At 52.3% G+C, this 57,671-nt stretch carries 44 protein-coding genes and 5 pseudogenes (2 of these 49 cut by a window edge); 40 read left to right on the plus strand and 9 right to left on the minus strand.

Annotated features, from left to right (window positions below; translation table 11 throughout):
* The 7 genes and pseudogenes from A7E78_RS14400 to otsB all read left to right on the plus strand — a co-directional run.
* Positions 1-815 carry the 3' portion of a carbohydrate kinase family protein gene (locus A7E78_RS14400; RefSeq protein ID WP_072284911.1) on the plus strand. The gene continues 118 nt to the left of window position 1, outside the view, so 815 of the gene's 933 nt are visible here — the last part of the coding sequence; its start codon lies beyond the left edge, outside the window; it ends in the stop codon at positions 813-815.
* A 337-nt stretch (positions 816-1,152) separates the two neighbouring features.
* Positions 1,153-1,317 (plus strand): hypothetical protein, encoded by a 165-nt coding sequence (locus A7E78_RS15120; RefSeq protein ID WP_158516122.1) that lies wholly within the window; start codon positions 1,153-1,155, stop codon positions 1,315-1,317.
* Between the two features lie 59 nt (positions 1,318-1,376).
* Positions 1,377-3,047 (plus strand): NAD-dependent malic enzyme, encoded by a 1,671-nt coding sequence (locus A7E78_RS14405; protein ID WP_072284912.1) that lies wholly within the window; start codon positions 1,377-1,379, stop codon positions 3,045-3,047.
* 73 nt (positions 3,048-3,120) lie between these two features.
* Positions 3,121-3,357, plus strand: a pseudogene (locus A7E78_RS15680) (TIGR01458 family HAD-type hydrolase); the annotation flags it as partial.
* A gap of 209 nt (positions 3,358-3,566) precedes the next feature.
* Entirely contained in the window at positions 3,567-3,881 is a 315-nt protein-coding gene (locus tag A7E78_RS14985; protein ID WP_335743817.1) for an HAD hydrolase-like protein, read from the plus strand.
* Between the two features lie 132 nt (positions 3,882-4,013).
* Positions 4,014-4,226 (plus strand): DUF1232 domain-containing protein, encoded by a 213-nt coding sequence (locus A7E78_RS14415; RefSeq protein WP_072284913.1) that lies wholly within the window; start codon positions 4,014-4,016, stop codon positions 4,224-4,226.
* 47 nt (positions 4,227-4,273) lie between these two features.
* Positions 4,274-5,089: a trehalose-phosphatase gene (otsB, locus tag A7E78_RS14420; RefSeq protein ID WP_072284914.1), complete on the plus strand. Its 816-nt coding sequence runs from the start codon at positions 4,274-4,276 to the stop codon at positions 5,087-5,089.
* Between the two features lie 121 nt (positions 5,090-5,210).
* On the opposite strand, the gene A7E78_RS14425 is transcribed toward otsB, so the two are convergent.
* Positions 5,211-6,113, minus strand: a complete 903-nt coding sequence (locus A7E78_RS14425; protein WP_072284915.1) for a M23 family metallopeptidase — start codon at positions 6,111-6,113, stop codon at positions 5,211-5,213.
* Positions 6,114-6,383: 270 nt separating this feature from the next.
* On the opposite strand from A7E78_RS14425, the gene A7E78_RS14430 reads away from it, so the two are divergent.
* Positions 6,384-7,127 carry a TraB/GumN family protein gene (locus A7E78_RS14430; protein ID WP_083553163.1) on the plus strand — a complete coding sequence of 248 codons (744 nt, stop codon included), beginning with the start codon at positions 6,384-6,386 and terminating at the stop codon, positions 7,125-7,127.
* A 141-nt stretch (positions 7,128-7,268) separates the two neighbouring features.
* Here A7E78_RS14430 and glnE read toward each other — a convergent pair whose 3' ends face one another.
* The 5 genes from glnE to gatC all read right to left on the minus strand — a co-directional run bounded on the left by glnE (position 7,269) and on the right by gatC (position 15,119).
* Positions 7,269-10,442, minus strand: coding sequence for a bifunctional [glutamate--ammonia ligase]-adenylyl-L-tyrosine phosphorylase/[glutamate--ammonia-ligase] adenylyltransferase (gene glnE, locus A7E78_RS14435; protein WP_072284916.1), 3,174 nt, complete (start codon positions 10,440-10,442; stop codon positions 7,269-7,271).
* Positions 10,443-10,447: 5 nt separating this feature from the next.
* Complete coding sequence (mtnA, locus tag A7E78_RS14440) at positions 10,448-11,494, minus strand: S-methyl-5-thioribose-1-phosphate isomerase (protein WP_072284917.1); 1,047 nt, start codon at positions 11,492-11,494, stop codon at positions 10,448-10,450.
* 136 nt (positions 11,495-11,630) lie between these two features.
* Positions 11,631-13,067, minus strand: coding sequence for an Asp-tRNA(Asn)/Glu-tRNA(Gln) amidotransferase subunit GatB (gene gatB / locus A7E78_RS14445; RefSeq protein ID WP_072284918.1), 1,437 nt, complete (start codon positions 13,065-13,067; stop codon positions 11,631-11,633).
* A 264-nt stretch (positions 13,068-13,331) separates the two neighbouring features.
* Positions 13,332-14,789 carry an Asp-tRNA(Asn)/Glu-tRNA(Gln) amidotransferase subunit GatA gene (gatA, locus tag A7E78_RS14450; protein ID WP_072284919.1) on the minus strand — a complete coding sequence of 486 codons (1,458 nt, stop codon included), beginning with the start codon at positions 14,787-14,789 and terminating at the stop codon, positions 13,332-13,334.
* A gap of 42 nt (positions 14,790-14,831) precedes the next feature.
* Positions 14,832-15,119 carry an Asp-tRNA(Asn)/Glu-tRNA(Gln) amidotransferase subunit GatC gene (gene gatC, locus A7E78_RS14455; protein WP_072284920.1) on the minus strand — a complete coding sequence of 96 codons (288 nt, stop codon included), beginning with the start codon at positions 15,117-15,119 and terminating at the stop codon, positions 14,832-14,834.
* Between the two features lie 288 nt (positions 15,120-15,407).
* Here gatC and A7E78_RS14460 point away from each other — a divergent pair, with 288 nt between their 5' ends.
* The 3 genes and pseudogenes from A7E78_RS14460 (at position 15,408) to acnB (ending at position 20,037) form a co-directional block, all read left to right on the plus strand.
* Entirely contained in the window at positions 15,408-16,307 is a 900-nt protein-coding gene (locus tag A7E78_RS14460; RefSeq protein ID WP_072284921.1) for a GspE/PulE/PilB domain-containing protein, read from the plus strand.
* A gap of 171 nt (positions 16,308-16,478) precedes the next feature.
* On the plus strand, positions 16,479-17,150 hold the full coding sequence (locus A7E78_RS14465; protein WP_072284922.1) for a YiaD family glycine zipper/OmpA-like lipoprotein: 672 nt from the start codon (positions 16,479-16,481) through the stop codon (positions 17,148-17,150).
* Positions 17,151-17,503: 353 nt separating this feature from the next.
* Positions 17,504-20,037 (plus strand): annotated as a pseudogene (gene acnB / locus A7E78_RS14470) (bifunctional aconitate hydratase 2/2-methylisocitrate dehydratase).
* A 51-nt stretch (positions 20,038-20,088) separates the two neighbouring features.
* On the opposite strand, the gene A7E78_RS14880 reads toward acnB, so the two are convergent.
* Positions 20,089-21,323, minus strand: a protein-coding gene (locus A7E78_RS14880) for an IS3 family transposase (protein WP_418361389.1) whose coding sequence is annotated in 2 segments (ribosomal slippage) — positions 20,089-20,952 and positions 20,955-21,323 — 1,233 coding nt in all. Because the reading frame shifts where the segments join, the coding sequence is not laid out codon by codon here.
* A gap of 507 nt (positions 21,324-21,830) precedes the next feature.
* Positions 21,831-22,376 (minus strand): HD domain-containing protein, encoded by a 546-nt coding sequence (locus A7E78_RS14485; protein ID WP_072284923.1) that lies wholly within the window; start codon positions 22,374-22,376, stop codon positions 21,831-21,833.
* 175 nt (positions 22,377-22,551) lie between these two features.
* Between A7E78_RS14485 and A7E78_RS14490 the strand changes: the two genes are divergently transcribed.
* Positions 22,552-23,778 (plus strand): ornithine cyclodeaminase, nickel-pincer nucleotide-dependent, encoded by a 1,227-nt coding sequence (locus A7E78_RS14490; protein ID WP_072284924.1) that lies wholly within the window; start codon positions 22,552-22,554, stop codon positions 23,776-23,778.
* Positions 23,779-23,810: 32 nt separating this feature from the next.
* Here A7E78_RS14490 and A7E78_RS14495 read toward each other — a convergent pair whose 3' ends face one another.
* Positions 23,811-25,025: an MFS transporter gene (locus A7E78_RS14495; RefSeq protein ID WP_083553164.1), complete on the minus strand. Its 1,215-nt coding sequence runs from the start codon at positions 25,023-25,025 to the stop codon at positions 23,811-23,813.
* A 221-nt stretch (positions 25,026-25,246) separates the two neighbouring features.
* Between A7E78_RS14495 and A7E78_RS14500 the strand changes: the two genes are divergently transcribed.
* From A7E78_RS14500 to pilQ, 28 genes and pseudogenes are all read left to right on the plus strand, one after another.
* Positions 25,247-26,767 carry a sensor histidine kinase gene (locus A7E78_RS14500; protein WP_072284925.1) on the plus strand — a complete coding sequence of 507 codons (1,521 nt, stop codon included), beginning with the start codon at positions 25,247-25,249 and terminating at the stop codon, positions 26,765-26,767.
* Positions 26,757-28,112: a sigma-54-dependent transcriptional regulator gene (locus A7E78_RS14505; RefSeq protein WP_072284926.1), complete on the plus strand. Its 1,356-nt coding sequence runs from the start codon at positions 26,757-26,759 to the stop codon at positions 28,110-28,112. Before A7E78_RS14500 ends, A7E78_RS14505 begins: the two co-directional genes overlap by 11 nt.
* A gap of 345 nt (positions 28,113-28,457) precedes the next feature.
* Positions 28,458-28,895, plus strand: a complete 438-nt coding sequence (locus A7E78_RS14510; protein WP_072284927.1) for a pilus assembly FimT family protein — start codon at positions 28,458-28,460, stop codon at positions 28,893-28,895.
* A gap of 16 nt (positions 28,896-28,911) precedes the next feature.
* Complete coding sequence (locus A7E78_RS14515; RefSeq protein WP_072284928.1) at positions 28,912-29,772, plus strand: prepilin-type N-terminal cleavage/methylation domain-containing protein; 861 nt, start codon at positions 28,912-28,914, stop codon at positions 29,770-29,772.
* Complete coding sequence (locus tag A7E78_RS14520) at positions 29,769-30,263, plus strand: type IV pilus modification PilV family protein (protein WP_072284929.1); 495 nt, start codon at positions 29,769-29,771, stop codon at positions 30,261-30,263. The genes A7E78_RS14515 and A7E78_RS14520 overlap by 4 nt, the downstream gene beginning before the upstream one ends.
* On the plus strand, positions 30,260-30,868 hold the full coding sequence (locus A7E78_RS14525; protein WP_072284930.1) for a pilus assembly PilX N-terminal domain-containing protein: 609 nt from the start codon (positions 30,260-30,262) through the stop codon (positions 30,866-30,868). Before A7E78_RS14520 ends, A7E78_RS14525 begins: the two co-directional genes overlap by 4 nt.
* Positions 30,869-30,879: 11 nt before the next feature.
* Entirely contained in the window at positions 30,880-35,229 is a 4,350-nt protein-coding gene (locus tag A7E78_RS14530; protein WP_072284931.1) for a hypothetical protein, read from the plus strand.
* An 11-nt stretch (positions 35,230-35,240) separates the two neighbouring features.
* Complete coding sequence (locus A7E78_RS14535; protein ID WP_072284932.1) at positions 35,241-35,585, plus strand: hypothetical protein; 345 nt, start codon at positions 35,241-35,243, stop codon at positions 35,583-35,585.
* A gap of 229 nt (positions 35,586-35,814) precedes the next feature.
* On the plus strand, positions 35,815-37,164 hold the full coding sequence (locus A7E78_RS14540) for a DUF1015 domain-containing protein (RefSeq protein ID WP_072284933.1): 1,350 nt from the start codon (positions 35,815-35,817) through the stop codon (positions 37,162-37,164).
* A 190-nt stretch (positions 37,165-37,354) separates the two neighbouring features.
* Positions 37,355-39,484, plus strand: a complete 2,130-nt coding sequence (gene rnr / locus A7E78_RS14545) for a ribonuclease R (RefSeq protein ID WP_072284934.1) — start codon at positions 37,355-37,357, stop codon at positions 39,482-39,484.
* Positions 39,485-39,599: 115 nt separating this feature from the next.
* A complete protein-coding gene (locus A7E78_RS14550) occupies positions 39,600-40,565 on the plus strand; it encodes a bifunctional riboflavin kinase/FAD synthetase (protein ID WP_072284935.1) in 966 nt (321 codons plus the stop codon).
* 41 nt (positions 40,566-40,606) lie between these two features.
* A complete protein-coding gene (aroE, locus tag A7E78_RS14555; protein ID WP_072284936.1) occupies positions 40,607-41,467 on the plus strand; it encodes a shikimate dehydrogenase in 861 nt (286 codons plus the stop codon).
* Positions 41,468-41,574: 107 nt separating this feature from the next.
* Positions 41,575-43,275, plus strand: a complete 1,701-nt coding sequence (gene pilB, locus A7E78_RS14560) for a type IV-A pilus assembly ATPase PilB (RefSeq protein ID WP_072284937.1) — start codon at positions 41,575-41,577, stop codon at positions 43,273-43,275.
* A gap of 307 nt (positions 43,276-43,582) precedes the next feature.
* A pseudogene (locus A7E78_RS14565) lies at positions 43,583-44,684 on the plus strand (type IV pilus twitching motility protein PilT).
* Positions 44,685-44,799: 115 nt separating this feature from the next.
* A complete protein-coding gene (locus tag A7E78_RS14570; RefSeq protein WP_072284938.1) occupies positions 44,800-46,017 on the plus strand; it encodes a type II secretion system F family protein in 1,218 nt (405 codons plus the stop codon).
* Positions 46,018-46,028: 11 nt separating this feature from the next.
* A complete protein-coding gene (locus tag A7E78_RS14575) occupies positions 46,029-47,684 on the plus strand; it encodes a two-component system sensor histidine kinase NtrB (protein WP_072285188.1) in 1,656 nt (551 codons plus the stop codon).
* Positions 47,685-47,751: 67 nt separating this feature from the next.
* A complete protein-coding gene (locus A7E78_RS14580) occupies positions 47,752-49,143 on the plus strand; it encodes a sigma-54-dependent transcriptional regulator (RefSeq protein ID WP_072284939.1) in 1,392 nt (463 codons plus the stop codon).
* Between the two features lie 346 nt (positions 49,144-49,489).
* A pseudogene (locus A7E78_RS14990) lies at positions 49,490-49,598 on the plus strand (prepilin-type N-terminal cleavage/methylation domain-containing protein); the annotation flags it as partial.
* A 584-nt stretch (positions 49,599-50,182) separates the two neighbouring features.
* The gene (locus tag A7E78_RS14590) at positions 50,183-50,929 is read left to right on the plus strand and encodes an ABC transporter ATP-binding protein (protein ID WP_072284941.1); all 747 of its coding nucleotides are present in this window, start codon (positions 50,183-50,185) and stop codon (positions 50,927-50,929) included.
* Positions 50,926-51,735 (plus strand): hypothetical protein, encoded by an 810-nt coding sequence (locus tag A7E78_RS14595; protein ID WP_072284942.1) that lies wholly within the window; start codon positions 50,926-50,928, stop codon positions 51,733-51,735. Before A7E78_RS14590 ends, A7E78_RS14595 begins: the two co-directional genes overlap by 4 nt.
* Positions 51,732-52,535 (plus strand): hypothetical protein, encoded by an 804-nt coding sequence (locus A7E78_RS14600; protein WP_072284943.1) that lies wholly within the window; start codon positions 51,732-51,734, stop codon positions 52,533-52,535. Before A7E78_RS14595 ends, A7E78_RS14600 begins: the two co-directional genes overlap by 4 nt.
* A gap of 78 nt (positions 52,536-52,613) precedes the next feature.
* Positions 52,614-52,841, plus strand: a pseudogene (locus A7E78_RS15500) (prepilin peptidase); the annotation flags it as partial.
* Between the two features lie 96 nt (positions 52,842-52,937).
* Complete coding sequence (locus A7E78_RS15505; protein WP_235606843.1) at positions 52,938-53,417, plus strand: prepilin peptidase; 480 nt, start codon at positions 52,938-52,940, stop codon at positions 53,415-53,417.
* 416 nt (positions 53,418-53,833) lie between these two features.
* Complete coding sequence (gene pilM, locus A7E78_RS14610) at positions 53,834-54,901, plus strand: type IV pilus assembly protein PilM (RefSeq protein WP_072284944.1); 1,068 nt, start codon at positions 53,834-53,836, stop codon at positions 54,899-54,901.
* The gene (locus tag A7E78_RS14615; protein ID WP_072284945.1) at positions 54,898-55,458 is read left to right on the plus strand and encodes a PilN domain-containing protein; all 561 of its coding nucleotides are present in this window, start codon (positions 54,898-54,900) and stop codon (positions 55,456-55,458) included. Before pilM ends, A7E78_RS14615 begins: the two co-directional genes overlap by 4 nt.
* Positions 55,459-55,479: 21 nt before the next feature.
* Entirely contained in the window at positions 55,480-56,088 is a 609-nt protein-coding gene (locus A7E78_RS14620) for a type IV pilus inner membrane component PilO (protein ID WP_072284946.1), read from the plus strand.
* On the plus strand, positions 56,085-56,615 hold the full coding sequence (locus A7E78_RS14625; protein WP_083553169.1) for a pilus assembly protein PilP: 531 nt from the start codon (positions 56,085-56,087) through the stop codon (positions 56,613-56,615). Before A7E78_RS14620 ends, A7E78_RS14625 begins: the two co-directional genes overlap by 4 nt.
* A 124-nt stretch (positions 56,616-56,739) precedes the next feature.
* Positions 56,740-57,671, plus strand: the 5' portion of a protein-coding gene (gene pilQ, locus A7E78_RS14630; protein WP_158516125.1) for a type IV pilus secretin PilQ. 1,144 nt of this gene lie beyond the right edge of the window; the window shows 932 of its 2,076 coding nt (coding positions 1-932); it begins with the start codon at positions 56,740-56,742; its stop codon lies beyond the right edge, outside the window.

A 57,671-nucleotide genomic window follows, 5' to 3' on the forward strand; every position in this document is an offset into this window, starting at 1 on the left:
CGGAGATGCGCCGCGAGTTCGGCGGCTGCGCCGGCAATATCGCCTACGGTCTCAAGTTGCTTGGTGGCCAGCCCCTGCCCATGGCCACCGTCGGTCAGGATTTCGCTCCCTATCGGCAGTGGATGGAGAGTTGCGGCATCGACGGCACGTATGTGACCGAGGTGGACAATACCCTTACCGCCCAGGCCTATATCACCACCGACCTGGACGATAACCAGATCACGGCCTTTCATCCCGGTGCCATGGGGTTCGCCCATCGCAACGCTATCGATGAAGTGGCGGACGTTGCCCTGGGGATCGTCTCTCCAGACGGTCGCGAAGGCATGATCGAACATGCCGCCCAGTTCGCTGCGGCCGATATTCCTTTTATTTTTGATCCCGGTCAGGGGTTGCCCATGTTCAGCGGCGAAGAGCTGAGCAATTTTATCGATCAGGCCACCTGGGTGACGGTCAACGACTACGAATGGCAGCTGCTGCAGGAAAAGACCGGGCTGTGTGTGGCGGAGATCACCGAGCGGGTCGAGGCGCTGATCGTTACCCGCGGCGCAAAGGGGTCGGTCATTTACAGTAATGGCGACGAATACCTGATTCCCACCGTGACTCCGGGCGAGGTCAACGATCCCACAGGTTGCGGAGATGCGTATCGGGCCGGTCTAATCTATGGCCTGAACCAGGGGTTCGATTGGGAAACTACCGGACGCATTGCCTCACTGATGGGATCGATCAAGATCGAGCACAACGGCACCCAGAATCATCAGTTTACCCTGGATGAGTTTCGCCAGCGGTACGAGACGGAGTTTGGCAGCAGCTTTTAGCTTCGCAGATCCCCGGCCGGTAGCGGCAACCCCTACCGCAACGGCTTTGCATCTGTGTTGTTAGGTTTTAAAACCCAGCAAAAAATAGACCTCAGGCTCGCAAGTGATATGAACCAATCGCTTTAGCGCCAAATTGTCAGAAGAGAGGGCGCCGAAAAGAAACTGCCGTTGTTGAGGCACGGCCCAACGGTCGTTGCTTTCGCTGTCCGGACAAGCTGCTGCTCCACGCAGTGGCAGCCATTTTTGCCTACTTTTGTTGGCTCGGACAAAAGTAGGGCGTCCGGCGGGACGCGACCCGCCGATTTTGAGACTTGCGCGGTTACTCTAAGGAAAAACCATGATCAAAATGTTCGTGGTAATTTTGGGCGTCAGCCTTGGGGCCGCCCTTGGTTGGTGGCTCGGTATCAAGGTCGGTCTGATGACCGGCTATTTTGCCGCGGTTTTTGGCGCCTCCATCGGCCTATATCTCAGCCGCCAGTATATCCGCAATTACTTAGATTAATCCGCATTTGGAAGCTGACTATAGCCTGCTCTCCATCCTTCCTGCCGAAAGAAGATTCAATGACCGAGGAAAACCCCACATCCCCTTATCTGGGCCGCCCCGGCGTTCCGCTGCCTACCGGCAATGACCTGTTGCAAAACCCGATGCTCAACAAGGGTACCGCCTTCAGTTGCGCTGAACGGGAGTCTTTAGGCCTTATCGGTTTGTTACCGGCTCATGTTTCGACCATGGACGATCAGGTCAGCCGGGTGATGGAAGGGGTGCGCCGCAACAATACCGCGCTCGGTAAATATATCGCCATGATGGCTTTGTTCGATCGGAACCGTGCGTTGTTTTATCGGGTAGTGACCGATCATCTGCAGGAGCTGATGCCGGTCATCTACACCCCTACCGTCGGTCAGGCCTGCAAGCAGTTTTCTCATATTTATCGCAAGGGACGGGGCCTCTATCTCTCGGCGGTCCATAAGGGGCGCATCGCCGAACTGCTGCGCAACTGGAGCTACGAGGATGTGCGCATGGTGGTGGTGACCGATGGTGAGAGGATTCTCGGCCTGGGAGATCTCGGTGTCGACGGTATGGGCATTCCTGTGGGCAAGCTCTCTCTCTATACGGCTTGTGCCGGTATTCATCCGACCTACTGCCTGCCGGTGACCATCGACGTCGGTACCAACAACGATGAGTTGCTGCGGGATCCTCTCTATCTGGGAATGCGTCAGCCCCGCATCCGGGGCGCCGAGTACGATGAACTGATCGAGGAATTCGTCCTGGCGGTACAGGAAGTTTTTCCCCGGGCGGTGATTCAGTTCGAGGATTTTGCCAACTGCAATGCTTTTCGTCTGCTGAAGACCTATCAAAATCGCGTCTGCTGTTTCAACGATGATATTCAAGGTACGGCCAGTGTCGCTCTGGCCGGTATTTACGCTGCCCTGCGTCTGACCGGAAGTACTCTGACGGAGCAGACCTTTCTGTTCCTCGGTGCCGGTGAAGCCGGAACGGGAACCGGGAGCCTGCTGGTGGCCGCTTTGATGGCCGAAGGTCTGAGTGAGGAGCAGGCCCGTCAGCGTTGCTGGTTTGTCGATTCCAAGGGGCTGGTGGTGAAAAATCGGAAGGAATTGGCGATTCATAAGCGCCCCTTTGCCCACGACTACCCGCAGCAGACCGATTTGCTTAGAGCCGTGCGCAGCCTTAAGCCGACGGCTCTGATCGGCGTTTCCGGTCAGGGACAGGCATTTAACCATGCGGTGATGGCCGAGATGGCGTCCCTCAATAAACGGCCGATCATCTTTGCCCTGTCCAATCCCACCAGTAATTCGGAATGTACCGCCGAGCAGGCCTATGCCGCCACCGGCGGCCGGGCGATCTTTGCCAGCGGCAGCCCCTTTGCTCCGGTGGCTCTGGATAAACGCATTCTGGTGCCGGGCCAGGGCAACAATGTCTATATCTTTCCCGCCATCGGCCTGGCCGCCATGGCCACCGGGGCGGAACGTATAACCGATGAGATGTTCCTGGCGGCGGCGCGGGCTCTGGCCGCGCAGGTAACCGATGCCGACCTGGCTCAATCTTCGGTATATCCCCCCCTGACAAAAATTCGCGAAGTCTCCGCCAGCATTGCCGTGGCTGTGGCAGAACTGGTATACGAGCGAGGTCTGGCTCGTACGAAGCGACCGGCCGATCTGCTAAACTATATTTACACGTGGATGTACCAGCCGGCCTATCCCGACTACGTTTAAGTAAGGTATAAAAGCAGCTTCTGCTCTTATGAAGGCCGGTGATGCCAATTTTCAGGAAAGGAAACCGAGCCTTATGGCCCGATGTGTTTTTATCGATTTAAGCGGTACCCTGCATGTAGGTCGCACGCCTCTGCCCGGAGCTATCGAGGCGGTGAATCGCTTGCGGCACGAGGGCTACCGGGTGCGTTTTGTCAGCAATACTTCCAGCAAAAGTCTCCGTTATCTGCAGAAGGTTTTGAGCGAAATCGGTTTCGATATAGCCCTTGAAGAACTCTTTACCGCGCCCCTGGTGGTGCGGCGGCACCTGCTCAAGCACAACCTGAGACCCTACCTGCTGGTCCATCCCGATCTGGAAGAAGATTTTTCCGACCTGCATCAGCAAGACCCTAATGCGGTGGTGGTTGGCTGTGCCCTGCAGCACTTTACTTACGCTAATCTCAACCACGCCTTTCGCCTTCTTAAGGGGGGGCGCAACTCATTGCTACCGGCCGCACCGCCTGTTTCGAAGGCCGCGACGGTTTGCAACTCGATGCCGGCCCCTTTGTCGCTGCCCTCGAATACGCTGCCGGCACAAAGGCACTGGTGCTCGGTAAACCTTCTCCCGATTTCTTTGCCGCCGCTCGGGAAGAGTTCAGCTGTCCGCTGGAACGGGTCACCATGATCGGTGACGATGCCCGCTCCGACGTAGGGGCGGCCCTGAAAGCCGGCATGCGTGGTATTCTGGTACAAACCGGCAAGTACCGGCCGGGTGACGAGGCCCTGATCGGACACGCCAATGCTCTTGTCGTTGCCGATATGAACGAGGCCGTGGAAAAAATACTGAACGGCGATTGAGGCAAAGGCTTAATAGAAGCAGGAGCAGCCGCAGCCTTCTCTTTGACATCCAATCCTGGAGCCACACCGGTCAAGACAGGCTTTGCCGGGTACGATTTTCAAAGGCGGGCCGGAGCAGGAAGAGGAGGACTTATGAAAAATATCATCGTACTGTTGCTTGGGCTTATAGGTGTTATCTATCTATTCAATCCGGGCGCCGGTTTCTTTGAGTTGATTCCGGACAACTTGCCATTTATCGGAAATTTGGATGATGCCGCTGCCTTGGCTCTACTGGTTATGTGTCTGCAGCATTTCGGTATCAATCTGCCGGACCTGTTCGGCCGCAAAAAATATAAAAAAGACTGAGCAAGGAGATGCCGTCAGGTGCGAATTGAATTCGAGGAGGTAGGTTTTTGAGTAAAACGGCAAAAAGACGCTTTTCCAACGAATTGCCTTCAGCATTGGAGAACACGGCACAGTTGAATGGGGAGCTGCAAGACCGTCAACCGGTAGTTTTTCTCGATTTTGATGGTACTTTGACCCCCATTGTAGACCGGCCTGAATTAGCGGAGATTTCGCCGGAAATGCGGGACTCGGTACATCGACTTGGGAAATGCTGCATTCTGGCCATTGTCAGTGGCCGGGACTTGGATGATGTGCGGGTCAAGGTCGGCATCGACGAGGTTTACTATGCCGGAAGTCACGGATTTCATATTGCAGGGCCGGCTGGATTCGGTCACGAATTGCAACAGGGCAGCCAGTTTCTGCCCTCTTTGGATAAGGCGGAACAGGCCCTGCTGAGGCAGCTCAGCCAGATTCCCGGAGCCCAGGTAGAACGGAAAAAATTCGCTGTGGCGATCCATTTTCGGCGGGTGGCTAATGAACAGGTGGATGCAGTGACGGCGGTGGTCGACAGGGTACTGGCAGATAGCGAGGGGTTGCGCAAGACGGGTGGCAAGAAGATCTTTGAATTACGGCCCGACATCGACTGGGACAAGGGAAAAGCAGTGAATTGGCTGCTGGGGAAGCTGCAGCTGGCTAAGCACAAGGCTGTGCCAATCTATGTCGGCGATGATTTGACCGACGAGGACGCCTTTCGCGAACTGCAGCATCGGGGTATCGGGATTCTGGTGCGGGACGAAGTTCGACCGACCCTGGCCCGCTATGCCCTTGATAGCGTTGATGAGGTGGGTACCCTGTTACGACGTTTGGCGACTCTGTTCGAATAGGGAGGTCGCTAAAGTACAAAAACGAACCGTCCGGTGCAAAGATCACCGGGCGGTTTTTTGTTGGCAGTGCCCTGAATAACTTCGCAGGGGTAGATGGCGGGCATTATCTGGAAAAGACTTCTCAGGGCGAAGCTTCAAGAGCACGCAATAAAGCCAGGGGATCGACCTTGCAGTCATGTACCCGCGCTCCCCAGTGCAGGTGGGGGCCGCTGGCCCGGCCTGTGGCACCGGCAAGGCCGATGGTCTGACCGGCAATGACCCGCTCCCCTTCGCTAACGTTGATAGTGGAAAGATGAAAATACATGGTGAGGATACCCATGCCGTGATCGATGTAAACACTCTTGCCGGCAAAGAAGTGATCGGCTACCAGTACCACCTGCCCGCCGCCAGCGGCGGCCACCGGCTCACCGAGCCGGGCTCTCTGATCGACGCCGCTATGATAGCTGCGAGGCTGACCGTTGAGAATGCGCTGCACGCCGAAGGGGGAAAGTATTTTACCGGTCACCGGTAGTTGAAAGGCTTCTTTCCAGAGCCTCTCCTGCTGGGGGCGGGCAAAGACTCTATTCAATTCGGCTCGCTCGCGACGGTGGCGATCCATGGACTGTCGGTCGGGGCTTACCTGTCGCGGAGGCAGGCTGATGTGCTGCTCGGGAAAGGTCTTCTTTGCGATTTGCAGGTTAACCAAATGGCTGCGGCGAAGGCCATTTCGAAAAATGATATTTAGCTTGGCCTGGTGGTTTCCTGCCGTTATGTCTCTTGGAATACCGATCAGGGCCGCCATCCGTCCCTCCGGCAGGGTTGTCAGAGAAATTTGCCGGTTCTGCCATGTCAGGGTGGCGCCGAAGAATGCTGTAGCCGGGTTTAATTCGATCCTCGCTACGTCGCCCGGCTGTAGGATAGCCGGATGTACGACAACGGACCACTCAGCCGCCGTTGCCTGACGCTGTTGAGGAAAGATCAGCAGCAGAGCCATGATTGCTAAGAGATAAATTGCCAGATGATATTTCTTGACTAGGACACGCATTTATTTTCATAGATTAAGTGTAAGGTGTTGCGCTCTTTCCCGATTGGCTTATCCTTTTACCACAAAATTGCAGGTACACGCCACGGTACAAAAAGTGTTGGGAAACGTACCGTGTCATTGGGCTAACAGCGGACCCGGGGAGACTAAAGTGAAGAGCCTGTTTTTGATTGTTCTGGGAATTATTGGATTTTGTGGGAATGCCGCTGCCGAAACTTCAGTATGGGTAGTTCGTCAGGGTAATTTGGTGACCTACCTGGGGGCACCTGTCATGTGCTGCGCCCAGAGGATTATCCCTTGCCGGTTGAATTCGAGAGGGCTTATCAAGCGGCTGAAAAAATTGTCTTCGAAGCCGATCCCGGCCAGTTAAACAGTCCGAAAATGCAGCAACTGATCGCTCACAAGGCCTTTTATCATGATGGCACCACACTGGAAGACATTCTGCAACCGCAAACCTATCGGCTGCTGCAGGAGCATTGCCAGCGCCGTAATCTTCAGCTGAGCGCTTTTATCCGCCTTAAGCCTGCCATGGCGTCTCTGACCCTTCTGGCCATTGAGCTGCAACGTCATGGCATTGTCCAGGGTGGAGTCGATCTGCATTTTTACCAGAAGTCTGTGACCGATGGAAGGGAGCGGGAGGCCCTGGAAACCATGGAACAGCAGATGGAATTTATGATGGGCATGGCCCAAGGTCGCGAAGACCGCTTTATGCAACATTCTCTCGGTGAGTTGAATCGACTCGACGAAATTTTCCATGGTCTGATAGTTGCCTGGCGCGGCGGGGACGAAAAAGCCATCGCCAGGCTGGTCACGGATGATTTCAAGGGGCAGTTTCCGGAGATTTACGGCAGGCTTTTCAGCGAGCGAAATGCTGCCTGGTTACCGGTTATTAAAGGTTTTATAGAGACGCCGGAGACGGAACTGATCCTGGTTGGAGTCGGTCACCTGGTCGGTGAGGAGGGTTTGGTGGAGGCTCTGCGCCGGGATGGTTATCAGGTGCAAAAGCTACAGCTGTAACCTTAGCAATCACGACACCTTGCTATGGGTCGTTTCAGACTTAGATCAATAGAGTACTGAGTTTACGCCAAAGACCTTCCGTAAAACGGGAGGTCTTTGGCTTGCTATGTGGGTTGAACCCGTGATGAGGAAGGTATTGCCTTAGCTAGGGGTCAAATAACGGTCAAAAATTCCGCGAATTTTCTCCGTGGTTTGCCGGTAATCGGCCAGTAGCTGTTCTTCCGGATGGTCTCCTGCATAGTCGAGACGATGGGCCAGTTTGGCCAGGTAGCCCATTTCGCTGGACAGTTGGTTAATCGATTGATCGTGGACTAGCCGCAACTTGTTTTCCAGGCGCCGCAAATAGAGATAACCATCGGCCAGCAGGCGGGTTTCCTGGTCGTCAAGATGCTCCGTCTGCTGTAGGGCCTGCAGTGCTTCCAAAGTATTGGGTGAGCGCAGGCTCGAATCGGTGCTGCCATGGAGCAATTGCAGGTACTGAACCAGGAATTCGATATCCACCAGGCCGCCGCGGCCGGTCTTGATGTTGTAGTGAGAGCGGTCTTCACGGCCCAGCTCTTTTTCCATGCGTTGCCGCAAATGGTAGATCTCCTGCCGGGAGTCTGGGGGTAACGGTCGCCCGAAAACGATTTCCTGCTGAAGGTCGCTGATGCGTTGGGCGAAGGGGGGCGGCCCGACCACGACCCGGGCTTTGATCAAGGCTTGGCGTTCCCATAGTTGTGCCGATTGTTGATGATAAGCGCGAAACGCCGGGAAGCTGGTGACAAGCGGCCCCTGTTGGCCCGAGGGGCGCAATCGGGTGTCTATCTGGTAGACGCATCCTTCGCCGGTAATCAGCGAAAGAATTGAAATGATCCGTTGCGCCAGACGGGAAAAGTATTCCTGATTACTGCGGACCCTGAACAATGCCGGATCGCTGTTGGCGGCCGCTTGTGTCTGCCCCAGATCTTCGTAAATGAAGATGATGTCCAGATCCGAATGATAATTGAGCTCACGGCCGCCTAGTTTGCCCAGGGCCACGATGGCGAAAGCGGCTTCCCGTGTGTTTCCTTTGGCATCCTGGCAGGTGGGCAGGCCGTAACGGGGTAGAAGTTCGTTGCGGGCCATGGCCGTGGCCTGCTGCAGGCAGATTTCGGCCAGCAGGGTAAGTTGACCGGGACCTTGCTGCAATGACAGATTTCCGCGAATATCGCCAAGAGCCACGCGCAACAGTTCTTCATTGCGAAAACAGCGCAAGGCATCGAGTTTCTCTTCATAGTCACCGGCCCGTTCAAAGTGTTTGGCTAAGTCCGCTTCGAGCCGGTCGCGGGCTTTTTCCGGGTCGCTATCCTGGACGGCAACCAAAAAATCCAGGGTGCCGGGGTGTTGAATGAGGATTCGTGACAGAAATTGACTGGTGCCGAACAGAGAGACCAGCAGCTTTATCAGCGGACGGTTTTCAGCCAACAAGGCGAAGAAGGTTGCTCTAGCCCGCAATGCACCGAGAAAGCGTTCCAGGTTGCGGAAGGCCATGTCCGGTTCCGGCAGGGCGATGACCTCGCACAGCAGCATCGGTGCAAGGCGGTTGAAGTGGCGGCGTGCCTGCGGGGAAAGGGGATGCCGGGGCGGGCCGTCGCGCAGGGCGGTGAGGGTGTCGCAGGCACCGACCGGGTCCGTGAATCCCTTGGCTTTCAATAAACCTTGTAACTCGGCAGGCTCGGCTGCGGGATCGAATAGATAGGCAACTTCTGCAGGAACGGCATCCGCTTCTTCTTCACTGGTATAAAACAGATCGTGGTAGATGGCGGAGACTTCCCGGCGGTAGCTTTCCAAGATCTGGCGAAACTCGGCACAGTCGGTAAATCCGCAGCGCCGGCCAAGTCGTTCGAATTCTATTTCATCGGTAGGCAGATTATGGGTCTGGCGTTCCTGTACCACCTGGATACGATGCTCGACGGTGCGTAAAAAGGTATAGGCTTCACTGAGAATCACGGTTGTTTCGGCATCGATCAGACCGTGACTTTGCAGTAATGTCAAGGCACGCAGGGAGTTCTTCTCGCGCAAAGCGGGATTCTTGCCGGCATGAATGATTTGCAGGGCCTGAATGAAGAACTCGATTTCCCGAATTCCTCCCCGGCCGAGTTTGAGATTGAGTTCGCCTTCCCGTTCGCGGGTCAGGTTGTTATCAATCTTTTGCTTCATGACCTTGAGATCGTCGATCATGGTGTAATCGAGATATCTGCGATAGATAAATGGCTCAAGGTTCTGTAAGAGTTGCCAGCCAAAATCGACGCAGCCGGCGACCGGCCGGGCTTTAAGCATAGCCGAGCGTTCCCAACTCTGCCCCCAGTGCTCGTAATAAGATTCGGTACTGCGCAGAGAACTGGCGATTTCACCGGAGCGTCCTTCGGGTCGCAGACGCAGGTCGACGCGGAACACGAAGCCGTCGGCGGTGACCTGATGCATGGCCTGGTTGATCTTCTCTCCCAGCTTGACGAAGTACTGGTGCAAGGAGATACGGTTGCGTACGGTATCTCCATCGGCGATGCCGGCGGTTTCGCCCTGCTCGCAGCTGTAACAGTAAATCAGATCGATATCCGAGGAAAAATTGAGTTCGCCTCCGCCGAATTTACCCATAGCCAGGACGGTGAACTTCGCTTCGGAACCAGGTTGGCCGCTGTCGGGACCGAGCAGCGGGGCGCCAAAGCGTTCGCGCAGCAGTTCGTCGCAGATTTGATAGGAGCGTTGCAGGGTGGCGGAGGCCAGATCGGAGAGTTCTGCCGTGGTGACGGTCAGATCGGCCAGGCCCGTCAGGTCGCGGGTGGCGATGCGCAGGATTTCCTGTTGTTTGAAGTGGCGCAGGCCTTTTTGTAAATCCTCGAAGGAAGACCCGGGCGGGATTCGCTGTTGCAATTCGGCCAGCATGGCCGAATGGTCTTTGGCCTGGCAGTAATCGTCATGGAGAAAAAGGCTGTCGAGCAGACTGTTGTGCCGGAACAGGATTGTGGCCAGAAACTGGGACGCACCGAGGACGGTGAGCAGTACTTCCAAGCAGGCCGCTTTGGACAATAGAGTATCTAATGTCTCGTTGTTCAGACCACTTGCGAGGCGTTCCAGGGAATTAATTGCCTGGTCGGGAGCGGCGCTTGCCAGGGCCGATCGGGTCAGATCGATGAGCTGTTCTTCGCTGAGACCGTGTTCCTGCAGCAACAGCAGATTGGCGGCGCTTTTATCCGGCTCCTGATAACCGCAGGCTGCGAGCAAGGTGGCGAGACCTGCCTGGTCCTGTTTACCTAGGGTGTCAGACAGTTGGGCCGTTGGAAAAGATGGTCCCATAGACATCAGTCCTGTTTTGCCAGCAATTCAGCCAGAGAGGTCCGATAGTCGCCCCGCGCCACTCCCCGTTCAGTAATGATAGCGCTGACCAGTCGGGCCGGAGTAACGTCAAAGGCCGGATTGCGCACCCCAATGCCTTCCGGTGCCAGCCGGGTCTTGGCGCAATGAGTGACTTCCGCTTCGTCCCGTTCTTCAATGGGGATCATGCTGCCGTCGGCAAGGGCCGGATCGATGGTCGAGATGGGCGCGGCGACATAGAAGGGCAAGTTGTGCTCTTTGGCCAGCACCGCCACGGTGTAGGTGCCGATCTTGTTGGCTACATCACCGTTGGCGGCGATGCGGTCGGCACCAACGATCACGCAGTCGATCTTTCCCTGGTTCATCAGTGCGCCGGCCATGTTGTCGCAGATCAGGGTGACCGGAATGCCGTCCCGGTGCAGTTCCCAGGCGGTGAGTCGTGATCCTTGCAGGAACGGTCGGGTTTCGTCGGCGTAAACCATAACCTTTTTGCCGGATTCGACGGCGGCGCGAATGACGCCAAGGGCGGTGCCGTAGCCGCCGGTGGCCAGCGCCCCGGCGTTGCAGTGGGTCAAAATCCGGCTGCCGTCGGCAATCAGTGGCGCGCCGTTAGCACCCATGGTGCGGTTGATCTGCTCATCCTCGGCGGCGATATTCAGGGCTTCTTGCAGTAAGCGCTCTTTGATCTCGGCTAAAGGCTGTTGGCAATGTTCCTTGGCGATACGCTGCATGCGCTCCAGAGCCCAGAACAGATTGACCGCCGTCGGCCGGGTGGCGGCCAGTACAGAGCAGACTTTTTCCAGTTGAGCAGCGAAACCTGCAAAATCGTCAGCGGCGATATCCCGAGCGCCGAAGGCCGCACCGAAGGCAGCGGCAACACCGATGGCCGGCGCTCCGCGTACCACCATGGTTTGAATCGCCTCGGCCACACCCTGGTAATCGGTGTATTCGAGCCAGACTTCCTCGGTCGGCAGCAGCCGTTGGTCGATCATGCGGCAGATGCCGTCATGGTATTGGATCGGTTTTATGGACATGTAGAATCTCCCGAAAAATGCGGCCCGAGGTGCGCGGTCCGCGGAAAATACCGTAATGCGTGACGCGTAATGGGTTAAAACCCTTTACGGCTTGACCACTCACGCCTTACGGCTTTATCCCTTACGTCTCGGGGCTTTATTCCCCGGCCAGCTTCTTCTTCAACAATTCGTTGAGGGTCGCCGGATTGGCTTTGCCTTTGCTGGCTTTCATGATCTGGCCGACGAAGAAGCCGAGCAGCTTCTCTTTACCTCCCCGATACTCGGCGACCTGCCCGGGATTGGCGGCCAGTACTTCATCGACCAGGGGCTCGATAGCGCTCAGGTCGGTAACCTGTTTCAGACCCTGTTCTTCGATAATAGTATCGGCATCCTTCCCCGATTTCCACATGGCGTCGAAGACTTTTTTAGCAATTTTGCCGGAGATGGTGTTGTCGTCGATGCGCTTCAGCATGCCGGCCAGCAACTGCGGTGTCACCGGACAATCGTTGATTTCCAGGCCATTGTCATTCAGGGCGCGCTGGACCTCACCCATCACCCAGTTGGAGCAGAGTTTGCCGTTGCCATGCAGTTTAACCAGGGCATCGTAATAGTCGGCAATGGCGCGCTCGGCGGCCAGCACCTCGGCATCGTAGCGGGGGATATCGTATTCCTCGACGAAACGCTCGATCTTGGCAGCGGGCAGTTCGGGCAACTCACGGCGAGCCCTCTCGATCCACTCTTCGGAGACCAGTAAAGGTACCAGGTCGGGATCGGGGAAGTAGCGGTAGTCGTGGGCCTCTTCTTTACCGCGCATGGAGCGGGTGGTGCCGCTGGCGGTGTCGAACAGGCGGGTTTCCTGAACCACCCGGCCACCTTCTTCCAGAATGTCGGCCTGACGTTCAATCTCGTAGTCGATGGCTTGTTTGATAAAGCGGAAGGAGTTGATGTTCTTCAGCTCGGCGCGGGTGCCGAACTCCTTCTGCCCCCAGGGCCGAATGGAGACGTTGGCGTCGCAACGGAAGGAGCCTTCTTCCAGATTGCCGTCGCAGACGCCGAGGTAGACCACGATCTGATGCAGTTTCTTCAGGTAGGCGATGGCCTCATCGGAAGAGCGCATATCGGGTTCGGAGACAATCTCCATCAGCGGGGTGCAGGCCCGGTTGAGGTCGACTCGTGACCCTGCTTCGTTGCCGTGGAGCAACTTGCCGGCGTCTTCTTCCATGTGAATACGGGTGATGCCGATGGTTTTACTGCCATCGTCGGTCTCTATGTCGAGGCGACCGTGTTCGCAGATCGGCAGCTCGAACTGGGAGATCTGGTAGCCCTTGGGCAGATCGGGATAGAAGTAGTTCTTGCGGGCGAAGATCGACCGGGGGGCGATGGTGCATTCGGTAGCCAGACCGGTTCGAATGGCATACTCGACCACCTTTTTATTCAGCACCGGCAGGGCGCCGGGAAGTCCCAGGCAGACCGGGCAGGTCTGGGAGTTGGGCTCGTTGCCGAAGGTGGTGGAGCAGTTACAAAAGATCTTGGTGTCGGTAGTGAGCTGAGCATGGACCTCCAGCCCGATGACGACTTCATATTTGGATAGCATAGTTTCAATCCTTCCGGATTAGGCAGCATATTGTGAACAGAAAACAGAATCTTGGTTATGCCCTTGTCTTCAATTCTTTTTACCACGCGTTCACTTCGCTCACTAGAGCACACAGAGGTCACAGAGGTCACAGAGAAAACCCGCATATTTTTCTGACCTTCTCTGTGTCCTCTGTGGTGAAACTTTTTGACCTTGACAGGATCATCAAGTGGAATCACGTGCATAACCAATAACAGAATTTTCGGACCCACGGCTGTCCTGGCGTTAAAGCGGCGCTTTTTTACAATGCCAGTCGCCGGCCTGTTCAAAGGCGTAAGCGGTTCGCAGCAGGGTCTCTTCGCCGAAGGGACGGCCGATGAGCTGCAGGCCGATGGGCAGGCCCTTTTGAGACATGCCGCAGGGCAGACTCATGCCGCAGGTTCCGGCCAGATTGACCGGAATGGTGAAGATATCCGACAGGTACATCTGCAGCGGATCGGCTGTTTTTTCGCCAATTTGAAAGGCGGGAGTCGGTGCTACCGGGGTCAGGATGACATCGACCTGGTTGAAGGCGTCGAGGAAATCCTGGCGGATCAAGGTACGAACCTTTTGGGCCTTGAGATAGTAAGCGTCGTAGTAGCCGGAGGAGAGAGCGTAGGTGCCGAGCATGATGCGGCGCTTGACTTCGGGACCGAAGCCGGCCGCGCGGCTCTGCATGTACATATCGATAAGGCCTTGCTCTCGATCGACCCGCTGACCGTAACGCACACCGTCGTAACGGGCCAGGTTGCTCGAGGCCTCGGCGGTGGCGATGAGATAGTAGCAGGCGACGGCGTAATCGGTATGGGGCAGAGAGACTTCTACAGGTTCCGCACCGAGTTCTCTTAAGGTATCGACGGCCTTTTCCACTGCCTGCTTAACGTCGGGGTCGAGCCCTTCGATGAAATACTCTTTGGGCAATCCGACTTTCAGGCCTTTAACCCCGTCCTTGAGGGTTGCCCGGTAGTCCGGTACCGGCACGTCTACCGAGGTCGAGTCGGCTGGATCGTAACCGGCCACCGCCCCGAGGAGCATGGCGCAGTCTTCTACATCCCGGGTGACGGGGCCAACCTGGTCGAGGGAGGAGGCGTAGGCGATTACCCCGTAGCGGGAAACCCGGCCGTAGGTCGGTTTGAGCCCGACCACGCCGCAGTGGGATGCCGGCTGGCGGATCGAGCCGCCGGTGTCGGTGCCGAGAGTGGCTATCGCCTGACGAGCGGCGACGCAGGCCGCCGAACCGCCGGAGGAACCGCCGGGCACACAGTCAACCTTCCAGGGGTTGCGCACCGGGCCAAAGGCACTGTTCTCGTTTGAGCTGCCCATGGCGAACTCATCCATGTTGAGCTTGCCGAGGATGACAGCCCCCTGTTCCTTGAGTTTGGCTACCGCGGTGCCATTGTAAGGCGGAACAAAGTTGCTGAGAATCTTTGATGCGCAGGTGGTGCGTAGCCCTTCGGTGACAAAAATATCCTTCAGGGCCAGCGGAATGCCGGTCAGAAGAGCGTCGTCACCCGCTTTGAGACGAGCGTCGGCTGCCTCGGCCTGCAACAGGGCATCCTGCTCACAAACGGTGATAAAGGCGTTGACCCGCTCGTCGGTGGCAGCGATGCGGTCGAGAAAGGCCCGGGTCACTTCCTGTGCCGAGGTCTTACCCTCCCTGAGCAGATCGTGCAATTGGTGGATAGTCAGGTCGGTCAGTTGCATAATTCAATTCTCCAAAACAAAATCGCTCAGTAGCGGCGGCGACTATTCAATGACTTTAGGCACCAGGAAACAACCGTCATTGGCCTCCGGCGCATTTTGCAGGGCCTTTTCGGTGCCGATGGACGGCCGCGCCGTATCTTCGCGAAAGGCGTTTTCCATCGGTACCGCATGGGCCGTGGGCACGATGTGATCGGTGTCCAGCTCGTTAAGTTTTTCAACGTAACCGAGTATGGCATCCATCTCGCTGGTCAGGGCTTCGAGTTCGTCCTTCGAAAGGGCCAGCCTCGCCAGTTGCGCAACGTGCTCAACCTGTGTTCGGGTTATCTTCATATATTCAACCTCCGTGAAAATCTGGTCTGTTCGCAATAAGAGCACAACCTAACATGGCAAAGGCCGTTTTTTCAAGGTTTAAGGCGGCAAAGTAAGCTCTCTGTCAGGCAGGTCTGGAAGGATATTTACGGTTCCTTAAAAGCTGTTTCTGGAGTTGCTTTAGAAAAAGAAGACATTCCAATGCGTAGAGAAAATATAGATTAAAGGGGAGTGGAAATTGCATACAATCACCCTCTAGCAAGATTAAGTTGATAAAAATTGTAGGGTATTTTTGGAGTTCTAGGGAATATGACTAGTAATCGCAAGAAGTTCGGCGAAATATTGCTGGAAATGGGTGTGATCAGCGAAAATGACCTGGACACCGCTTTGTCACGTCAAAGGGTGTCAAAAAAACCACTTGGTCAAGTTTTTGAAGAGTTGGGCGTGATTTGCGACAAAGATATTCTGCGGATTCTGGCTCGACAATTTAATCTTAAAAAAGTCGAGGAGATCGGACGACCGCCGGTGCCGAAGGAAGTGCTTGAACTCATCGATGGTGAAATGGCGCTGGAAAATCTTATCTTTCCCCTTGGGATCAGTAACGGGAAACTGCTTCTTGCTACCAGCGACCCCCTGAATTTCTCTGCGATGGATAAATTGGCCTTTCGTACCGGGTTGCAGGTTGAACCCTACTTGGCAACTCCGACGGAAATTACCCGGGCCATCAAGAAATACTATCTGAAAGAAACCGCGGCGGACGATAATCAAAATCAGACGGTGCTTGTGGTAGACGATCAACAACCGTATCGAGTGACTTTGTGCAACCATCTGCAAAAAGATGGCTATACTGTAATTGAGGCTGAAAATGGTGCCGATGGCTTAAAGCAGGTTTTAAGTCATCAGCCGAAATTGATTTTGTTGGAAACGGGTTTGCGAGGCATGGACGGTAAAGATGTGTTTCGTACGTTGCAGACCAACAGTTTGACTCGCCAGGTTCCGGTGATTGCTCTTTCTTCGCGAGCTTATCCTGAGGAGGAGGCGAAATATCTCGACATGGGATTTTTCGACTTTATTGCCAAGCCTTATAATTATGTTCGCCTGATGGCAAGGGTTCGACGAGCGTTGTGCTTTAACCGTGCATGTCCAGTTGTGAGCTTGGGTGATGTTCCGTATCCTGGCTTGAAAAAAATAGATGCCCACCAGATGTAAACTTTAAACCTTTTGGTGCGTCTCTTTATAAAAATAGGGTGCCGGTTGCGGATGGAAATTTTGCTTGCTTTCTGATTAGGTCGTGATAAAAGTAGGTTCGTTCTAATTGAAAAGGTACCGATTACCTGAAACACTTTGTTTTTCCTTGCGACGATGAAAAGGAGAGTTTTTATGAAACGCATTTTGATCTGTATATCTATTGCCTGTCTTATTTTGGCCGGTTGCAGCCAGCCCATGACCCGTACCCAGAAAGGGACCGCTATTGGTGCCGGTGCCGGTGCGGTGGTCGGCGCAGGTCTCGGCCAGTTGATTGGCGGCGACACGGAAGGGACCCTGATCGGTGCCGGTATCGGTGCTGCCTTGGGTGGCACCGCCGGTGGTTTCTTCGCCAATTATATGGAGAAGCAGGAAATTGCCATGAATCAGGCTCTGGCCGGTGTCGAAGGCGCCAGTGTTCAGCGTGATATGGAAGTTTTGGCGGTTACTTTCAAGTCGGATGTGCTGTTCGATGTGAACTCCTACGCTTTGAAGCCGGGCGGTTACGACGAGCTGCAACGGGTTTCTCAGGTACTGAACAACTATCCCCAGACCAACATTCAGGTCGCCGGTCATACCGACAGTACCGGTAGTGAAGCCTATAACCAAAAGCTTTCCGAGCAACGGGCAATGGCCGTCAAGAATATGCTGGCCGGATACGGGGTATCGGCTATGCGCCTGACCACGATTGGTTTCGGCGAGACCAAGCCCATAGCCAGTAACGTCACCGAAAGCGGTCGGCAGTTGAACCGCCGGGTGGCGATCACCATTACTCCCCGTCAGCAACAGCAACAGTATCAGAATTAAATAGGCTTCTTAGCCACGGTATAGCAGGTTTGCTTTGAAACGCCCGTTCCTTAGTCAGGAACGGGCTTTTTTACTGCCAGTTTGAGCCGGTGTGCTTGACCTATTGGTCGGAAGGTATTTTAATGTCTATATGTATTGAGAGGTGAATCTTCGGTCCACCCACCCTCAGGGAAGATTTTTACCACAGAGACCACAGAGTAAGACAAGGCCTTCGATTGAAGTAGGTGCTCCCGGGTTTCTTCGTGTGTTCTGTGGTGAATGTTTGTTTTTTGGACTTGTCCGACAAAATGCTGTTCTGTCAGCTGCCGGGTGTTTAAGCTTTCTTTACGACCCTGGAGATAAGGATGTTTATTATGCTGGATGCCTACCTGCAACATCAATCCGAACGAAACCGACAGGGTATTCCGCCGTTGCCGCTGAATGCGGAACAGGTGACCGGTTTATGCGAACTGCTCTGCGAACCTCCAGCAGGGCGGGAAGAGCTCTTGTTGGCCCTGCTGACGGACCGGGTACCACCGGGGGTGGACGAGGCCGCTCAAGTCAAGGCGGATTTTCTCGGGCGAATACTACGGCAAGAAATCAGTTCGCCTCTACTCGATGCCGAGGGAGCCATTGACCTGCTTGCCGCCATGATGGGAGGCTACAATATCCCTCCCCTGGTAGCCGCTCTTGATGATCCTGAGTTGGGTGTTAGAGCCGCTGCAGCACTTTCCGGACTGATTCTGGTTTACGATGCTTTTGATCAGGTGTTGGCCAAAACTGAGACGAACCCTCTGGCTCGGCAGGTTGTCGAATCCTGGGCCGCGGCTGACTGGTTTGTACGCCGCTTGCCTCTGCCCCAGCAGTTACGGGTCAAGATCTTCAAGGTTGAAGGGGAAATCAATACCGACGATTTTTCGCCGGCCAGCGATGCCTGGAGTCGGCCCGATATCCCCCTGCATGCTCTGGCGATGGGTCGCAGTCGTTTTGCCGGCGGCATCGAAACGATCGCTAGCTGGCGTGCTGCAGGCCATCAAGTGGCCTTTGCCGGCGATGTGGTCGGTACCGGCTCTTCCCGCAAATCCGCCTGCAACAGCCTGCTCTGGCACATTGGCGAGGATATTCCCGGCGTGCCCAACAAGCGAAGGGGCGGCGTGGTCCTTGGTGGCGTCATTGCACCGATTTTCTTTAATACTGCACAAGATTCGGGGCTTTGCCGCTGGAGCTGGACATCAGCGCCCTTCGGCATGGCGCCGAAGTGGTCATCGACACGCTTGCCGGTGAAATTCGCGACGAAACCGGCAACGTATTGACGACCTTTTCGTTGCGGCCCGATACACTGGCTGATGAATACCGGGCGGGCGGTCGCATCCCGCTGATTATCGGCCGGGCTTTGACCGAACGGGCTTGCCGGGCGTTGAAATTGGAATCATGCACGTTGTTTGCCGAGGCACAGAATCCACAACCGAAGGCTGGGCAGGGTTACAGTCTGGCGCAAAAACTGGTGGGCAAGGCCTGCGGTCTGCCGGGGGTATTGCCCGGTACGGCCTGTGAGCCGCGTATGACCACCGTCGGTTCTCAGGATACCACCGGTCCCATGACCGCCGACGAGCTTAAGGAGCTGGCCTGCCTCAAGTTTCAGGCGCCTTTATTCATGCAGTCCTTTTGCCATACCGCGGCCTATCCCAAACCGTCCGATGTGCTTATGCACCGTAAACTGCCCGACTTTATCAGTGAACGGGGAGGCGTGGCGCTGCGTCCCGGCGACGGGGTCATTCACTGCTGGTTGAACCGTCTGTTGCTGCCCGACACCGTCGGCACCGGAGGCGATTCCCACACCCGCTTCCCCTTGGGCATCTCCTTTCCGGCCGGTTCCGGTTTGGTGGCCTTTGCCGGGGCCTTGGGTTTTATGCCCCTGGATATGCCCGAGTCTGTTTTGGTGCGGTTCAAGGGGACCTTGAAGCCGGGCATCACCCTGCGTGATTTGGTCAACGCCATTCCCTATGCCGCTATTCAGCAGGGACTGCTGACCGTGCCGAAAAAGAACAAGAAAAATATTTTCAACGGCCGCATTCTGGAGATGGAGGGACTGCCTGACCTCAGTGTCGAACAGGCTTTTGAGCTGACCTGCGCCGCGGCCGAACGGAGTGCCGCCGCCACCTGTATCGATCTCTCCGAAGCCAGTGTGGCCACCTTTCTACGTTCCAATATCGCCCTGATGCGGCGCATGATCTCTGATGGTTATCAGGATGCAGCAACTTTGCAGGCACGTATCGACGCTGCCGAGAACTGGCTGCAAAAGCCGCAACTTCTGCGGGCCGATGGCCATGCCGAGTATGCCGCGGTGATTGAAATCGATCTGGATCAAATCGATGAACCCCTGGTTTGCTGCCCCAACGACCCCGACGACGTTAAACCCCTGTCGGCTGTAGCCGAACAAGCGATCGACGATGTCTTCATCGGTTCCTGCATGTCCAATATCGGTCAGTTTCGCGCCGCTGCTGCCCTTTGGCGGGGGCAGGAATATACCGGTGCAGTGCGTACCTGGCTTTGCCCTCCGACACGCATGGATCAGCGGCAACTTAAAGAAGAGGGGCTGTTTACTTTGTTTAGCGCCATCGGTGGACGGATCGAACCCGCCGGTTGTTCTTTATGCATGGGTAACCAGGCCCGGGTACCCGATAAGGTTCAGGTTTTTTCCACCTCCACCCGCAACTTCGATAATCGCCTGGGCGATGGTGCCCAGGTCTATCTCGGTTCGGCAGAGCTGGCTGCCATGGTCAGCATGCTCGGCCGCATGCCGAGCGTCGAGGAGTATTTTAAGCTTTTTGCAGAAAAGGTTGCGCCCGTTGCCGACGAGGTATATCGCGGGTTGCAGTTTGATGAAATGGAGGGCTACCAGTCTTAGCCGGCAAACAGTAGCAGTTCTGTCACGTCCTAAAATAGATTGACGGTTTTTTCAAGCCACCTCCCTTGCGGAGGTGGCTTTCTTATGTACTTCTTCTGGTGTTTTCATGTCTAAGCTGAGGTGTGGCCTCAGACGATTGTAGGTATCGACGGATTCCCGCACCAAACCCTTCAACTCACTCAAAGTCCGGCACTTGGTGATCAGAAACTCCTGCTTCAAAATACCATTTACCCTCTCGGCCAAAGCGTTCTGATAACAATCATAGCCATCTGTCATTGACGGCGTCATACCATGACGCTTTAGCTCTTGCTGGTAGATCGCTGAACAATATTGTAGACCTCGGTCTGAATGGTGTATTAACGCTCGGCTTGTCTGTCGTTGCTTAGCTGCCCGACGTAAAGCTTTTACGACCCTGTCAGCACGCATATTGTCACTGACTTCATAACCCATGATTTTGCGGCTATAGGCATCTGTGACCAATGATAGATAGTGAACACCTTCATCCGTTTCAACGTAGGTAATATCGCTCACAAAGGCTTGTTCGGCACAGCTGATCTCTTGACTGCCTAAACGATTCGGGTATTTCTTCATCCAATGTTTGCTGTGCGTCGTTTTTGTGTAGCGCTTGATCGGTGTCACCAGCAGTTGATGCGCTCTCAAATAGTCAAAAAAAGCGTCACGCCCCAACTTTATTCCCTGCTCAACAAACATGGGTTTCAACAAAAAATACAGTTTGCGCGTACCAAGCCGCGGCATAAACCGTCTGACCTCCATCACCATTGACTTGACGGGTGCCAACTCTATGCTGCGCTGCTCACTGCGTTTTTCTCTTTGATAAACGGCTTGCCGGGTGATGCCAAGGAGCTTACAAGCGCGGCTTAGACTCAGCCCTTTTTGTTTTTGAAGGCGTCTCGCTCCTTGGCAATATACTTTTTTCGCAGTCCCGTTCCGTGCTCTGCATCCAGGATATCCACCACTTCATTCAACAACAGATTGCGAAGACGTTCATCCTCAAGTTCGCGCTCGAGTCGCTTGATTTTCTGTGCGGGACTTTCTTTGGCTTTGGGAGATTTGGGCATGGTCATCCTCACAGGTTGGGTCCAATCCAGCCTTCCGTGTTTTCGCAACCATTTTAACACTGTCGAGCGGCCCTGGATGCCATAAATCTTCTGAGCCTGCTTGTAGGTCATGTCGCCTTTTTCTACGGCAGCAACCACCTGCAATTTAAAGCCCATGGTGTAATCACGTTGAGTACGTCTCTTCCGCTTACTTTCTGCTGTGTCCATAAATAAGCCTCCTAGCTGTAAACTTATTTCAGGACGGGACATTCAGTCAAAAAAGGCCGTCTCCCAAATCGGGAGACGGCCTTTTGGTTTGCGCCTAAAGTCTTTCTTTTAGTAGTTGCGTTTTGAGTGACCAGGCAAACGGTTATGAGAAGCCTTTAAACCCCAACCCCATATCTCACGCAAAGCCGCAAAGCCGCCAAGAGAATCAAAACCTGATTTTCAGGGTTTGCTTTGCGCCTTTGCGTCTTGAGAGAGCGAAGCGAACGGGCGTGAGGCCGCTTTTCAGGGTTTGCAAACGCTAGCCGAATTCAATCGCCAAACCGATCGTGCCATTGGTTGCAAATCGTTACCGCTCTAACCCCCAACCCTATATCTTACGCAAAGCCGCAAAGCCGCCAAGAGAATCAAAACCTGATTTTCAGGGTTTGCTTTGCGCTTTTGCGTCTTGAGAGAGCGAAGCGAACAGGCGTGAGTTCGCTTTTCAGAAGTTCTAAATTCAATCCGGATTCAACCGCCGAATCGTTCGTGCCATTTGTCGAAAATCACTACCTTGTCCTCACCGTGGCGGGCCAGGGAATTACGGACTTTATCAACGCTGCGCTCGAAGCCGAGTTTGGCCGGGTTTTTGGAAAAAAACAGGTCCGCGTAGGCGACGATCCGCTCCTCCAGGCTTAGGGGCAGCATATCCCGTACCGGCAAAGGTAGTTTCTGACGCACAATCTCTTCAGCGCTTAAACCGACACCGATGTGTCGCTCGCATACCAGTGCATGGCGTGGCAGGCCTTCGGCGTCGAGGAGTTCCCGTCCCTTGATGCCATGGCAGAGATAGGGCAGTGTTCCCTTGCATCCGAGCAGGGGGGCGGCGGTGAAAAGAATGCCGATGTCGTGCAACAGGGCCGCTTCGCGGACGAAATCCGTATCAACGGCGGTTTTCGGCATTCGGTTGGCGATGATAACCGCTTTTTCGGCGACTTGCTCGCTGTGTTGCAACAAAATGCGATGGGTGGTGCTTCCCGGTGGATAATGTTTTTCTATCAGTGCAATGGGGTTCACAGGAATAAAGCATTTCCGTTTTAGTAGGGTGTGAAGTTTATGGTCTCTTTTTTTTATAATATATTTCAGCCGGTTAAGGCCAGCTAAAATATGTTCAGATGTTGGATAGGTATGGTGACCTGTTGCAGATGTTCTATACTCTGAACAAGGGTTTACATCTTTGAAGGGGGCGATTATGGAGCAGCAAGTTGTTTTGCGAGGCCATTTGATCGATGACCAGATTTTGTCCCGGGTGCTGGACGCTATCGGTAGCCTCGGGGCTGAACACGAGATTGAAAAGCTCTCGGTCGGTCGTACCCGCCAGGATTGCAGCGAGGTGTTGTTGAGAATAACCGCACCGACCAGTGAAGTTTTGGCTGAAGTGCTGGAACGTATCGCTGTTTTAGGGGCTGAGCCTGTTGAGTTTCTTCCTGCCCGGTTACAACCCGCTCCCGGCGACGGTGTTTTGCCGAAGCATTTTTATGCTACCACCAATTTGCCGACGAAAGTTCTGGTTGCCGGACACTGGCTGTCTGTGACCGAAGAAGAGATGGATCTGGCCCTGGTGGTTTCTCCTGAACTGGATCGGGTCAGGGCGCTACCCATGACTGCGGTAAAGGCGGGCGATCAGGTCGTGGTTGGCGAACAAGGAGTGCGGGTCAGTTATCCTCCCCGGGTATCGGGGGAGCACAGTTTTCGCTTTATGAGCAGCAGTGTTTCGGCCGAAAAGCCCAAGAGTCCTTTGCTTCAGCAGGTCGTTGCCGCGGTTCGTCGCATCAAGCAGGCGAATAAAAAGGTTTTGTTGGTCGGAGGCCCAGCCATCGTTCATACCGGAGCCGGACCGCTCCTCGAGGAACTGATTCGCCAGGGGTGGGTCGACGTTCTGTTTGCCGGTAACGCCCTGGCGGCCCACGATATTGAGCAGGCGCTGTTCGGTACCTCTCTGGGAGTGCCGGTGTGCGGTGACCGGCCAAGCCGATCGGGCCATGCTCATCATCTATGGGCTATCAATTCCATTCGAGAGGCCGGATCCATTAAGGGGGCTGTTACCTCCGGTGTCCTCAATCGGGGCATCATGCACGCCTGTGTTACCCATCAAATCCCCTTTGTACTGGCCGGTTCCATTCGGGACGACGGGCCGCTGCCGGAGGTCGTCACCGATGTGCTGGTGGCTCAAGAGGCGATGCGCCAACAATTATCCGGGGTCGGTCTGGCTTTTATGATCGGCACCACATTGCACGCTATTGCTACCGGCAACCTGCTGCCTGCCCGGGTCTTTACCGTCTGTGTTGACATCAATCCGGGAGTGGTGACGAAGCTGCACGACCGTGGCAGTCGTCAGTCTCTGGGCATCGTTATGGATGCTGCTTCCTTTCTCGAACAGTTGGCTCGAGGGTTGGAAGTTGAAATCAGTAACGAGTGATGAGTGATGGGGCTTGAATCTGAAATCAGCCACTAACCACCGTCCACGTTCGTGGAGGTGTTCGGCAGAGTATTCAAAAACAACCACGCCCCAGGTAGCAGCGCTACGGCGAACAGTACCGCCATTACGCCAAAGGTAGGACGCAAACCGAGGTGGTCGGCGGCTAGTCCCACCAGGGGGCCTGTCGCAACGAACAGAATGCGAAAGGCCAGGCTGTGCAAAGACAGGATGCTGGCGCGGTTGCTGCGGCTACTGGCTTTTTGCAGGTGGTTGCGCATGATGGGGCCCTGCAGGCCGCGCATGGCTGTGAGCAGGTAATAGAAAAGGAAGCTCCACACTCCGGCAGTCAGTCCCAATCCCGCATAACCGGTGATAATCAGGACGATGAACAAGGCAATACTGCCGCGGTGCCCCCAGGCGAAATGCAAACGTTGGCTGATCAGCGAACAGAGGGCGATGGTCAGGTTGGCCCCCGCCCACACCGGTCCGAACCAGGCGAGGGGTACTCCGGTCTGTTGCATGTAGGGTTGAATCAGCCATACGGTATAGAAAGAGGCGATGCCGAGCACGGTGCCGAACAGGATCGTGGCCCGGACGTGACGGCTCTCCAGAAAGGCGTAGCGGCAGGTGTGCAGCGCTTCCATCAAGTGAGAATGGATGGCCGGTTCGGCTTCTGTCTCCGGTTCGATCAGAGTCAGGCAGAGTCCAAGCCCGAGTATCCATAGGCCGATCTGTCCAACAAAGGGCAGCAGGGGCCAGGCCGCATACATGACCCCCGCAAACAGGGCTCCGGCGGCCTCGCCCGTCTGGGCGCAACCGGTCATGCGCCCGTCGAAACGGGCATACTGTTCTTCCCTTCCCTGGGCACGCAATGTCTCAAAGAGCAGGGCACTGTCTGAACCGCTGATGAAAGCCCAGGCCCCACCGAGAATAATTTCAGCAAGCAGCACTCCGGCAAAAGAATCGGCTAGGGTGTAGAGGCTCCAGCCGCCGATGGCTAGCATGCAGGCCAGAGTCAGCGCAGTGCGGTAGCCCAAACGATCGCTGAGGTAGCCAGACGGATACTCAAAAAGGATACTGGCTATCGAAAAGATCGCCTGCAGCAGCAGAATATCGGTCAGACTGAGGCCGATCTGATCCTTCCAGAACAGAGTGATGATCGCCATCGGAAACAGAGTCATCTTGAGGAAAGAAAAAGCGTAGAGCTTGGGTATATTGTGTTGTAGTGGCATGGTACCGGTATTCATGGAATCACTTTCTCGCCCTTCAGGTCGAAAGCCGTTGATGAACAGCTTGGAAAACTGTCGTCAGAATAGCAATTCCGCCATGCATTTGCTACTCGTCTTAACAATCCCTTTCTGAGCTTCTCTTCATTCTATTGTTGCGCCGGTTTGGCTGTGCTATTGTTCGGCAATAACTGATTTGCTGCTTGAGTTAGGATGACGTTCGTCTGTCGGGGAGGTCGTGGGTGGCCAAACAGGTCGGTCTTCGCACTGAAATCATTTTTCATATCACCCTGTTGTTAGGGGCGGCGCTGCTGTTCGGTGGGTTCTTGATGCTTAAGCTGACCGAGCGGGAGCTGCTGAATCAGCGGCTTGATAACCTGAAGGCGACTTTGGAGGTCGTGGCTCTTTCCCTTGGTGAAACCTTGGCTGGTGAAGATGTCGAGCGTAATCAGGAGATGCGTGTTGCCCGTCTATGGCCTCTGTTGCCTGATGCCACCGCTTTGGGAGTTTGGCGGCTTAAAGGCAAAATTTTAGAGCCACTTTTTCTCAGTTCATCAAAGGAATCTTTGCTGAGCGACGGTCCCCAGTTGCAGGCCTTACGTTTTAGGGCTGAACCTCAAGACCACCTTGTCTATACTGGTGTCTGGTTACCTTGGGGAGGAACACCAACTTGCTATTTCAGTTCGACTCTCCCGCTTCGCCAACGGGGCAAACTCGCCGGTGTCTTGCAGGCCCGTTTCTCTCTGGATGAAGTAGCCGTCCGGGTCCGCTCCTCTCTGAAGATTTTGCTCGTATATGTTGTTATTTACGGTGCAGTCCTGTTTTTGTTTGGTCTCTATCTGCTCAACCGAAATGTGGTGCGCCCCATTGGTTTACTCTTGGATACGACTCGACGGGTAGCTGAAGGGAACCTTGATGACCAGGTGAGCGAAGAGGGACCTTTGGAAATCGCTTCTTTGGCCAGTTCATTTAATACCATGGTCTCGGCTTTACGGGAAAGCCGCCAGAATAGCGAAGACCATATTTACTCTTTACAACGGGCCAACGCAGAGCTGAAAGAGACCCGTAGTGAATTATTGCGCTCGGAAAAAATGGCTTCGGTCGGTCATCTAGCTGCAGGCATGGCCCATGAAGTCGGGAACCCTTTGGCGGCGGTAGTCGGATATCTGGCGTTGCTGAAAATAGAACTTCCGGCTGGTCGCCAACGGGAGATAGCCGAACACGCTGCGGTGGAGGTTGAGCGTATCGACCGCCTGGTTCGCGAACTGCTCGATTATGCCAAGCCGGGAGAAGAAAAAACCGAGAATTTCGACCCATTGACGGTTTTACGAGAAGCTTTATCGCTCCTCGATCATCAGGGACTTTTTGCCAATGTTGAAATTGTCGAATCGCTACCGCAACAGTTGCCTCAAGTGACCATGATTCGCCATCGTCTCCTGCAGGTCTTCGTCAATTTGCTGGTTAATGCCCGGGATGCTCTATTCGAGAAGGGTGAAATTTACCTGGCTGGTGGAGAGGCCGAGGATTCGGTTTGGATTCGTTTCGCCGACAATGGAAGCGGTATTGCCCCGCAGCATCTGCCCCACATCTTTGATCCCTTCTTCACTACAAAAGCGCCTGGAAAAGGACGAGGTTTGGGCTTAGCAGTTTGTTACCGTGTGCTGCAAGAGGCCGGAGGGGAGATTGAAGTGCAATCTGAACTCGAGCGTGGCAGCGCCTTTACCGTGCGTATGAAAAAGGAGGAAGACGAGCATGGGGACTAAGAAGAAAAAAGTCCTGGTCGTCGATGACGAAACCAGTGTGCGACACATGTTGCGCCTGGTCCTTGAAGGCGCAGGCTATGAGATGTGCGAAGCCGGCAGCGGAACGGAAGCTCTTCAGTTTTTGCAAGATAATTCCTTTGACATTATCTTGAGTGATATTCGCATGCCGGAACTGGATGGGCTCGGGCTGTTGCAGCAAATCAAAGAGCTGGGTGTCGATAGCATGGTGATCATGATGAGCGCATATGGTTCTGTCGATACGGCCGTGGAATGTCTTAAACATGGCGCCTACGATTATATTTCCAAACCCTTCAAGCCCGACGAGGTGATTCTTACCTTGCGCAAAGCCGAAGAGAGGATTCGTCTGCAGCGAGAGAACGTGAGGTTGCGGCAGCAACTCTCCCAAAAAAACGAGAGTCATAAGATTGTTTGTCGCAGTAAGGTCATGGACCGCTTGCTCACCTTGGTGACACGGGTTGCCGAAACAAATAGCCCGGTGCTTATTACCGGGGAAACCGGTACGGGGAAGGAATTGATAGCGCGGGCTCTGCACCAGCAGAGCGCCCGTGCTAAAAAACCTTTTATTGCTGTTAATTGCGGCGCCATCGCTCCATCACTGGTCGAAAGTGAGCTGTTTGGTCACGCCCGGGGTGCTTTTACGGGAGCGGTGCAACAGAAGGCCGGGCTTTTCGAGGAGGCTTCCGGCGGCACCTTGTTTCTTGATGAGATCGGTGAACTGCCGATGGATTTGCAACCCAAGTTGCTGCGAGTTCTTCAGGAAGGAGAGGTGCGCCGCGTCGGTGAGAATCGATCACGCAAGGTCGATGTGCGGGTGCTGGCTGCCACGGCCCGTGACCTGCGGAAGTTGGTGGCAAATGGTAAGTGGCGCGACGATCTATTTTTCCGTCTTGCCGTTGTGGAGATGCATATTCCACCACTGCGCGAGAGGCGGGAAGATATTGTACTGCTGGCGAAACATTTTGCCAGTGGCGTAGCGGCCAGAGAAGGTCGTCCAACCCCGGAAATCACACCGGGGGTTGCCGATACTTTGAAAAACTATTCCTGGCCCGGAAATGTTCGTGAGCTAGCCAACTTTATGGAAAAAACCATGATCTTCTGCCGAAACGATGTGCTTGATCTTGAGACTTTGCCCGGGGAAATGCGCCGCCGGGATCGTGATGCGACACATAAATACTCCCTTAAAGAAGCGGCCCTGCGTCTGGAAAAGGAATATATCCGCAAAGCTTTGGCGGCGACTGATGGCAATCGAACGCAGGCCGCAAAACTGTTGGAAATCAGTTTGCGCAAGCTGCTTTATAAAATAAAAGAGTACGAAATCGAATAGCCGTAACACGGGCTTCTGTAATGTAGCTAACACGCTAATCATCGATGCCGCTCCTGTTTTCCTGTATGCAAATCTCACCTTATCCCTTCGTTGTTTATGGTTCCTTTTGCTTTTTGAAAAACCAGAAGGCCCTCATTTAATCAACTGTATAGGTGGCTGGGTGTGCAAAAAGTGCACCCCTGGTATGTATCTTTTGCATTGTTTTGATGTGGGTTTAGATAAATATGGAAGAAAATTGCTATTTGTCGGGGCTTATGTCTTTGGCTTAATATTTGCATATAAAATTTCATAGTCAGGCATAATGCTTGACAAGGTTCGTCAATTTTTCGATTGAGGAGTTTAGATGTGAAGCGATTCAGTAACGAAGGATTCACTTTGATCGAAACCTTAGTGGTGGTAGTTATCCTTGCTATCGGCTTGGCTATAGCGATCCCCACTTTTATGGAGATGGGGCGAAGCAATGCCGTAAAGGCCGAAGCTCGTTCGCTCAAAAACCTGCTGGCGCGAACCCGGATGGATGCAGTGGAGGGCAATCAATCCCTTACCGCCACAATCAACGTGGCTACTAGCAGCTGTACTGTAACCGATACGGCTACCGGCACCGTTGTTTCTACTACCAATTTCGATGGGGTGCAGCTGATTCCCGCTCCGAACCCTTTGTCGATTGTTTGGAATTCCAGAGGAATGGTTGGCAATTTTTCGAGCATTAACCTGGTCGGCGCTGAAGCGACTTACCAAGTGTTTGTCAGTGCTGCAGGCAATGTCCGTATTGCCAAACAGTGAGAAGGAGAGATCTGTCGTGAAATCAAAAGCGGGCTTTACCCTGATTGAGGTGCTCATCGCCATGGTGGTGTCCATGATTATTATGGGGGGCGCTTATTCGGTGTTTATGTCGCAACAGAAAAATACCGTCGCGCAAACCGATATCAGCGATATTCAACAAAATCTGCGGGCGGCGATGGATTTTATGGCGCGGGATATTCGTATGGCTGGGTATGCCGGGACGGCAAACGGCAGTCTGGGGGATTTCGGTTTTGTTGAGGTGGGTTTCAGCGACTTTTCCGGCAATCCAAGCTCGGGGGCCATGGATCAGGGGTTTCTGCAATTTTCCTGGGACATGGACGACAGCAACTCCCGGATTGCTGGGGATGGAGAAACCGTTACTTATTCCCTCTCCAACAATACTTTGGTCGCTCCCGGCTCTATCGCTTTGATGCGGCAGCGAGACAGCGAGCTTGTTCGACAGCCGTTGGCCGGTTTTATCATTGCTTTGGGTTTGGCTTTTGCTTACGACGCCGACCAGGACGGCGAACTCGACCAGGATGCCGCAGGCAACGTGATCTGGGCGGTTGATACGCGCAACGACGGCGTCTGGGACAACTTGGACACCAACGGCGACGGGCAGATCAGTGCCGCCGATCTCGGTGGCGCAGCAGCTACCGGTCAAATCGCTGGAACCGCAACAGGGGTACCCCTCCGGCCGCAGGATATTCGCGCGGTGCGTATCTGGCTCCTCGGGCGTTCGGCGTCGCCGGATAATAGCTATACCGATAGTAATATATATACTGTCGGCCCCAATGTCATTCAGCCGAATAACAATTTTCGCCATCGATTGCTGGAAAGAACCGTGCTTTGCCGCAATATGGGGTTAAATCTATGACTACAGTGAAAAACAATAATCAGAAGGGCTTTTCCCTGCTGGAAGCACTCATCGCCATGGTGCTTTTGAGCATCGGTTTGCTGGGTGCAGGGTTGATGCAGATCGGCAGTATAAAGGCTAATACCAATGCCGAAAATCGCACTTTTGGTGTCGGCTTGGCGCAATCGGTAATGAACGACCTTCGCTGTCAACCTCTGGATTTTGTTCTTACGCCTGACGATCTTTTGGATGATGAGGATGGCGACGGGGCGGGCGGTTTAAATGATGGCATGGCCCTTGCCGGTGCCAATCCGATTCCGGCCAATGCCGATCAATCTCTGGGGCAGATTACCGCCTCCGATGGCAGGAATTACACGATATTCTGGAACGTTGCCGATAATGTGCCGGTAAATGGGGCCAAAACCCTTAGGCTCTTCGTCTATTGGAACGACCAAAGATTTGGCGTGAACAAGGTTATCATGACCACTGTGTTGGGAGGCTTTTATCTATGAACAAACCAATTACAGCCAAAGGTGTTTTGGTTATCCTGGCTGATCAGCAAGGCTTTGCTCTAATTACCGCCGTGATGATGCTGTTCGTCGCCATGGTTCTGGGCCTGATGGTAGTGGATTCCGCGGATATGGAGATTTTGCTTTCCGGTGGACAACAGCGCTACGAGGAGAGCCTTAATATCACCGAAGGGGGATCGGGCAGTGAGGCCGCTGCTATTGGCACGGGCAATCCTATTAATTGGGCCGGACCCAGTCGCTCTTATGCCGTGGTGAATCCATCGATACAGAATCAAATTCTTTCACCCGCCACCTCCAGCGACGCCCTGTTCGACCCCGGCGGCGACATGACACTGCCGGGGACAGCCTATACTGTCACCGCTGCCACCACTCCCGAACTGTGGCCCACGGAAAATCTGCTGAATTCCACCGCTGCTGCCGATGATCGTTTTGATTATCAATACCGAGGTACTTACCTGCGCGATGATGCTCCCCCAAAGGGGTACGACGTGACCAAATTCAGCGGTTATCTTTTTCAAATCGAAGCCCAACGAAATACGCTGGTTGAGATGGGCGGCAGCAAAGTCGGCCCGAAAATGAGCCTGTAAAGGAGACCCTTATGTCCAGATACCAGTTGAGAAAAGCTCTACTCGCCTCAGTGGCTTGCCTGTCTCTGTTATTGCCGGCCAATATCACCCGGGCTGTTGACACCGATATCTACCAGGCCAATGTTAAGCAGAATGCTTATATTCTTCTCGACAACTCAAGCAGCATGGATTTCGGGGTGTACGAGAGCAATATCGATTATGCGGCAATGTTTGAATATTTGTATGCCATGGGTGATGTAGACGATACCATTGCAGGGGCCTATTTTCATAACAACCACAACGACCGAACTAAGGTTTATTTGTTGAAGGGTAATATAGGGGTGTCAATTATTAACATCGATGGTGAAGACCGTGCTTTTACCGGCGATGCGGCAGACCCCGACTACCTTTGGTATGTCAATGACCTGGTAGACCTTCATGTATACATCGATTCCAGCGGAAATTTGACGACCGAATCTGGGCAGACTGCTCGACTGAGCGTTGACGGTGACGGAAATATCCTTCTTGATGGTGTCGCCCTGCCCCTTGGTCAAAATCGGAAGCTTCATGACTACAAGACCCTGTATGACGGATCGGTGGTGGACGAAGGGGTAGGCGGATTGCTTAACGCGCCCGGCTATTATTTCAGCGGTTTGGAAGCTGTTGGCTCCGATGCAGGCGATCACGATAAGGCCGAAGATGGTGATACAGAGGTTTATTTCTTTATTACCGGTAACTGGATCAACATGCAGCAAATGTATAACCTGCATTACATAGCCAACCCGCCCGGTGACCCTGCCCTGGGCGATCCGGCTTGGAAGCATGAGTTGTTTCCGATATCAGCCAGTGACTGGAGTGTTACCAATAATGTGGTCGATTACCCGGAAGGAACCGGCAATTATACCAATAAGTTAAGCGAAGCCGACACGGTGAGGACCATCACCCATCCGGGGGCCGCTCAGATCCAGGTTCACTTCAGTATGTTTGATGTGGAAGGAGACAGTAACTCCAGTAAATTTAGTAATGATTATGTGGCCCTCTATGACGGAGAGGGCACGTTGGTCGCCCAGTACGACAACGACAACAATCCGCAGGGGGATTGGTCGCCCACGGTTACTGGGGATACGGTCCGCATCGCTTTAAAGAGTGATAAGGGTGTGGTTAAAACAGGTTATACCATTGATCAGTATCGCACCACCTATTCCGCTGATTCCTATTTGATGCAGAACCGCCTGGATGTGGCGAAAGATGCCTTGCTTTATGTCATCGACGAATTTCGCGGTAAAATCAACTGGGGTTTTGCTACCTTTGCCTATAATGGCACCACGGCAAACGGTGCTACGATTAACTCTGCACTTAACCCCAACGACACGGACGATGCCAACCGCGCCGCTATCGCGATGCATGTGGAAAATGCTAAACCCATGTACGGTACGCCTTTGGGAGAGGCACTGCAGGATGTGTTTGAGGACGGATATTACGGCAAAAGGAATGCGCTGGATAATCTTAACTGTCGAAAAAATTATGTTATTGCGGTATCCGACGGTTTCCCGTCAGGGGACGAGGATTGGAGCCGAATTTCAGGAAAAACTTTTACGGATGAGGACGGGGACGGGTTTACTGCCGATCCTTACCAATATGCCAACCCGCCTGCCAATTATTATGACGATGTGGCCCACTGGATGTATACCCATAGCTGGCATGACAAAACCGAGGTGACTGACCCCGTGACTTCCTACGAAAATGTCATTTCTCATCAGATTGCCTTTGGTGCCAATCATCCCCTAATGCAGGATGCGGCTGAAGAAGCGGGTGGGGAATATATTACCGCTTACAATAAAACTCAGTTGGTAAACGCTTTTTATTCTTTGGGGTTAATGATTTCCGAAGCGATTTCGTTTACCGCACCGGTTGTGTCGGTGGATGCCGCCAACAAAGTACAGAACGGTGACGATCTTTATATGGGGCAGTTTCTGCCGATGGACGCGGCCTATTGGCCGGGAAATCTGAAAAAATTTGTTTTAGGCGACGGCAGCACTGAACGGCCCGACCACTGGATGATTTACGATGCCGGTAACAACGAGGCAATCGACAGCGACGGGCTTTTTCTGGATAATACCAGCACCTTCTGGGGAGATGACAACGATGTGACCGACTCGGACAATTTCGGCGCTCCGGATATCCATGAAGATGGCGCTGGAGAAGTTCTGACTGAACGGGTTTTAAAGGACTTTATCACCAATAATTATTATGAACGCAATATCAAGACATTTTTGAATGGTAATCTGGTTAGTTTTGACCAGACGGAGGTTACACCAGGGGCTTTGGGCCTGGCTGCGACGGATACGGCAACACGGGATAAAGTAGTCAATTGGGTTTATGGCTACACCTTCGATGCCGATGCGACTACTGGTGATCCTGTCGCACCAAGGGACTGGGCTTTGGGGGCGATTGTTCACTCGAGGCCAACAGTTGTTGATTATTATAATGCCAGTGATTTTTCTCAGGTGGACAAACGTTATATCGTTGCCGGATCTGATGACGGCATGCTGCATGTGTTCAATGATGCCGATGGTTCCGAGGTACTGGCTTTCTTGCCATCGGATGTTTTACCAAAGTTAAAGAATTTTGAAACGGCTCTGCATCAACCCCTCGTTGACGGCACCATCAAGCTGTATAGAGAAGACGGCGATCCAAAATATCTGATTTTTGGGTTGCGTCGCGGCGGGGCAAGTTTCTGGGCTTTGGATGTGAGCGATAGCAATGCGGCCAACTGGAAGGTCGCCTGGTCCTTTTCCGACAGCGAGATGGTCGAGAGTTGGTCCGATGTGGAGATAGCCAAAATCCGTACTGGCGCCAATACCTTTACCAGCGTTGCCATTTTCAGCGGTGGTTATGATCCTGTGGAAGACTCTTTTCCGGAACCTTTTGAAGATCTGGACAATAACGGTACTCCTTATACGGCTGCCGGTAATCTCGATAGCAAGGAATGGAAATCAAGTGATGCGGACCAGGATGTCTATGACAATGATGCGTATGATCGGCAAAATCCGGTTGGTGACGGCCATGGGCGTGCCATCTATGTGGTCGACGTCAGCACCGGTGTAGAGCTTTTCTCGGTCAAACATGGAGCCAGCAATCTTCCCGCGACTCTCGGGGATGCTTCGCAGGATGTTGCTCAAACCCGGACCGATTTCATTTATTGTTTCCCGGCAACACCTTCCGTCGTGTCTTTGAGTAAACTCTATTCCTACACCAGTGGTATAGGTTCGGTTACCTCTCGCATGAGCAACGTGCTAGAGGCCATCTATGCGCCCGATATCTACGGCAATTTGTTCCGTATTACATATGATTACAATGACGGAACCCCCCTCTGGCAAGTTAGACATTTGTTCAGTGCCAATCCTGCCAGCACCAGTACCAGCGGTACCTTGGGTGGCGGTTCAAACAGCACCGATACGGGGCGCAAAGTCTTTTACGGTCCGGCGGTTTCCTGGCTGGGAGCGGGGCGGTTTTTGGATCCTTCGAATTATTCCTACCCTGGAACTACTTTCGATGGTACCGGTTCGATTGCCAGCCTCTATTTCGGCACTGGTGATCGGGAACACCCCACCTATCAGATGGTGCAGGATCGGGTTTATGCCATCTATGATGACCTGCCGGTTACGGCCAGTAATTCAGTAAAAGTGACTTCCGCACCCTACAGCGAGGACGACTTGCTCAATCTGACTTGCGACGAACTGGGAGTGAATACGACCCAAGTAGGGATGACGGCGGCAGAAACCGGTCTTTACAAATCGGGTCTTAATACCCTGTTGACCGACGACGTGCTTAACAGCACCTACTATGACCCAATGGAACTCGCCGGCAACGGTGAAAATGACGCCAAAGGCTGGTACATCGTTTTGGAAAAGCAGGGTTTGAGTCCCGATTGCGATCACTGTGATTATGAAGCGACTGTCGCTAGCAACGAAGGTGAGCGGGACTATCATGTGGGAGAAAAGATTCTCAGTAAATTGGCCTTATATGCTGGCAATCTTTACTTCACCAGCTATCAGCCCGCTTATGACGATCCCTGTAATCCCCAGGGCAATGCCTTTAACTACGCTCTCAACTATCTGGATGGAAGCGCTGCCCTTAATCTCAATAAAGCGAACGATGCAACCATCGGAGACAATCCTTTGAAGAAGGATGTCACCGACCGGTATGGTAAGCATTCCGGCGTGAAAGGGCTGCCGTCAGGCTTCGAGATCGTTACCCGTGGGGGTGAGGCCGGTGCTCTGTCAAGTATTGGCGGGTCGATCAAAGGTGGTGGCGAGGATGGATTTGAAATCCCGGGGCCTGTCAGTGGGATTAACCTCTATTACTGGATTGAACGTTAAGGAGATCGGTTATGAAAACGTTAAGCTTGAGTTGTCTGTTTCTTCTGATGTTCTGTCTATGTACTGCAGAGGTGCAGGCACGGTTGGCGGTCGTTTTGCAGCAGCGGGATGCGGTTATTCTGACCGTAGACAAAGAAGGCCGGATGATGACCAGCGATTATATGTCCTTCATTCTTGCCAATGATGAGGTTTCCGCAAAAGCTACGGAACTAATCGGACAGAAAACACATATTCTTTTTTATGCAGCTGGTGAAAAAAAATATTGTGTCGACCTGCGTTCCTTTGCCGAGCCGGATTTTAAGGTTCCGGCAATACCGAACCGGGGAAGTCGGTCGAAAGAGAAAGCGTTGCACTGACACGGGTAAGAAGCAGGTAGTTTGGTAGTGATAGATTGAATGGCTGACCGGGATATATTCTCGGTCAGCCATTTTAGCTTTTGGCATGGATAATCAGGCCACCTGCATGGGATGCCTCTCTTGCCGTGCATGGCAACGGGGAGTTTTCCCTTGCACCCATCGTAAGCCATTGCGTATAGTAACTCATTTCGATTCTGCCTGTTGTCTAGTTTTTATAGGAGTTGCTTCGATGGCCAAAATAGCCCCGTTTCGTGCTGTTCGCTATAATCTGGAAAAGATCGCCGAACCGGTCAGTGTGATGGCGCCACCTTACGATGTTATCTCATCTGAACTGCAGGATGATCTTTACCAGCGCAACCCCTACAATTTGGTGCGCTTGATCCTCGGCAAAATCGAAGAAACCGACGATGAGAGCAATAATCGCTATAGCCGTGCTGCAGATTTTTTCAAGAGCTGGCAGGAAGAAGGCGTTCTGGTCCGCGATTCTGAGCCGGGTATTTATCTATATGACGAAGAATATTTTGCCGAGGGCATCGGCCCGGTGGTGCGGCGCGGTTTTCTGGCCCTGACCCGTATCGAAGATTTTGCCTCAGGCGTGGTCAAACCCCATGAAAAGACCTTGTCTGGTCCTAAAACCGATCGGCTTAACCTGACCAAGGCTTGCGGCGCAAATTTTAGTCCTATTTTCGGCCTTTATTCCGATCCGTGCTGTGTGTTGGAGGCTTTAACTCGCGATGCCAGCAGTTGCCAGCCGGATATAGATATGACTGACGACGACGGTGTTAAACACCGATTGTGGCGGGTGACCGATCCCGACATTATTGAAAAGGCGAAGGAGTTGCTTGATAGTAAGCCGCTATTTATTGCCGATGGACATCACCGTTATGAAACGGCTTTGAATTATCGCAATTACATGCGCGAGCAGGTGGGCGAGTATTCCGGCAAGGAGCTCTTCAATTATGTGTTGATGTATTTCGCCAATATGGAAGACCAGGGTATGTTGATTTTCCCGACCCACCGTCTGGTCCACAGTCTGAAAGACTTTCATCTGCCCGGTTTTCTGTCGGCGCTTAACGAATTCTTTGAAGTCGAGGTTCGGGACCTGAACCTGTCGGACGCCGATTCCCGGCGCGAAGCGCGCACCATCCTGCAGCAAAAAGGGAACGAAGCTCATACCCTGGCGTTATATGCCGGAGGTCAATCCCTCTATTATTTAACCTTGCGCGATCCGGCCATCATGGACCGCTTTTTTGATGATAAGGCGTCCAAGGCGCTTCGGGTCCTTGATGTGTCGATTTTGCATCGCTTGATTCTGGAACAGCTTTTACAGATTACCCCTGAGGCACAGGAGCGTCAGCTTAATCTCAAATATGTCAAAAACTTTGACGAGCCCTTTGACTCTGTGCATTCCGGTGATTTTCAACTGGCTTTTTTGATGAACTCCACTCGCATGAGCGAAGTGAGGGATGTCGCCAATGCTGGAGAAAAAATGCCGCAGAAGTCGACCTATTTCTATCCCAAGTTGTTGACCGGCCTGGTCCTCAATAAGATTGGTGATGGGGAATCGGTCGTGGATTAGCGGTTCTGGGGGGAACTGAGGGTAGTTTTATCTTGCCCGATGGTGCCCTTTGTCGGCCCCGGAAGTATTATTTGTATAGAAACTTTTCTGTTTTCTTCGCCGGGCTAACAACAGGCCACAGGGCAATGTACACTGATATTATGTTTTCAGGTTTGTTATTTCAATCCGTACCCAGTCAGGGACGCTAGTTATGTCCTTATCGCCGGACGAACTTCTGGCCCATCTTAAGAAGCATCCGGGTCGGAGTCTCTCTGTTCGGGAGATTCTTGCTGCCTTCCCTTTGCCGCGCCATGAACGACAGGCAGCGCGGCTTCTCATCGAAAATCTGGCCGACGACGGTCTTTTACAGCGGGTTAAGGGTAATCGTTACCGATTGGTCCGCAATGCTGTGCTTCTTCAAGGCAAAGTGACGGTGCATCGAGCCGGATACGGCTTTGTAGTGCTGGACGATAAGGACAAAGAGGATGTTTTTGTCCCGGCCCGGCATCTTGGAGCGGTAATGGATGGAGACCGGGTGGCCGTGCGGATTGTTCGCTCGGAACGCTACGGCCGTCCAGGACGCTCGGAGGGGCGTATTGTTCAGGTATTGGATCGGGCCCACCACGAGTTGCTCGGTCGTTATGAATTACACCACCGCCAAGCCTTTGTCGTCCCTGCCGATCCTCGCCTGTCTCAGCCCATTCAGTTGTCTACTCCTTCCTCGGTACCGGTCAATCCGGGACAGATTGTTGTATTGCGCCTCGACAGCTATCCCACTGCAAGCCGTCCGCCTTTTGGAACCATTCTCAGGGTGTTGGGAGACGCCGATGATCCTGCGGTGGAAATTGCAGCGGCGGTCTATAAATACGGGCTTCCCGCCGATTTCGAACCGGAAGTGCTCGCCGCTGCCAGCGCTCTTCCCTCTGTGGTACGACCGGAAGACCGGCAAGGTCGAGAGGACCTGCGGGAACTGCCGTTAGTGACTATTGACGGTGAAACGGCTATGGATTTTGATGATGCTGTTGCCGTCCGCCCAGAAGAACAGGGCAAAATTCGGCTGTGGGTGGCTATAGCCGATGTTGGTTACTACGTTAAGTCCGGCTCGCCTATCGACCAGGAAGCACTGGAACGTTCGACAAGCGTCTATTTTCCGGGGCACTGCATACCCATGTTGCCGGAGTCATTGAGCAACGAAATATGCTCCTTGAAGCCGCAACAGGACCGTCTGGCGATGGTGGCGGAGATGCTGTTCGATACGGAGGGTCAGCGCTTGGAGAGCCGCTTTTATCCGGCGGTAATTCGTAGCCAGGCTCGCTTGACCTACACGGAAGTGAAGGACTATCTTCAGGCAGAGAGGACACAAGAGCCAAGTAAACAGGACGAACTGCTTGGTCACCTGCAGGTTATGGAAGCCTTGGCCCAGCGCCTTTCCGTAATGCGTCGTCGACGGGGGAGCCTCGATTTCGATCTGCCGGAGGCGGAAGTGGTGCTGGGTTTGCGTGGGCGCCCGGAAGATATTGTTCGTGCAGAGCGCAACATGGCCCATCGTATCATCGAAGAGTTTATGCTGGCGGCCAACGAAGCTGTCGCGACTTTCTTGCACGAGCGGCAGGAGCCGCTGCTGTTTCGTATTCACGAAGAGCCTGAGCTGGAGAAATTGCAGGCTTTCCAGGAGTTTGTCGCTTATTTGAACTATGGCCTGGTGATCGATGGCCAGAGCGGAACGGCTCACCAGCTGCAAAAGCTCTTGTCTCAGGTTGCCGGAAGGCCCGAAGAGCGCATGATCAATCAGGTGCTGTTGCGAAGTATGAAGCAGGCACGTTATGATGCGAAAAATGTCGGCCATTTCGGTCTGGCCGCGGAGCTGTACTGCCATTTTACGTCACCTATTCGCCGCTATCCCGACCTGGTGGTCCATCGTATACTGCGCGAAGTCTTGACTTCTGAAAAAAAATCCGCTCAACGCTCTTCCTGGTGGCAGCGACAGTTGCCTGCCATCGCCGAACAATGTTCTGTCAATGAACGCCGGGCTATGGAGGCGGAGCGGGACATTATTGATTTGAAAAAGTGTCAGTTCATGGCCGATCGGGTGGGCGAAGAGTTTCAGGGGAACGTATCCGGTGTACAGCCTTTTGGCGTCTTCATTGAACTGCAGCAGGTTTTTGTCGAGGGGCTGGTGCCTGTGGCCAGTCTGGACGACGATTTTTATCAGTATGAAGAACACCTGCACCGGTTGATAGGTCAGCGACGGCGTAAAATTTTTCAGATCGGCATGGAGGTTTCAGTGCGCCTTCGACACGTGGACCTTGATCGTCGGCAGATCGACTTCGAATTGGTTTAAAACACGTAATAGGTAATGCGTGAGGCGTAATGAGTTAACCCCGTCATACCTTACGAATTACGAATTACGAATTACGAATTACGAATTACGAATTACGAATTACGGGCCTTACCCCATGCGTATCATCAAAAACTTAAGCGAATTGAAAGAACCCTTACAGGATGCCGTGGTCACCATTGGCAATTTCGATGGGGTGCATCTTGGCCACCGGGAAATATTCCGGCGCGTGGTTCGCCGTAGTCAAGAGCTCGGCGGGCCTGCGGTCGTTTATACGTTTGAACCGCACCCTCTAAAGTTTCTAGCGCCCGACCGGGCACCGCTGCTGATTAATACCAATCAGGAGAAAGCAGTGTTGATCGAAGCCTCCTGCATTGATGTGTTAATTCGTACTCCCTTTGACCAAAACATGGCCGATCTGCCGGCTCACCGGTTTGTTCGGGAAATATTGGTGGAAAAGGTCGGCATGCGGCATCTGGTGGTCGGTTACGATTATCTTTTTGGTAAGGGCCGCGAAGGCAATGCCCAATTATTGCAGCGTATGGGAGAATATCTCGGATTTGCCGTGGAAGTTCTCGAACCGATTAGCGGGGAAGGGCAGGTTTATAGCTCGACCCGTATTCGCCAGTTGATCAAAGAAGGCCAGGTGCATCAGGTGGTGGACCTGCTGGGTCGCAATTTTACCCTGCAAGGCCGGGTAGTCCATGGTTTCAAACGAGGGCAGAAACTAGGATTTCCAACCGCGAATCTTCAAACTGACAAAGAACTTCTGCCAAGCCCCGGGGTTTATGCGGTGAAGGTCAAACGAGGTGCCGAGGTCTTCAACGGGGTCCTTAATATTGGTCTGAACCCTACATTTGAGGCTGCCGGATTGTCTATCGAAGTACATCTGCTAGACTTCGATGGGCAACTTTATGGGGAAGACTTGCGGGTCTACTTTGTTAAGCGATTGCGGGACGAGATGCGTTTTGCTGATTCCAGTGAGTTGGTACAGGCGATCAGTGCGGACATTGTAAGTGCACGGCAGATTCTTTCTGAAACAGAGATCATCCAGTATCATGATTATCTCGATTGTGGACAGTAGGTTGGCGAAAACAAGAAAAGAAAGGAAGGGAAGGGACGGTTGTGCAACTGAATGGTAAAACCAGGGTTTTAGGAATTTTCGGTGATCCGGTGGCTCATTCCCTGTCGCCGGTTATGCAAAATCAGGCCTTGCAACAGGCTGGTATCAACGCTGTTTATGTACCGTTCCATGTACCTGCTGAACTGCTTCCTCAAGCTGTTGACTCAATCCGTAGTCTCGGACTGTGGGGGGTTAACGTTACCGTCCCCCATAAAGAGGCTGTCTTTCCCTTGTTGGATGATATCGATCCTGCCGCTCGTTTGATCGGCGCGGTTAATACCATCGTCAATAGTCAGGGCCGACTGATCGGTTATAATACCGATGGCCTGGGGTTTTTGCGGTCGCTGGCCGAAGATTTGCATTTCAACCCTGATGGCCAACGAATTTTACTTTTGGGGGCCGGGGGTGCTTGCCGGGCGGCGCTGGTTTCCTTGTGCCAAGCAGGTGCTTCCTGGATCGGTATTGCCAACCGGACCCGCAGTCGGGCGGAAGCTCTGATTCAAGAGTTCAGGGAAATATTCCCGGAAGTCAGCTTTGAGCATTTCGGTATCGATAAAGAGGAGTTGCGCCGGGCGACCGAAAACATTGACCTTCTGGCCAACACCTCGGCTGTCGGTTTGAAGGGTGAAGTCTTTGCGGACCTGCCTTGGGTGGGTTTAAGTAAAGAAGTAGCGATCTATGACATGGTCTACAGTAAAACCGGCACCCCCTTGCTTCAACAGGCCATGAGCAGGGGGCTTCGTGCCAGCGATGGACTGGGAATGTTGGCCGGGCAAGGGGAAGAAGCTTTTACCCTTTGGACCGAGGTCAGGCCTTTAGAAGGTCTGATGAAGCGCTGTCTTATTAATGAATTGACAGGTTGAGGGTCATTTCCTTGACTTTTCCTTAGTCTTTTCTATAGGATGCGCAAGATGAGCCGTTTTTAAGTGATTGTTTTTTAAGCTGACTTCCAAAAATACTGGTTTACTATATGACAAGCAACAGACTCGGTGAATTGCTGGTTCGCAACGAGCTGATCAGCGATCAGCAGTTGCACGATGCCCTGGAAGACCAGAAAGCCCAGGGAGGACGTCTGGGTTCCAGCCTGATAAAGCTCGGCTTTGTAAAAGAAGAAGAACTTTCAGCGTTTCTCTCCAAACAGTATGGTGTGCCCTCCATTAATCTGTCGGAATTTGAGATCGATGCCGATGTCATTCGGCAGATACCTCCCGAAGTAGCCCAGAAATATCAGATCGTACCGGTAAACCGAGCCGGATCGACCCTGATCGTCGCCATGAACGACCCATCGAATATCTTTGCTATCGATGACATCAAGTTCATGACCGGCTTCAATGTCGAAGTTGTTGTGGCGACGGAATCTTCCATCAAGACGGCTATCGACCAATATTACGACCAGAGCGCTTCGTTGGCCGATGTCATGGGCGATCTGGACGATATCGACCTCGAATTGGTCGATGACGACGATGACGTCGATGTCCGTGAACTGGAACGAGCTACAGAGGACGCGCCGGTCGTCAAACTGGTCAACTTGATTCTGACTGACGCCATCAAAAAAAAGGCGTCGGATATTCACATCGAGCCTTATGAGAAAGCCTTCCGCGTACGTTATCGTATCGATGGTGTCTTGTACGAATCCATGAAACCGCCGATGAAGTTGCGGGCGGCCATCATCTCCCGTCTCAAGATCATGGCTGAGATGGATATCGCCGAACGACGTCTGCCTCAAGACGGTCGGATTAAGATCAAGCTCCCCGGCGGAAAAGACATGGATTACCGGGTCAGCTGCTTGCCGACCCTGTTTGGCGAGAAGATGGTTTTGCGACTGCTCGATAAGTCGAACCTACAGCTCGATATGACCAAGTTGGGTTACGAGGAAGAGCCGCTTAAGTGGTTCAAGGAAGCGATTCATAAGCCTTTCGGCATGGTGCTGGTCACCGGGCCGACCGGTTCCGGCAAGACCGTTTCTCTTTATTCGGCCCTTGCTGAGCTCAACGACAGTACCCTCAATATCTCCACCGCGGAAGATCCGGTCGAATTTAACTTCGCCGGCATCAATCAGGTCCACATGCACGAGGAGATCGGTCTCAACTTCGCCAATGCTCTGCGCTCCTTTCTCCGCCAGGATCCCGACATCATCATGATCGGCGAGATCCGTGACTTTGAGACGGCAGAAATTGGTGTCAAGGCGGCGCTTACCGGTCACTTGGTGTTGTCGACTCTGCACACCAACGATGCACCGAGCACGATCAGTCGTATGCTCAACATGGGTATCGAGCCTTTTCTCGTGGCCTCTGCGGTTAATCTGATTACCGCTCAACGATTGGGTCGCAGGGTTTGTTCAGAATGCAAGGAAGTAGAAGATATCTCCAAGCAGGCCTTGCTCGATGCCGGTGTCTCACCAGAAGAGGTTGATGAATACGTTTGCTACAAGGGGCAAGGCTGTTCGACCTGCAATAACACTGGATACAAGGGCCGGGTCGGCATCTACCAGGTCATGCCGATGTTCGAGGAAATTCGGGAGTTGGTGCTGGCCGGAGCCAATACCGCAGAGATCAAACGCGAATCGATGCGTTTGGGAGTTAAAACCATGCGTCAGTCAGCTTTGAGTAAATTGAAGGAAGGGGTGACTTCCTTTGAAGAGGTATTGCGCAGTACGGTGGCGGATGATTGAAACCCGTAAGGCGTGATGGGTAAGGCGTAATTGGTTTTAACCCCTTACCTATTACGTATCACGGAATTTTAAAGTTTTTGCGGACTCTCAATTGGTCCGAAATTTGCTAAACTTAGTTTCCTTGTTCTGGTGATTTGGTGCCTGATATTGATTATTGGATGGTTATGCAAAAAAATTGACCTACAAGGCTTGGTGTTTTTTCAGGGATGAAGGCATACATCGCGTATGTCGAGGTCCTGTAAAAACACCGTAACGCCGTAGGGCGGAATTTTTGCGACGCCATCTTATTTGAAAGGAAGAGAATTCAATGGTGGGGATTCGCGAACTGCTTAAAGCTATGGTCGAAATGGGGGCCTCCGATCTTCATATTACCTCTGGTGCTCCGCCGCAGGTACGAATTGACGGTGAAGTCAAGGCTCTTCAGCACCCCCCCCTTTCAGGCCCAGGATACCAAGCAGCTTTGTTACAGTATTTTGACCGATGCGCAGAAGCGTAAGTTCGAGGAAGAAAACGAACTTGATCTTTCCTTTGGCGTAAAGGGTCTGGCGCGTTTTCGCGGTAATATCTATTTGCAGCGCGGTGCTATTGCCGGGGCCTTCCGGATGATCCCCTATAAATTCATGTCCTTCGAAGAATTGGGGTTGCCTTCCGTGGTGCGGGATATCTCACGCAAGCCTCGGGGGTTAGTTCTGGTTACCGGGCCGACGGGCAGCGGCAAGTCGACCACCCTGGCGTCGATTATCGATGCCATCAATATGGAGCGCCAGGAACACATCATCACCATCGAAGATCCGATCGAGTACATACATCCCCATAAAAAATGTTTGGTGAATCAACGGGAAGTAGGCTCCGATACCCATTCCTTTAAAAAAGCCTTGAAATATATTTTGCGCCAGGATCCTGACGTGGTGCTTTTAGGGGAATTGCGGGACCTTGAAACCATCGAGGCCGCTCTGACAATCGCCGAGACGGGGCATCTGTGTTTTGCGACCCTGCACACCAATTCCTGTGTGCAGACGATCAACCGTATTGTCGATGTTTTTCCCACCAACCAACAGACCCAGGTGCGTACCCAGCTTTCCTTTGTTCTGGAGGGGGTATTGTCCCAAACCTTGATCCCCAAGGCTCAGGGTAAGGGGCGAGTATTGTCGCTTGAGGTTATGGTGCCTAATGTAGCGATCCGGGCTCTCATACGAGATGACAAGGTCCACCAGATCTATTCGCAGATGCAGATGGGACAGGAAAAGTACGGCATGCAGACCCTGAACCAGTCTTTATTTATGCTTTATCACAAGAAATTGATTTCCCTGGAAGATGCGCTGGTGCGTTCCCCTGAAGTGGATGAACTGAAGCAGATGATAGCCAATCCTACCGCCGTGTTGAAAAGACAGGTTTCGGTGCAGAAATAAAGATAGCTTTGATAATCCGTAACGCGTGATGGGTAAGGCGTAAAGGGTTAAACCTTTTACGATTTACGGCTTACGTCTTACGGTTTTTAAACTGATTAAGAAAAAGAGGTGACAAATGGCCAAGTTCGCTTGGGAAGGCAAGACCCGCAGCGGCCAAGCTCAAAAAGGGGAGATGGAGGCGCCAAATGAAGCGGCGGTCGGTGCTGCTCTGCGACGTCAAGGGGTGATGCCCGGCAAGATTAAAGAGGCGGGCAAGGGGCTTGACATGGAGATCAAACTGCCCGGCTTTGGCGGGAAGGTGACCACCAAGGATCTGGTTGTCTTCACCCGGCAGTTCGCCACCATGATCGATGCCGGCCTGCCTCTGGTGCAATGCCTCGATATCCTCGGCCGGCAGCAGGACAAGAAGATCTTCAAGGATATGCTGGTTCAGGTCAAGGAGAGTGTCGAGTCGGGCTCGACCTTTGCCGATGCCTTGAAAAAGCACCCCAAGGCTTTTGATAATCTTTTCGTCAATTTGGTTGCGGCCGGTGAGGTGGGGGGTATTCTCGATACCATCTTGAACCGCCTTGCAGCCTATCTGGAAAAGGCCCAGAAGTTGAAGAAGAAGGTCAAGAGCGCCATGACCTATCCTGCTACGATTGTCGGTATCGCTCTGGTTGTTATCTCAGTCATCCTGATATTCGTTATTCCGGCATTCGAAAAGATGTTTGCCGACTTTGGCAGTGCCCTGCCGATGCCGACTCAGGTCGTCATCAATATCAGTAATTTTGTGCAGAACTATATCCTCGCTATTATCGTGGGTGTCATCGTTTTGATCTTTATCTTAAAAAAAACCTATGCCACTGAAAAGGGGCGGGATTTTATCGACGATAAGATTCTCAAACTGCCAATTTTTGGGATTCTACTGCGTAAGGTGGCGGTCGCCAAATTTACCCGCACCTTGGGGACCATGATCTCCAGCGGGGTGCCGATTCTCGATGGTTTGGAGATTGTGGCCAAGACCGCTGGCAATCGAACCATAGAAAAAGCCATTTACAAGGTCAAGCAGAGTATTAGCGAGGGCAAGACTATTGCCGAACCGCTTGAAAAATCAGGTGTTTTTCCACCTATGGTATGCCAGATGATCGCCGTTGGCGAACAATCCGGTTCCATCGATACTATGCTCAACAAGATCGCTGACTTTTATGATGATGAAGTTGATGATGCGGTCGGTAATTTGACGGCCATGATGGAGCCAATGCTTATGCTCTTTCTCGGTACCACTGTGGGTGGTCTGGTCATTGCCATGTATCTTCCGATCTTCAAACTTGCTGGTGCAATGGGCGGTTGACCGGTAATTTTATGAAACGTAACACCTTTATTGCTCATTGGGATAAGACTGCGCCACGTTTTCTCTACTGGTATTTGGTGGCCCGCCTGCTGGTTGTTGCCCTGTTTCTCAGTGGTACAATAGTCAACCAGATACGTTCTGCCACTGCGGGCTCTCAGACCCTTGGCTGGCTCTATCTGCTGGCTGCCGTCTGCCTGATTCAGTCGTTGGTCTTCCCTGCTCTGTTCAGTCTCAGGCATCGCAACAAATTGTTGTTGCGATGCCAAATCTGTTGGGATTTGCTGTTTGTCACTGCCCTGATTTTTCTAGATGGTGGTATCGCCAGCCATCTTTCTTTCCTCTACATCTTCATAATTTTTAGCGTCAGTATTTTTTTGTCGCGTCGCGAAGTATTCGTAGCAGCGTCAGCGGCTACAATCCTTTATGGCGGGTTGCTCGATCTTCAGTATTATTCCATGCTGCCGGTTTTTTCGACTTTCCCTGCCAATGCTGTTAGCAGTCGAGCGATTTTCTATAACATTTTTATTAGTGTTATCGTTTTTTACCTTATCGCTTTTTTAAGCAGTCTGTTGGCTGAACGGTTGCGACATAGTGAACTGGCTTTGAAAAAGCGGGAGATTGATTTCGAGGAACTGGAGAACCTTAATCAGATTATTCTGGAGAATATTCCAAGTGGCCTGATCATTATTAACAATGCTGGGCGTGTTCGATCTTTTAATGCTGGTGCAACAACAATCACCGGCTATTATCTGGAATCGATTTACAATCGACCCATCGGCGAACTGTTCCCGGAAATGATCGTTTTGGAGGGGGATGAGTTCAAAACCGTTGCTCGTGGAGAAACGTGCCTGGTCGATAAACAGGGAAACCAGCGACCGGTTGGATTTACCTCTTCCATTGTCAGAGATGTGTCGGGAGAGACTCTGGGTTTGTTGATAACCTTTCAGGATCTAAGTCGTCTCAAGGAAATGGAAGGTCAACTCAAACGTGCGGATCGCTTGGCTGCTGCCGGCCAGTTGGCGGCCGGCATGGCTCATGAAATTCGCAATCCCCTGGCATCGATTAGCGGTTCGGTTCAGTTGCTCATGGAGGACGATAAACTTGAGCAGCAGGATCGGCGTCTGATGGGGATTGTGGTACGGGAAGCGGAGCGCTTGAATGCGCTGCTGACCGACTTTCTGGTCTTTGCTCGACCCTCGCCGCTCTGTTATGAGTCGGTGGATTTGGTGGAACTCCTCGATGAGCTGGTTGCCCTGGTCGCAGCGGATGAGCGGTTTAAAGATGTTGAATTGCAGAGGGATTATAAATCCGCACTGGAATGGTATTGTGACCGCAGTCAACTTCGCCAGGCTTTATTGAACCTGATGTTAAATGGCGCTGAGGCTATGGAACATGGCGGACGGTTAATCTGTGGGCTCGATTCTGAGGTGTCGGCTGTTTTTATCGAAGATACCGGCCCGGGGATTCCTGATGCCATTCGGGATAAGGTTTTTGATCCTTTCTTTACTACCAAGGACAGTGGCACCGGATTGGGGTTGGCCACGGTACATGCTATTGTCGAGGCTCATCAGGGACGGCTGGACCTGGTCAAAGTAGAAGGTGGCGGAGAGCGATTCATTATTAGCATGCCCAGTCCGGACATGGCCAAAATAGGGCAGGCAGTTTGATCGACAGACCTTTGGTTTAAACTCATTACCCATCACGATTTAAGCATTACGTTAATATCGGGGAGTAATTTTGAAAGAAGAAAAATACAATATACTGGTCGTCGATGATGAAGAGAGTATGCGTGAGTTTCTCAGTATCATGCTTCACCGGGAGGGTTATGCGGTCGATGCGGCCTTTGACGGGGCTCAGGCCGTGGCTCGTTTAAAAGAGCACTCTTACGACCTGGTCATTAGTGACATCAAGATGCCCCGCCTCGATGGTTTCGGTGTGCTGGATTATATTACAGAATCTTGCCCTGATACAGCGATTATTATGATTACCGCCTTTTCCACCGCACAGCAGGCGGTGGATGCTATGAAAAAGGGTGCCTACGACTACATTACCAAGCCTTTTAATAATGAAGAAATTCGGCTGATTGTTAAAAATGCCCTGGAACGCAAGGAATTGCGCCGTGAAAATCTTGAACTGAAAAAGGAACTCGGCCAGCGTTACTCCTTTGCCAATCTGATTGGCAAGAGTCGAGCCATGCAACAGGTTTACCATTTTATTGAAAAAGTTGCAGACAGCAAAGCCAATGTTTTAGTAACTGGGGAAAGCGGCACTGGCAAAGAACTGGTTGCTAAAGCCGTTCACTATAACAGCCGCCGCAAAGACCAGCCCTTTGTTCCCATTAATTGCGGAGCCATTCCTGAAAATCTACTCGAAAGCGAACTGTTCGGTCACGAGAAGGGAGCCTTTACGGGGGCTACCCATCAAAAATCCGGTCTGTTCGAGGTTGCTAGTGGCGGAACGGTGTTTCTTGACGAGATCGCTGAATTGCCAGCCATGATGCAGGTCAAACTGCTGCGGGTATTACAGGAACACGAATTTCGCCGCGTTGGAGGCACCAAGGATATAAAGGTCGATGTGCGCTTGGTGGCGGCTACCAATAAAAATTTGGAAAACATGGTAGCGGAAGAAACTTTTCGTGAGGACCTCTTTTATCGGCTCAATGTTATTCACGTTGATCTTCCGGCCCTTAAAGAACGCAAGGAGGACATTCCCTTGCTGGTCGAGCACTTTTTGCACAAACTGACTGGCGACGATCAACTTAAGGCCTCTGAATCGATTATGCGTCGCCTCCTTGATTATCACTGGCCCGGCAATATCCGCGAGCTGGAAAATACCATCGAGCGTTGCGTGGTGCTCGGTTGCGATGGAGAGTTGGCTGAAGACAGCCTGCCGAAGCACGTTGGTAGTTCTACTTCCAATGGGGCTGGCGTTTTGGACGAGTTGCCTGAAGAAGGCCTTGACCTCGATGCCTACCTTGGTACCATCGAGCAGGATATCCTTCTCAAGGCCCTGGATCGGTGTGGTGGGGTGCGGAAAAAAGCCGCCGAACTCCTCTGTATCTCTTTCCGTTCCATTCGCTACCGTTTGGCTAAATACGGCATGGCAAACGAAGGCGAGGATGAATAGCTTATTCGGATCGAAAAAGGATTTTTTAAGCGGGACTTTCTTCCCTTGCTATTTGCCAAGGGAGAAATTATAATTTTTGGCGTTTAATCTCTTTCCAGAGAACAATAGATGCTCGTCATTACTTTGTCTCTGTGACACGTGTCGGAGACAAAATTTGACAAAAAGTGTGACCTTTATTGTCTGTGGCAGTGTTGCTTTACGTGGCAGATATTGGTAAGTATTTGTAATAAGGCAAGTAAAGTTTTTGGCACTTTCGTTGCATTGAATAGGGTGCCTCGTCTCGAAAATTATTAACCACTGGCTTTTCGGGGCCGTTACCTTCAACTCACAAAAGGAGAACAAAACTATGTTGACCAAGTTGAGAAAGTCCCAAAAGGGTTTCACCCTGATCGAACTGCTGATCGTCGTTGCTATTATTGGTATTTTGGCAGCCATCGCCATTCCTCAGTTCGCGGCCTATCGGACCCGCGGCTTCAATGCTTCTGGCCTAAGTGATGTTCGCAACCTTTCTACCTCCCAGGCCGCCTTCTTCGGGGATTGGCGGGTGTTCGGTACTACTGCGGCGGTTGCTGCCCTCCCGGGTGCTGGTACTTTTGGTGCCGGTACTATTATTACCGGCCCCAATAACGGCGTTGCGGGTAACTTCCCCATCATTACTGGAACCGATGCTAGTGCTGTCGCTCGTGGGATTCAGATTCCGCTGGGGAATAATGTGATGATTCTCGGCAGCACCGATGCAAATGGCGCTACTTTCACTGGCGTTGCCAAACATCTTACCGGGAATACCTATTATGCGGTTGACGGCGACACTACCGCAATCTTCTTTGATCAGACCGCCGGAACGGAAGGCACTCCGCTCCTCGCGGCTGATTGCCCAGCTTCAACTACCGGCGATGACTTCACAGGTGTTACGAGGCCTGTCGGTGGTCTCTGGGGTGCTCGCTAAAAGCTAGAACTCGGTTTTATTATGGACAGGGCACCTGCATTAGCGGGTGCCCTTTTTTGGCATGTGTAAACAAGATTAAAGGTGAGAAATTGCATGGCCGATAGCGTTGTCTTTTCTGAGGTCTGGAAGACCTATCAACGAGAGCTTGGCGGGGTTTCCGCACCGGCGTTGCGGGGGGTGACCTTTTCTGTTCGGCGGGGAGAAACCTTGGGGTTGATCGGCGCCAATGGAGCCGGCAAGAGCACCTGTATCCGGCTGTTGATGGACTTTATCCGCCCCGACCGGGGGTGTATCACCATAGAAGACCGGTCGCCGGAGAATAGTATCCTGCGTCGTGATATTGGATATTTGCCCGAGATTGCAAGTTTTCCCGCCAGCCTGACGATTTTGGATATGTTGCGTTTTGTAGGTGCCACCCATGATCTACCGAAGGCGGTTCTTGCCGAACAGTCCGAACGATGGCTAAAGACGCTGGAACTCTGGGATGTTCGGAAGCGTCCTATCCGTACCTATTCAAAGGGCATGCAGCAGCGTGGCAGTTTTGTGCTTGCGCTGGTGCATGATCCTGCTCTGTTGGTTCTGGATGAGCCGATGAGCGGCCTTGATCCCATAGGGCGGGCCAGTATTATTCGGCTAATTCGTGACCTTAAGGTTCAGGGAAAAACCATCCTCTTTTGTACCCATATCCTTGAAGACATGGATCAGTTGGCTGACAGGGTTCTGATTCTGCATAAGGGGGAGAAGCGATTCCTTGGTACGCCGAATGACTTGTCGGCCGAATTTGGTACTAATTCCATTGTGGACGGTTTTTTAAGTGCCATTGCGGAGGAACAATCATGAAGGGGGCGTTGAAGCGGATTTTTGCCGTTGCCAAGCTGGTTGGTGTGGACGGCTTACGGCGTCACGCCCTGCTCGGGTTGGTGGCATTAGCGTTGGCTATTGAGCTGAGCGGCCTGTTCTTTTTTGCCTTCGTACCTCGGGACATCGGTCGCGTATCTGCAGATTTTGTGGTGACTGTCGGCTGGTGTGTCGGGATGGTTTTCCTATTTTTTCATGCTGTGCATGTGATGAGCTGGGGAGAGGACCGGCGCGTTATCCATACGCTGCTGGCACATCCCTTGTCACGAACTGATTATACTCTTGGGGTATTTGCTGGGCTGTTGTTCTTGTTGTTGCTGCTAAATGGATTGTTGGCTTTTATCGGCTATGGTGTGCTGGTAGTAATAAAATCATGGGTCGGGGTGGAGTACTTTAGTCATCTCGGCATTGGCGGATATTTACTCTCCTGGTGGGGGGTGCTCAGCATAGAGGCCATGATTCTGGCAGCTATTGTACTTTTTTCCGGTATGGTCCGGGGCAGCTTTACTGTGTTGCTGGTGACGCTCTCCTATTATCTTATCTGCACTGGCCTGCCCGTGGCCGTCGAATTTTTTAAGGGGAATTCACTGCTGTTGCGAAAAATTTTGGTGGGCATGACGTTGGCCTTTCCCAATTTTTCACGATTAGACTATAAGGGGGTTATTGTTGCTTTGGATAACTGGCCTTCGGCTTCTTCGTTGGTGCTTAACTTAGCTTATGTTTTGCTATATTGCGGCTTGATATTGGCCATCGCAACATCAGTTTACAATCGACGGGACCTAAAATGAAAATCGCTGTGGTCGGCGTGCTATTGGTTTTTTATCTTGCTGTTTGGGGGGTGCAGCAGGGAAAGGCTCGTTGGTCCGATTACTATCTTTCTCCCGCTCCGCCCTCGCCGGCCTTGAAAGTCGCCAGTGGTTACGCCCGCCAAATGGCTGGCTACACCCTCTTTGTAAAGGTGGCAATTTTTGCTGGTGGGCCGTTACGGGGTGTGGATAAGGAGAATTACGCCGACAGTTTGGCACAGAACTTTGACGTGATGACCGACCTGTATCCGGAGTTTATTGACCCTTTTTATTATTGCCAGTCATTACTTGCTCCTATCGCACCGGAGTATGCCCAACAGACCAATCTCATATTGGATCGTGGTGTTGAAGCCCACCCAGATATTCTTTTTTTTCCTTTTTTTCAGGCATTTAATCATTTTTATTATTTGCAGGAGCCAACAATGGCTGCAGAGTTGTTTTTTAAAATGGGTAAACGTTCTGATGCCCCACCCTGGTTTGGTCATTTGGCGGGTACTCTGATGGGACGCGGTGGCAACTTGCTCGCTGGCCGCTCTATGCTGCAGGCCATGTTTGATTCTGAACAGGAAGAATACATTAAAGAGCGCTATCTTGATAGCATTAAAGTTTTCGATCAAGCCATCCAAGTTCAGGTGGCGCTTGATAGCTACCGAAAAGAACATGGAATTGATGCTGTTTCTTTACAAGATCTGGTCCCTCGCTACCTTGATGTCTTGCCACGACTTCCGGCTGGTTTCATGCTGGAATGGGAGCCTCCTGTATTGCGTCTTGAACGACCTTGACTTAAATTAAATCTTGTTGGGGGGTTCATTGATTAGCAATAGTTTCGCTAAACGCCTTATAAGCAAACGGAGGTCAGGGTGGTTTCTCATTGGTTTTTGTTGTTCGGTGGTTTTTTGTTTGGGACCATTGTAGGATCGTTCCTGAACGTTTGCATTGGGCGTATCCCTGCTGGTGAGTCCGTCATTTCGCCGCCCTCGCGCTGTCCAAAGTGCGGAATTGGCATTCCTTGGTATCAAAATATACCCATCCTCAGCTACCTTGTTTTAGGTGGCAAGTGTGCGTCCTGCAAAACTCGGATCTCTGTCCGTTACCCTCTGGTTGAGGTTCTGACCGGTGTCCTTTTTGTTTTTGTGCTTTTTTCTTTCGGTGTCAGTTGGGTCACTCCCGTCTATTGGCTGTTTGTGGCGACGTTGATTGTCATTACTTTCATCGATATTGACCACCAGATTATTCCGGATGCTATCAGTCTGCCTGGCATCGTAGTTGGTTTTCTCGCTGCATTCTTGATCCCCTGGCTCGCCTGGTACGACTCACTGCTCGGTATTTTGCTGGGCGGGGGAAGTCTGTGGTTGGTGGCTGAAGTCTATCATCGCCTGACCGGTAAGGAAGGTATGGGTGGCGGAGACATCAAACTGTTGGCAATGATGGGAGCTTTTTTGGGTTGGAAGGCTATGTTGCCTGTGATATTTTTTGGTTCGCTGGCGGGCTCCCTGGTCGGTGTGCCTCTTATGTGGCTCAAGGGGGCGGATGGCAAACTCGCTATTCCCTTCGGTCCCTTTTTGGCTCTGGGGGCCTGGTTTATTTATTATGGGGCCAGCAATTATTGGTATGGTACCTTGGCTTGTGCCAAAGGTAGAGGTTTTTTGTTTGGTGGTTTTTAGTGTAAACAGTACTGTTGACCCGCAGGGATACCTGGGGACTGTTCGTCTTGTCGCTGGTCAGCAGACAGGCTCTCATGGCTTAATCCATGCGCTTGAAATATTTTAATTTTATTGACAGTGTTTTTCATTGCCTTATAATTGGTCCAATTGCAATAAATATCACCGTTATTCGCGGTAGTATTCAGTTTAGTAAAAACTGTCAGCGATGGTGTTTCTTATATTTAATGGTTGGAGGGCTCTTCCCATTAGTTAATCCATAAGAACATCGCGTTAATCCGCATAGCTTTGGAATACTGATTCAGGACTGGACGGTGTTTGGCACATGCCTTGCTTTAAGAGTAGCCTGAGCTGTGTGCTCCGCTAGATCGCTGTTCACTTCACTTGCTTACCATCCATCTTAGAATGGGGTCTTTTTGATGCTACAGGGGCTATTTGGGATAAAAAAAGATATCGTTGGCATCGATGTCGGGTCCAGTTCCGTTAAGCTTGTGCAGCTTAAGGCTGTCAAGGGCGGTTATCAGTTGCTGAATCTTGGTATTGCGCAATTGCCGCCCGAGGCCATTGTCGATAACACGGTTATGGATTCCGTTGCTGTGGTCGATAGTATTCGGAACCTGGTGGAAAACCAGAAGGTCAAGACAAAAAATGTCGCTGCTTCGGTATCTGGACATTCGGTTATTATTCGTAAAATCACCATGCCGATTATGACCGAGGAGGAAGTCGAAGCCTCCATTGAGTGGGAAGCCGAGCAGTTTATCCCTTTTGAAATTTCCGAAGTAAATCTTGATTTTCAAATCGTCGGTCCAGATCCAAAGGATCCCGCCCAGATGAATGTGATTCTGGTGGCGGCAAAAAAAGACTTTGTCAATGAAGGTTTGACCGTTTTTCACGAATGCGGTTTGAATCCGGTTGTGCTCGATATCGACTCTTTCGCCATCGAAAATGCCTTCCAGGCAAATTATGATGTGGAAGAAGGGGAGATTGTTGCATTAATCAATGTCGGTGCAAGCACTATGAATGTGAACGTCCTCAAAGAAGGTGTTTCTGTTTTTACCCGGGATTTGCAGACCGGGGGCAACATGTTCAATGAGGAAATTCAGAAGCGCCTTGGGATTAACAGCGAGGAGGCCGAGCAGGCCAAACTTGGCGGCGAGGTTGGGGAGATCGATACTGCCGTGTTGGCTGAAGTCATGAGTGAGGCTGCTGATACTCTGGCGCAAGAAATTCAGCGATCTCTCGATTATTTCTCCGCGACATCGACCGATGACAAGGTAACAAAGCTTTTTATCAGTGGTGGTGTTTCGAAGACCTCCGGCATTGACCAAGCCTTTGAGCAGCGACTCGGAGTTCCTGTTGAAATTTTAGATCCCTTCCGTCGCATTGAGGTGAATGAGGACCTTTTTGATCCTGCCTATGTGCAGGCTGTTGGGCCCCTCTTTGCTGTTGGAGTCGGGCTTGCCATGAGGAGGTTGGGCGACAAATGATTCGTATCAATTTGCTACCCGTCAGAGCTGCTCAGAAAAAAGCCCGATTGCAGGGCCAGTTGATCGTGCTGGCACTGGTTCTGGCTCTGACCAGTTTAGTATGTGGCGGTCTCTATACCTCTGTTGCGGTCAAGATTTCCTCAGAGAAAAAGGAAATTACCGAAATCCAAAAAGAGATCAATCGCTTGAAGAAAACTCTTGGCGAGGTAGCGCATTTCAAGGAATTGCAAAAAGAGTTTCAAGGCAAACTTGATGTGCTGGCAGCGCTGAAGGAAAAGAAGACCGGGCCGGTGCATCTGCTTGATGAACTGAGTCGAGTGTTGCCTGACAAGTTGTGGCTCTCCTCCTTCAAAGAGTCCAAAGGGGCGATATCAATCAAGGGGGTCGGCTTGAACGAAGCAACGGTGGCTCGTTTTATGCGCGACTTGGAGACATCCCCCTATTATCGCCAGGTTGTATTGAAGGTTACCGAGCAGACCAAGCAAGGCGGGATGAAGTTGCAGAAGTTTGAGGTTTCCTGCCTTGCTGAGACGCCCACAGAGCCAAAAGCCAAATAGCTATAAAAAGGGTCGATCAATATGCATCCCAGTATTGAAAAAATTTTCAACTGGCCTCTATATCAGCGGCTGTTGCTGCTTACAGGAGTTGTGGCGCTTATTTTTGCCGGGTTTGTTTACTTTGTGTATCTCGAGAAGCACAAGGAATATGTCAGGCTCGAACAGCAAAAAAACTCCCGATTCGCCAAGTTGCAGGAGGATCGGCGTATCGCCAATAACCTGCCCAAGTTTAAAAGTGAATACGAAAGTATGAAGCGCAAGCTGGATCACGCTTTGGCAGAGTTGCCGAATAAGCAAGAAATACCTACGCTGCTAACGAGTATCGCCTCGCTGGCTAAAGACAATGGTCTTGATGTGTTGCGTTTCAAGCCCGACAAGGAAGTACCCCAGGGCTTTTATGCCGAGGTGCCGGTCAGTCTCAAGTTGGTCGGTTCGTATCATGAAGTTGCCATGTTCACTTATGACGTGAGCAACATGGCGCGAATAGTTAATATCAACAATCTCATGATGGACAGCCCCCAAATGAGTGGTGGCAGAAACCTGCTGTCTATTGAGTGTCTGGCAACCACCTTCCGGTTTATCGAAGGCGGAACCGCACCTAATAAAAATATAAAGAAAAGGAAGAAATGATGATGCGCATGTCCTTCCTTACGACGTTATTGCTGATTGCCTGTTTGTCTCTGGCGGGTTGCGGCGAAGAAGCTCCGCAGAAAAAGTTGCCAGAGGCGAAAAAGGTCATGGCGAAAGTTGCAGCCAAGAAGCAGTCTTTGCAGCAAAAACCAGCTAAGCCTGAGAAGGTTGAGTCCAAATATGTTTATGCACCGGCTGGTCGTCGCGATCCCTTTTTGGCTTTGGTGAAAATCCGCAAGGCTTTTACCGAAAACGGAAAGCCTCTGACTCCTCTGCAGAAATTCGACCTTGGCCAGTTTCGACTGATTGGAGTAATCATCGGCCGCAATGAGCCGATGGCCATGGTGATGGCCCCGGGCGGCAAAGCTTATGTATTAAAGCGGGGGATAAAAATCGGCACGAATGCTGGTCAGGTTACAGATATCCGGGAAGATGCAGTTGTTGTAGAGGAACGGTTCTATAATTTTGCAGGCGAGTACCGTACGAGTGTTCAGGAGATTCAACTTCCTAAGCGGCAAGGAGTATAGTGAGATGCGTCATATGTCATGGAGTCCGATGGGCGCGCGATTGGCCAGCGGTTTAAGTCTGCTTTGCCTGATAGTGACGGCAATCATGTTCTTTCAGGTCCATGGGGCTCAAGCCGAGCCGCCATTGGATGAATTGACCATGCCAGCAACGCAGGTCAAGTCTGTCGATATTTTAGATGGCCAGGTGTTGTTGATGACTGATGGAAGTATCGGTAAATATCGTCACTTCAGCCTCGGAGCACCGCCGCGACTGGTTGTCGATCTTTACGACATCGAGCCGGGGAGTGCAGAAAAGGCCTATTCTTTGAGTGGTGCTTTTAAAGGGTTGCGAGTAGGCAGGTACCCAACCAAATCCCGTTTTGTGTTTGATGCCACAGGTGAGAAATTGCCTGAGTATAGTGTGTCCTCGACCGGCCAGGCGGTTCAGGTTGTTTGGGACCAAAAGCCCATTGTGGGTGAAAATACCCCACCTTCTCAAGAGGGTGTCCAGGTGACCATTGAGGCTATCGATTTTATAGCCGAAGGCGGTCAGTCGGTTTTGACTCTGCAACTTTCCAACCCAGCCACACTTGTCGACCCGGTTATTGATGGGGACATTGTACGGTTCGGGGTTGAAAATGCCGCCATAAATCGGTCCCTGAGGCGTGTTGTCGATCCGTCGAGCTTTCCCAGCGCCATTCGTTTGGTCACCCCCTATACCGTATTTGCTAATGGTATTCAGGATGTACGTTTTGCTGTCGAATTAAAAGGTCCCGTTTCCTATCGACTGGAAAAACAGGGTTCCCTTGTTAAATTTATCGTTGATGATGGTCCCTTTGCTGAAATCCAACCAGCCTCCGTCGTTACTAAAAAAGTTCCAGTGGCTATGACTACTACCGGACCCGAGCTGTCTATGGAAAATCAATCCAAAGCAGATGGTACCGTTGGCGTGACAGATGGAAAAACTTCCTTTGCGCCGGTTGCAGGAACCTTTGTTCCAACAGGGGAAAGCCAGGCAGTAGCTTTTACCGGTCAGAAGATCTCTCTTGTTTTTGATGATGCTGAAATTCGTAACAT

It is taken from the genome of Syntrophotalea acetylenivorans, assembly GCF_001887775.1.
GTDB lineage: Bacteria > Desulfobacterota > Desulfuromonadia > Desulfuromonadales > Syntrophotaleaceae > Syntrophotalea_A > Syntrophotalea_A acetylenivorans.

Excerpts from the sequence above, each read along its gene's own strand:
- A7E78_RS14550 (WP_072284935.1), top strand. The coding sequence starts at position 39,600 with ATGCGTATCATCAAAAACTTAAGCGAATTGAAAGAACCCTTACAGGAT.
- mtnA (WP_072284917.1), bottom strand. The coding sequence starts at position 11,494 with ATGTCCATAAAACCGATCCAATACCATGACGGCATCTGCCGCATGATC.
- pilB (WP_072284937.1), top strand. The coding sequence starts at position 41,575 with ATGACAAGCAACAGACTCGGTGAATTGCTGGTTCGCAACGAGCTGATC.
- glnE (WP_072284916.1), bottom strand. The coding sequence starts at position 10,442 with ATGGGACCATCTTTTCCAACGGCCCAACTGTCTGACACCCTAGGTAAA.
- A7E78_RS14595 (WP_072284942.1), top strand. The coding sequence starts at position 50,926 with ATGAAGGGGGCGTTGAAGCGGATTTTTGCCGTTGCCAAGCTGGTTGGT.
- A7E78_RS14590 (WP_072284941.1), top strand. The coding sequence starts at position 50,183 with ATGGCCGATAGCGTTGTCTTTTCTGAGGTCTGGAAGACCTATCAACGA.
- A7E78_RS14460 (WP_072284921.1), top strand. The coding sequence starts at position 15,408 with ATGACTAGTAATCGCAAGAAGTTCGGCGAAATATTGCTGGAAATGGGT.
- A7E78_RS14520 (WP_072284929.1), top strand. The coding sequence starts at position 29,769 with ATGACTACAGTGAAAAACAATAATCAGAAGGGCTTTTCCCTGCTGGAA.
- gatB (WP_072284918.1), bottom strand. The coding sequence starts at position 13,067 with ATGCTATCCAAATATGAAGTCGTCATCGGGCTGGAGGTCCATGCTCAG.
- A7E78_RS14495 (WP_083553164.1), bottom strand. The coding sequence starts at position 25,025 with ATGAATACCGGTACCATGCCACTACAACACAATATACCCAAGCTCTAC.
- gatC (WP_072284920.1), bottom strand. The coding sequence starts at position 15,119 with ATGAAGATAACCCGAACACAGGTTGAGCACGTTGCGCAACTGGCGAGG.
- gatA (WP_072284919.1), bottom strand. The coding sequence starts at position 14,789 with ATGCAACTGACCGACCTGACTATCCACCAATTGCACGATCTGCTCAGG.
- A7E78_RS14525 (WP_072284930.1), top strand. The coding sequence starts at position 30,260 with ATGAACAAACCAATTACAGCCAAAGGTGTTTTGGTTATCCTGGCTGAT.
- A7E78_RS14490 (WP_072284924.1), top strand. The coding sequence starts at position 22,552 with ATGGAGCAGCAAGTTGTTTTGCGAGGCCATTTGATCGATGACCAGATT.
- A7E78_RS14540 (WP_072284933.1), top strand. The coding sequence starts at position 35,815 with ATGGCCAAAATAGCCCCGTTTCGTGCTGTTCGCTATAATCTGGAAAAG.
- A7E78_RS14415 (WP_072284913.1), top strand. The coding sequence starts at position 4,014 with ATGAAAAATATCATCGTACTGTTGCTTGGGCTTATAGGTGTTATCTAT.
- A7E78_RS14625 (WP_083553169.1), top strand. The coding sequence starts at position 56,085 with ATGATGATGCGCATGTCCTTCCTTACGACGTTATTGCTGATTGCCTGT.
- A7E78_RS14425 (WP_072284915.1), bottom strand. The coding sequence starts at position 6,113 with ATGCGTGTCCTAGTCAAGAAATATCATCTGGCAATTTATCTCTTAGCA.
- A7E78_RS14535 (WP_072284932.1), top strand. The coding sequence starts at position 35,241 with ATGAAAACGTTAAGCTTGAGTTGTCTGTTTCTTCTGATGTTCTGTCTA.
- A7E78_RS14570 (WP_072284938.1), top strand. The coding sequence starts at position 44,800 with ATGGCCAAGTTCGCTTGGGAAGGCAAGACCCGCAGCGGCCAAGCTCAA.
- A7E78_RS14600 (WP_072284943.1), top strand. The coding sequence starts at position 51,732 with ATGAAAATCGCTGTGGTCGGCGTGCTATTGGTTTTTTATCTTGCTGTT.
- A7E78_RS15120 (WP_158516122.1), top strand. The coding sequence starts at position 1,153 with ATGATCAAAATGTTCGTGGTAATTTTGGGCGTCAGCCTTGGGGCCGCC.
- A7E78_RS14405 (WP_072284912.1), top strand. The coding sequence starts at position 1,377 with ATGACCGAGGAAAACCCCACATCCCCTTATCTGGGCCGCCCCGGCGTT.
- A7E78_RS14620 (WP_072284946.1), top strand. The coding sequence starts at position 55,480 with ATGCATCCCAGTATTGAAAAAATTTTCAACTGGCCTCTATATCAGCGG.
- rnr (WP_072284934.1), top strand. The coding sequence starts at position 37,355 with ATGTCCTTATCGCCGGACGAACTTCTGGCCCATCTTAAGAAGCATCCG.
- A7E78_RS14505 (WP_072284926.1), top strand. The coding sequence starts at position 26,757 with ATGGGGACTAAGAAGAAAAAAGTCCTGGTCGTCGATGACGAAACCAGT.
- A7E78_RS14530 (WP_072284931.1), top strand. The coding sequence starts at position 30,880 with ATGTCCAGATACCAGTTGAGAAAAGCTCTACTCGCCTCAGTGGCTTGC.
- A7E78_RS14575 (WP_072285188.1), top strand. The coding sequence starts at position 46,029 with ATGAAACGTAACACCTTTATTGCTCATTGGGATAAGACTGCGCCACGT.
- pilM (WP_072284944.1), top strand. The coding sequence starts at position 53,834 with ATGCTACAGGGGCTATTTGGGATAAAAAAAGATATCGTTGGCATCGAT.
- A7E78_RS14465 (WP_072284922.1), top strand. The coding sequence starts at position 16,479 with ATGAAACGCATTTTGATCTGTATATCTATTGCCTGTCTTATTTTGGCC.
- A7E78_RS14615 (WP_072284945.1), top strand. The coding sequence starts at position 54,898 with ATGATTCGTATCAATTTGCTACCCGTCAGAGCTGCTCAGAAAAAAGCC.